Consider the following 54,812-nt stretch of genomic DNA (forward strand, 5'->3'; position numbering starts at 1 on the left):
CCCGGGACCACTCGCCCCCCCGCCGGCGGGGGGGGGCGGCCGGGGGGGGGCGGCCCCCGCTCGCCGCCTCGCACTTGATAAGTGCGCCGAATTCAGCACACTTGGTGCGGTGATGGCGGGAATCTGGCTCGACGCGCTCGACGACATCGCCCGCACGTGCCAGGAACACGGTCGGGGCGACCTGCTTCAGGCGGTTCGCCTCAAGCGCGCACACCTGCTCGATCCGACGTTGACCGTGCTCGTCGTCGGCGAACCGAACCAGGGGAAGAGCCAGCTGGTCAACGCGATCGTCAACGCGCCGGTCTGCCCGGTCGGTGACGGGACCACCACCGTCCTGCCGACGGTGCTGCGGCACGGCGAGGTCGCCTCGGCGACCGTCGTGCAGACGCCACTGCCGAGGCCGGGTACGCCGCCGGCCGCCGATCCGCCGGCCGTGCGACGAACACCGGTGCCGACCGACCAGATCGCCGCCGGAGTCGGTGGCAGCACCGGTCGGCTGCCCGGCGGCGGCCCCGCGTACATCGAGGTCGGCCTGCCGCGGGCGTTGCTCGGCGCGGGCGTGGTGCTCGTCGACATGCCGGGCGGCGGTGACGTCTCCGCCGTGGGTGCCGGCACCCCGGTCGCCGCCCTGGCCCGCGCGGACACCGTCCTGCTGGTCACCGACTCCACTCGGGACCTGTCGGTGAACGAGCTGAACATGCTGCTGCACCTCACCCGGTCGCACTCCAACGTGGCCGTGGTGCAGACCAAGACGGACCTGGTGCCGGACTGGCGGGCCGTGGCCGACCGCAACCGGCGGCACCTGGCCGACGCCGGGGTGCCGGTCCCGTTGATCCCGGTGTCCGCCGCGCTGCGCCTGCACGCCGCCGCCACCGACGACCACGCGCTCAACGCGGAATCCGGGTTCCCGGCGCTGATCGCCCTGCTCCGGCGGCAGCTGGCCGCCAAGCCCGACACCCTGGCCCGGGCCGCCGTGGTGCTGACCGCACGGACCGTGGTGGAGCAGCTCGCCGCGCCGCTGCGGGCGGAACTGACCGACCAGCGCTCGGCCGAAGAGTCCGCGCCGATGGCCCGGCTGCACGCGGCGCAACGCGAGGTCGACGAGCTGCGCCGGTGCGCCACCCGGTGGCAGAACACGTTGACCGACGAGATGGCCGATCTGATCTCCGACATCGAGCACGACCTGCGCGAGCGCACCCGGCAGATCCTGCGGATGGTCGACGAGGCGTTCGAGACCGCCGACCCCCTGGTGGCGTGGGACGCCGTCGCGCAGTGGCTGGAGCAGAGCCTCGTCGAGGCGGCCACGGCGAACCGGCGGTGGCTGGTCCAGCGGTGCGACTGGATCGCCCGACGGGTCGCCGAGTCATTCGCCCGGTACGGGCACGGGTCGCTGCCGCCGTGGCCGCTGACCGCCTCGGTGGAGTACGGCGCCACGGTGCCGGAACTGGAACGTCCCACCGTCGACCGGTTCACCGTCGGCCAGAAGGTGTTCACCGGCATGAAAGGCTCCTACGGCGGGTTGCTGATGTTCGGCCTGGCGCTGACGCTCGCCGGCCTACCCATGATCAACCCGATCTCGATCGGCGCCGGCGCCCTGTTCGGCGGCAAGAGCATCCGCGACGAGGGCAAACAGCTGCTGCGTCGCCGGCAGGCCACGGTCAAGGCGGCGGTGCAGCGGCACGTCGACGACTTCTTCATCCAGGTCAGCAAGGACAGCCGGGACGCGGCCCGCCGGGCGCAGCGGGTGCTGCGGGACCATTTCGCCGCGCTCACCGACGAGCTGCAGACCGCCATCATCGAGTCGCTGCGCAGCGCCAAGGAGGCGGCCGACACCGACGCGGCGGTCCGGGAGCGACGGCAACGCGAGATCCAGCAGCGGATGGTCCGCCTGGCCCAGCTGTACGAGCAGGCGCAGCAGGTCACCGCCGCCCGCCCGGCGTCACTGGCATGACCGGCGCGCGGCTGGACGCGGCGGTCCGGGACCTGCTGCACCGGGCGCTGCACGGCTACCGCGACAACCCCCGCGCCGCCGAGTCGCTGCGGCGTCAACTGGCCCGCTACGACCAGCCGCTGCGGGTCGCCGTCGTCGGTGGCTGGCGCAGCGGAAAATCGACGTTGCTCAACGCCCTGATGGGTGAGGAGGTGGCCCCGGTCGACGGGAGCGCCTTCACCTGGTACGAGGACGGGCCGCAGCCGGACGCCACCGGGTACTCCACGAGTCATCCGCCGCAGCGGCTGGCGGTGCTGCGCTCCGGCACAGGGATGCGGGTCGACCTCACCGGCTGGCGGGCCGGAGAGCTGCGCGACATCGTGGTGCGGTGGCCGGCCCGCTCGTTGCGGCAGGTGACCCTGCTGGACACCCCGGCGATCGGCGCTACCGACGAGCCGACTGCGGATCCGGTGCTGAACCGGGTGCTGCGGGAGACCGACGCGCTGCTGTACCTGACCCGCGACGCTCGGGGCACCGACCTGCGGACCCTGGCGGCGACCCGGGAGGGCGTCGTCGGGCAGGCGGCGCCGGTTCACACGATCATGGTGTTGTCCCGGGTGGACGAGTCCGGTGGTGGTCGGGTCGACGCGCTGCTCGGTGCCCGTCAGCTCGCCCGGCGGGCGCTGCGGGACCCGCACGTGGACGCGCTGTGCCTGACGGTGGTGCCGTGCAGCGGGTTGCTCGGCCTGGCCGGTCGAGTGCTCGGCGAAAGCGATTTCGCCGCGCTGGCGACCCTGTCCCGGGTGCCGCGTGCCGAGCTTGAGCCGTACCTCCTCTCCGCCGAACGGTTCGCCCGTGGCGAGCCACCGGCCGGGTTGGACGCGGCCACCCGTGGCGCGCTGCTGGAGCGACTCGGTGTGGTCGGGATCCGCCTGGCGACCACCCTCGTCCGCACCGGCTGCGACAACCGGGTGGCCCTGGCCGCCGAGCTGGTCCGGCGCAGCGGCCTCGGCGAGCTGCGCGAGTCCCTCAACCGCCTCTTCGTCGACCGCCGGCACGTGCTCAAGGCCCGGTCGACGCTGGTCGCGGTGGAGGCGCTGCTGCGCGACGAACCCGGTCCGGCCACCGGCGACCTGCTCGCCGCGCTGGAGCAGCTGCTCGCCGGTGCGCACGAGTTCGCCGAGTCGCGGCTGCTGGCGGCGCTGCGCGACGGCCGGCTCGGCCTCGACACCGAGCTGGCCGCCGAGGCACGGCGACTGGTCGGTGGGGACGGTGACGACCCGGCGGCCCGGCTCGGCATCGCCCCCGAAGCGACGCTGGCGTGGTTGTGGGAGACCGCCGCCGAGGCACGCTGGCGGTGGCGGGAACGGGCCGAGGACCCTGGACTCCCGTTGCCGCAGCGCCGCGGCGCGCAGGTGGTGGCCCGCAGCTGCGAGGGCCTGCTCGCCGACCTGGCCGCCGCCCACGCCCGCTAGTGCGGTGTCGAGGATACGTCTCACCGGGCCGGTCCGGGCGCAGCCGACGACCGGCCGCGTCGGGACCGGTACCCGGTCAGGCGGGTCGGGCCGGACCGTGCAGGCCGACCAGGCCGGGCACGGCGGCGCGGCCGAGTTCGCCGCCGGTGACCGGATCCTGCCAGCACACCGCCGCCCGCTGGCCCAGGTAGAGACGGGTGCCGTCGGCGCTGAGTACGAGTCCGCCGACCGGGTCGGCGGTCGCCCGCTCCGCGGTGACGGCGAGACCGGCCAGGTCGACGGTCCGCACGGCGTTGCCGGCACCGAGGAACAGCCGCTCGGCGGAGGCCGCCGCGTACGCCGGAGCACCACCGGCGGCGAGGGCGGCGACGCGGCGTACGGTCAGCTCCTCGGTGGAGATCTCCGCGACGGCGCCGGAGCCGGCGTCGGCGACGTAGAGCCGGCCACCGTCGGGGGTGATCGCCATGGTGTGGCCGTCCGCGCCGCCCTCCCCGAACGGGTGCGGCAGGTCCACGCAGTACGCCCACCGCTGCTCCAGGTGCAGGGTGTGGACGAAGGCGTGCACGTCGCGGCCCGGCCGGCCGCTGATCCGGTCCCGGGTGTGCTGGTGGTCGGGCTGGTGGGTGTAGAGCGTGTAGAGCACGGTTCGGTTCGGGGCCAGCACCGCCTGCCGTCCGTCGCCGCGCATCTCCTCCTCCGCGCCCGGCGGAACCGGCGTCTTGGCGCGGGTGAACAGCGGCCCGGCGATCCCGGTGGCGAGGTCGACCAGACGTACCCGGTAGCGGTCCGGTGCGGCCGGCGGCAGCCATTCCAGCACGAACAGTCCGGCCAGGTCGTGGGTGAACGCCTCCGGCACGACGGTGCCCGGCAGCCGCAACCGTTGCCGCACCCCGGCGGCGTCGGCGATCAACACGAGGGTCTCGTCGCGCCCGGCGGGACGGTCCCCGGTGGCGCTCAGGTGCTCGGTGGTCAACGCCAGCCGGGTGCCGTCGGTGGAGGTGGTCTGCGGCACCCACCGGCCCGGCAGCCGCACCCGCTCGGAGGCGTTGCCGCGGCCGGCGTCGACGCGCCACAGGAGGGTGTCGGCTCCGTCGGGCACGGCGGTCCACACCAGCCGCCCGTCGGCGGTGGCCACCCCGGCGCCGATCGACTGCCGGTCGGTGCCCCGCAACACCGTCAGGCCGCCGTCGAGGGTGACCAGGAGAGGGTCCGGTAGCGGGTCGGCGGCGGCCGGGGTCGGGGTCGGGGTCGGGTCGCAGCCGACCAGGGCGGCGGCTCCGGCCCCGGCCAGGGCGCCAAGCAGGGTACGCCGCGAGATCGTCGTGTTCGCCATCATGACCCGGTGACACCGCCGGAGCGGCCCGGGTTCCTTCTCGACCCGATGGAACCCGTTCGGCGTGGGCGGTGTCAGTAGTGGTGATCCCACCGGAGGTTGCCCTGGACGACGAGCAGTTCGTCACCCGCGCGCAGGCGGGTGACCTGGCGGCGTACGAGTCCCTGGTCGCCCGGCACACCGCGGCCGCGTACCGCACCGCGGTGCTGCTCGGCGCGGGCTCCGACGCCGAGGACGTCATCCAGGAGGCGTTCGTGAAGGGGTACCGCAAGCTCGACCGCTACCGCGGCGAATCGTCGTTCCGCTCCTGGCTGCTGGCGATCGTGGCCAACGAGACGCGCAACCTGCACCGCACCCGGCAGCGGCGCGACGGGCTGGTGCTGCGCGCGGCGCGGGTGGCACCGGGCTCGGAGATCGTCGAGGACGACGCCGTCGGCGCGCTCCTCGCCGGGGAACGCCGGGCCGCCCTCGTGCGGGCCCTGCGGTCGCTGCCCACCCGGGACCGGGAGGTCATCGTCTGCCGCTTCCTGCTGGACCTCAGCGAGGACGAGACGGTCACCATGCTGGGCTGGCCCCGGGGAACGGTGAAGTCGCGCACCTCGCGGGCGCTCGTGAAACTGCGTGGTCTGCTCGCCGTGGAGGAGGTCAGTCGTGGATGACCTGGAGCGGGAGCTGCGTGACCTGTCCGCCTGGCTGGCGACCCCCGAACCACCGGACGTCACGGCCGGAGTGCGCGCCCGGCTGGCCGCCGCACCGCCCGCCCGCGACGCGGGCCGACGGCGCTGGCGGTATGCGCTGGCAGCAGGCCTGGCCGCGTTGCTGGTGGCGGTGCTGCCGCCGGGACGGGCCGCGCTCGCCGACGCGATGGCGGGCCTGTTCCGCTTCGCCGGCGTCACCATCAGCAGCGCCCCGGTCGCGACGCCGCCGTCGGGCGTCCCGTCCCCGCCGCCGGGGCAGCGCTCCGCCACCCTCGACGAGGCGCGACGGCTGGTGCGCTTCCCGATCCGGACGCCGACCGTGCTGGGCCCACCCGAGCAGGCCCTGCTGGCCGACCCGGACGACACCGGCGGGCACCGGGTGGCGAGCCTGCTCTACCGGGCCGGCACCCTCCGCCTGGACATCTTCGACGGCCGCCTCGATCCGGTCTTCCTCAAGCAGGCCGGCGGGTCGGACACCGAGTGGACGCAGGTGGGTACGGCCCAGGCGATCTGGATCGACGGACCGCACCCGATCTCCTACACCGACCGCGACGGGGTCGTCCGCCAGGCGAGTGCCCGCCTCGCCGCCGCGACCCTGATCTGGGAGGACGCCGGGGTGACGTATCGGTTGGAAGGCAATCTGACCATGGCGGAGTCGGTCACGATCGCCACCACGCTCCAGTGACGCCGTACCCGCCGGTTTCGCGCTTCGTCATGGTCGACCGATGCTGACGACGAATTGCGGATGTAAGCGTGATCAACCATGGCGTCCGAGGTTCCTCGGGCGGGCCCGCCCGCCGGGATTCGGTATCACCTTCGTAACGGCCACACAACGATTCCTCCCCGACCGGGCCGGGTGACGGCACTCCGACTCCTACCGGGATTTTTCCGGGACCGAGATGAGAGCCGTCCGGTCGTCGGTGCCGTGCAGAGCAGCAACCGGACCAGCTACCGGACGATTCCGGCCCCTATGCGGGGCAGTGGTTGTTAGCGCGAACACGCTGTCACGCAGAGCCACCGTCGTGACCGCCCTGCTACCGCCGCCGACAAGACCTACTGACCAGCGAGGTCACCAACTCCGTCACTAGGTCACGGAAGTTTCGGAAACGTGTCTTGTTTTTTTCGGACAAGTCTGCGACCGTTTTGGCCGTCGGTGGCCTGGGTCACTCCGAGGTTGATCGCGATGCGACCGCGAGCCGAGCCCGGACCAGCGCCTGTCGACAGGAGACAACCCTTCGGCGTCGCCGCCGTGGTGCACGTTCCGGCCGGCGGCTCGTCCCAGGGGTGTCTCAGGTGGGCGGACTCGGCAGAGAGGAAGATTGATGAGGGCGAGAAAACTACTGGCTGTGTCGGTGGCCCTGGCAACCGGCGTCCTGGCGACGGCGGCCTGCGGCGGTGGCGACTCGGAGGGTCGCAACAGTGACGGCTCGGTCACGATGAGCTTCTGGCACAACGCCAGCACCGGCCCGGGCAAGGCCTTCTGGGAGAAGACCGTCGCCGACTTCGAGGCCGCGAACCAGAACGTGAAGATCGAGATCCAGTCGATCCAGAACGAGGACCTGGACGGCAAGCTGCAGACCGCGCTCAACTCCGGCGACGCACCCGACGTGTTCATGCAGCGCGGCGGCGGCAAGATGGCCGCGATGGTCAAGGCCGGCCAGCTGATGGACCTCACCGACTCGATCACCGACGACACCAAGAAGGTGATCTCCGAGGGGTCGTTCACCGCGCAGACGATCGAGGGCAAGGTCTACGCCATGCCCGTCGCGGTGCTGCCGGGCGGCTTCTTCTACAGCAAGGACCTGTTCGCCAAGGCGGGCATCGCCCAGCCGCCGGCCACCCTCACCGAGCTTCAGGACGCCGTGGCCAAGCTGAAGGCGGCGGACGTCCAGCCGATCGCGCTCGGCGCCAAGGACGCCTGGCCGGCCGCCTTCTACTACTACTTCTTCGCGCTGCGTGAGTGCAGCTCGGAGACCATCACCCAGGCCGGTCAGACGATGACCTTCGACGACCCCTGCTGGCTCAAGGCCGGCCAGGACGTGCAGAACTTCGCCGCGACCGAGCCGTTCAACAGCGGCTTCCTGACCACCTCGGCCCAGCAGGGTGCCGGCAGCTCCGCCGGTCTGCTCGCCAACAAGAAGGCGGCGATGGAACTGATGGGCGCCTGGAACCCCGGCGTCATCGCCTCCCTGACCCCCGACCAGAAGCCGCTGCCCGACCTGGGCTGGTTCCCCTTCCCCAGCATCGAGGGCGGCGCCGGTCAGCCCGGCGCGATCCTCGGTGGTGTCGACGGCTACTCCTGCTCGGCGCAGGCCCCCAAGGCCGAGTGCACCGCCTTCCTGAACTACATCGCGAAGACCGAGGTGCAGAAGGCCTACTACGAGGCGTTCAACGCGCCGCCGGTGAACAGCGAGGCGCAGGCCGCGGTCACCGAGCCGCACCTGCAGTCCATCCTGGCCGCCTACAACCAGGCGCCGTTCGTCTCGCAGTGGCTCGACACCGTCTACGGGCAGAACGTCGGCAACGCGCTGAACACGGCCGTGGTGAACATGCTGGCCGGTAAGGGGGACCCGCAGAGCATCGTCAACGCGGTCAAGGACGCCGCCAAGAGGGCGCAGTAGTCCAACCGCCATGTCTGAAACGCAACACGAGAGCGTACGGCTCGCGCCGGACCCGACCCCGGGTCTGACGAAGGTCGGGGGTGACACGCCGGTCGTGTCGCCCCCGGCCCGGCGCCGCCGGCGCAAGGGCATCGGCTGGGCCGCCCGGCTGGAAATCGCACTGATGACGGGGCCGACACTCATCGTGTTCCTGTCCTTCGTCATCCTTCCCGTGGCCATGGCCGCCTACTACGGCTTCTTCAGCTGGCAGGGGTACGGGCCCGCTGAGGACTTCGTCGGCCTCCGCAACTACCTGCTGATCTTCGAAGACAGCACCTTCATCGACGCCCTGCGGCACAACGGCATCATCGTGGTGCTGTCGCTGCTGCTGCAGGGACCGGCGGCCATCCTGCTCGCCCTGCTGCTGAACCGGCAGATGCGGGGGCAGACGCTGATCCGGGTGCTGGTCTTCATCCCGTACGTGATCGCCGAAGTGGTGGTCGGCACCGGCTGGAGCCTGATGCTGCACGGGGAGGGCGTGGTCAACGCCGTCCTCGGCAAGATCGGGCTCGACTGGTTGCAGAACGACTGGCTGGCCGACCCGAAGATCGCGATCTGGACGCTGATGGGCATCCTCACCTGGAAGTACATCGGCTTCGCCGTCATCCTCTTCCTCGCCGGGCTGCAGGGCATTCCGGAGGAGCTGACGGAGGCCGCGGCGATCGACGGCGCGTCGTACTGGCAGATCCAGCGACGCATCACGCTCCCGCTGCTCGGGCCGACGATCCGCATCTGGGCCTTCCTGTCGATGATCGGCGCCCTGCAACTGTTCGACCTGGTCTACATCATCTGGGGCCAGTACGTGGCGGCGACCGCCGGGACGTCGACGATGGCCACCTACATGGTGGCCAACGGACGGAACGCGGGAGAGTACGGGTACGGCAACGCGGTAGCCGTGGTGCTGTTCTTCATCTCGCTCTTCGCCGCGCTGCTCTACCAGCGGTTCATCCTGCGCCGGGACACCGAGGGCGCGATCACCGGAGGGAGGCGCTGATGGCCGTGACCGCCGTAGCCGGACGCCGGGCACCGCGCAGGTCGTCCCGGTCGAGGAAGCCGTTCAGCTGGACGGACCCGTCGGTGTACTTCGTCGCGCTGCTGCTCATCGCGACGATGCTGGCCCCGGTCGTCTACATCATCCTGGGTGGCTTCCGGACCAACGCGGAGATCACCACCGACCCGGCCGGGCTGCCCACCACCTGGCAGACCCAGAACTACCTCGACGTGCTGACCGGCAGCACCTTCTGGCAGCAGGTCGCCAACTCCACGATCGTGGCCCTGGCCACCACGGCCGGGGTGGTCACGCTAGGTCTGATGACCAGCTTCATCATCGCGCGTTACCGATTCTGGGGGCGGGGGGCGATGTACGCGCTGTTCGCCGCCGGTCTGATGTTCCCGCTGACCGTGGCGATCACCCCGCTGTACATCCTGGTCAAGACCCTCGGGCTGATGAACACGCTGCCGGGGGTGATCCTGCCGCAGATCGGGTTCGGCATCCCGCTGACCATCATCATCCTGGTCCCGTTCGTCCGGGCGATCCCCGACGAGATCCAGGAGGCCGCCTCGATCGACGGTTGCAGCCGACTCGGCTTCTTCTGGCGGATGGTGCTGCCGCTGGCCATGCCGGGCGTCATCACCGTGGCCATCCTGACCTTCATCCAGAGTTGGAACGGCTACCTGCTGCCGCTGTTCATCCTGAACCGGGAGGAGACCTTCACGCTGCCCCTCGGCGTGCAGGCCTTCGCCTCGGAGTACTCGGTCGACACGGCGAAGGTCCTGGCGTTCACGTCCCTGTCGATGATCCCGGCACTGGTGTTCTTCAGCCTGTTCCAACGCCGGATCGTCGGCGGGCTGACCGGCGCCGTGAAGGGCTGATCCGTCAGCGGACGCGGCAACAACTCCTCGGCGCGCCCGGCCGCCCCGGTCCCAGACTCAGGTCTGACCGAGGCGAGCCGGGCGCGTCGGTGTGTCCGGCGGCCCACCAGTGCGGCGCGTGCTACATCCGGCCCTGCAGGACCGTGCCCATCCGCAGGGCGACCTCCTTGCGCCGATCCGAGTCACCGATGTCGGCCTTGATGCCGCAGAACTCCCCGTTGCCGCACGGGAACCACAGCTCGCCGTGCGTGTCGTCGTAGACGGCACCGTCGGCGGATCCGCTCACCGGCTCCCCGATCTCGGCCACCGCCTCGTACTCGTCCCTGGGCAGGACCGTGGCGTGCAGCGCCTGCCCGCCCGAGGTCGCCGTCCAGACGCAACCACCGAGCTGGTAGTCGTGCTGGCCGCCGTCGTGGGCCCCGATCGCGTCCGCGACCTCGTCGGTGGTGAGGCGTGCACACTCCTCGCCCTCCGGCTCGGTCAGGGAATCTGCCGCGTCGTCGGCGGTCCGGGCGTCGCCCGGCTTGTCGCCCGGCGTCGAGGAACCTGTGCCCGCGTCACCCCCGCACGCCACGAGCGTGGCGAGCGCCGCACCGACGATCGCGGCCTTTACCAGCCTGCTGAGGATCTCCATAGGTCATCCCTCCGCCGCGGCACCGCTTGCCGCCGATGACCAACTCCAGCACGACCGGCCGAGACTTGAATCGGTGGATTCCCTCGGCTTAACCGCCGTCGTCCCGCGGTGACGCGGGGTCAGTTGGCGGGCGGGACGGCCAGCATGGCCAGCGGCACGTGGTGCTGGCCGGCGTGGATGTCGCGGTCGCGCAGGCCGCCCTGCACCACCTGCCTCGGGTAGCTGATCTTCACGACGTTCAGCGAGGGAATCCGGAAGAACTGGACGTCCGCCGCCTCGACGCCGTAGAGGCGGGCGATCACCGAGGCGTCCAGGAACGACGGATCGGCGAGGACGGCGTAGGCGTCGGCATCCCGGGCGAAGATCTCCATCGTCACCCAGAACGGCCCGGCGTTCTTCGACCGAACCTCCAGCGCGAGATCGGCGACCACGGTCATCGGTTGTCCTCCAGGCAGACGCGGAACAGGCTGGTCGGCGACGACACCTCGACGACGTGGTTGAGCGCGAACTCGTACACCGGTCCCCGTTCCGTCTCGGCCGGTGAGGTGGCGAATGCGAGGCTGGGCAGATAGTCCAGGTCCGGCGTGGGCAGGTGCAGCATCAGCGGGTTGGCGACCTTCGCGACCGCCGTCGCGGTCGCCTGGTCCGCCGCGTGGACCAGGAGCATCACGCCCACCTCGCGAGGCGGCCCGGTGGCCGGGTCGAGGTCACCGAGGACCGCGTCGTACCCGTAGCGGCGGATGTCGAAGCTGTAGTCGCCCTCGGCCAGCCCGATGGTCCCGGACACCCACTCGATGATCATCTTGCGGAGCAGGGCGGTCCAGGTGTCGATCTGGCCGAGGATGTGCGGATCCCGGATCGCGGTGAACGACATCGTCTCGTACCCGGTGATCCGCGCGCCCTCCAGCTTGATGGTGTGCTGCGCGGCCGGCGCGAACCGGGAGCCCTCGACGCGCACGCGGCGCTCGTCCAGGGCCCGGTAGATCGCGTCGCCCACCTCGATGGTGCCGGCGGGCTCGCGCATGCTGAACGGGTTGACCGTCTCGTAGAGCATGTGCGCCGCGACCGAGGTGGGCGTGCAGGCGTTGCTCGCGTCGAGCGGCTCGATGGTGAAGCCGGTGGGGTCGACAGTGGCCAGGACGCCGCCGGCGCGCGGGTTCGTGGTGCACTGCCCGCCGCACTCGACGATCTTCGCGGCGTGCCACACAGGCCCGGCCGGCATGCCCTTGAGCAGCGGATAGGCGGCTGCCACCGCGGTGTCGGTGGCCCGTCCGGCGAGGACCACATCGGCACCGGCGGTCAGGGCCGCGGCGATCGGTTCATGGCCCATCATCCCGACGATGTTGGTGCAGCTCTCCAGGGTCGCCCGGTCGAGGTCGCCGGCCGGCGGGAGGGGGCGGATCCGGTCCAGATCGAGGTCGGCCGCCTGCTGCGAGCTGTAGATCGTCGCCAGCCGCAACTGCAGGCCCTCCTCGGTGAGGATCTCGCGAGTGATGCCGGCGACCCAGTCGACGCCGGCGTCGGTGCCGCTGGTGCCGCACGAGCCGACGACCAGCGGGATGCCGGCCGTGGCCGCCGCCCGCAGCAGCAGGCGCAGGTCGCGAGCGACCGCGGCGCGGGCGGTCTTGGCCGTACCGGCACCGAGATAGTAGGGCCCGGAGTCGGTCGAGCCACCGTCCACGGCGATCACGTCGGCGCCGAGGGCCAGGCCGCGATCGACGGTCTCGGGCGGGAAGCCGGCGCCGAGCATGCCGACCGGCACGAGGATGCGTACGGAATCAGCAGTGGTGACCATCGTTCCTCACTTCTTGGCGATCGCTCGGCCGGCCTGCCGGCCGGAGAACAGGCAGCCGCCCAGGAAGGTGCCCTCCAGGGCGCGGTAGCCGTGCATGCCACCGCCGCCGAAGCCGCTGGCCTCGCCGGCGGCGTACAGGCCGGGCACCGGCTGGCCGGCAGCGTCCAGGACCCGCCCGTCGAGGTCGGTGTGCAGGCCACCGAGCGTCTTGCGGGTGAGCACGTGCAGGCGTACGGCGATCAGCGGGCCGGCCTTCGGGTCGAGGATCCGGTGCGGCGGGGCGGTCCGCATCAGCCGGTCGCCCCGGTAGTTCCGGAAGTTCCGGATGGCGGCGATCTGCAGGTCCTTGGTGAACGGGTTGTGCAGTTGCCGGTCCCGCGCCTCGACCACCCGCCGCACCTCGGCCGGGTCCAGCAGTGGGGTCTCCGTGAGCGCGTTCATCCCGTCGACCAGATCATCTAGGTCAGCGGCCACCACGAAGTCCGCACCGCGGCGCTTGAACGCCTCGACCGGCGCCGGCGCGCCGGCCCGGACCCGACCCAGCACCTGGCGGACGCTGCGGCCGGTCAGGTCCGGGTTCTGTTCCGAACCGGACAGCGCGAACTCCTTCTCGATGATCTTCTGGGTCAGCACGAACCAGCTGTGGTCGTACCCGGTGGACCGCAGACGGGCGAGGGTACCGAGGGTGTCGAATCCGGGCGAGAGTTCGGCGGGCAACCGCTGCCCACGGGCGTCCAGCCAGATCGAGGAGGGTCCGGGCAGGATGCGGATACCGTGCGCGTGCCAGACCGGATCCCAGTTCTGCACGCCCTCCACGTAGTGCCACATCCGGTCGGGGTTGATGACGGTGCCGCCGGCCGCCTCGGCGATGCCGATCATCCGGCCGTCCACGTGGGCCGGAACCCCGGAGATCATCCGGGCCGGCGGCACGCCGAGCCGCTGCGGCCAGTTGCGCCGGACCAGGTCGTGATCGCCGCCGATGCCGCCGGAGGTCACCACCACCACGGGCGCGGAGAGCTCGAAGTCCGCGACGGCCGTGCGGCCGCTGGCGACGCCGCGCCGCGCGCTGCTCGGTTCGAGGATCTTTCCGCGTACGCCGGAGACGGCACCGTTGGTGCGGACGATCTCGTCGACCCGGTGCCGGAACCGGAACCCCGCCTTCCCGGCCCGGGCCCTGGCGATGAACGGCTCCAGCAGGCCCGGCCCGGTCCCCCAGGTGATGTGGAAGCGGGGCACGGAGTTGTTGGCACGCTCCGCCCAGCCGACGATCGGGAACAGTCTGATGCCGAGTTGGCGTAGCCAGGCCCTTTTCTCCCCGGCGGCGAAGTCGACGTACGCCTCGGCCCAGCGCCGGGGCCACTCGTCCTCGGGCCGGTCGAACCCGGCGTTGCCCAGCCAGTCCGCCCAGGCCAGCTCGCGCGAGTCGCGGATGCCCATCCGGCGCTGCTCGGGCGAGTCGACCAGGAACAGGCCACCGAACGACCAGAACGCCTGGCCGCCGAGGCTGCGCTCGGACTCCTGGTCGAGCAGGAGGACACGGTGGCCGGCGGCCACGAGTTCGGCGGTGGTGACGAGCCCGGCCAGGCCGGCCCCGACAACGATCACGTCAGCGGTCATCTTCTCTGCTCCGGGTCGATCAGGTGGGCGTTGACGGAGGTCCGCGGATCACCGGCCAGCGCGGCGACCAGCTCGCGGGCGCCGCACAGGCCCGCGTCGCGGCGGGCCTCGGTGGTCTGGCCAGCCATGTGCGAGTAGACGGTGATGCCGTCGACGCCGCGCAGCACACTGTCGGCGGGCAGCGGTTCGACGTCCACCACGTCGAGGGCCGCCCCGGCGATCCGACCGGACCGGACCGCCTCGGCCAGGGCGGCCACGTCGACGATCGGCCCGCGTGCCGTGTTGATCAGGTGAGCCGTCGGCTTCATCCGGGCCAGTGCCGCCGCGTCGATCAGGTGCCGGGTACGCGGGGTCAGCGCGGTGTGGATCGACACGTAGTCGGCGTCGCGGAGCAGGTTCTCCAGGGGAACGTCGTGGCCCAGCACCGTCATGCCGAACGCCTCGGCGAGTGGTCGCACCCGTTGGGCCACCGCGCCCCGGCCGATCAGGCCGAGGATCCTGCCGCGCAACTCGTGCCCGTCCCTGCGCGGCCAACCACCAGCCGCGACCCCGGCCGCCATCGGGACCAGGTGCCGCGCCTGGGCCAGCAGCAGCGCGACGGTGTACTCGGCGACCGCGTTGGCGTTGATGCCGGGCAGGTTGCTGACGCTGATGCCGAGGCGGGTGGCGGCCGGTACGTCCACCGAGTCGTACCCGACGCCGGTGCGCACGACCACCCGCAGTCGGGGTGACGCCGCCAGCACCTGCGCGGTCACCGGCTCGTTGGCGATCAGCGCGCCGTCGACGTCGGCGAGCGCGGCGATCAGGTCCGCCGGCCGACGCGGGCCGCGCATCGGGTCGTGCCGGGTGGTGAAGCCCTGGCCGGTGAGGTAGGCGTCCACCTCGTCACCCGGGCTCAGGTAGTCGGTGGTGATCAGGATGGTCGGCATCGGCACTCTCTCAGCTGGTGCGGGCGGGGGTCGTCGCGCGGGCCCGCTCCAGGCGGGCCAGCCGGATCACCACGATGGCCGCGAGCGTGGCCAGCACGGCGATGTCGAGCAGCATCCAGGTCCAACCGACGAGGTCGACCGCCGCGCCGACCAGTGCCGGCCCGGCGAAGCCGCCCAGGTACCAGGTGACCGCGTAGAGCCCGGTGTAGGCGCCGAGCATCCGGCTGGACGGGGCCAGGTTCCACAACGCGACCGCCGCGTTGATCAGGAATCCGGCGGCGCCCATGGCGGCGAGGCAGAACAGCACGACCGTGCCGGCGGGGGTCCGCACGACGGCGCCGGCCGCGAGCGCCCCGGCGAAGACGGCGATGCCGATCAGGATCACCCGCAGCCGGCCGAAACGCTCGGCCGCCAGCGCGGCCGGATAGGCCGCGATCAGGTACGCGACGCCGCTGGGCAGGGTGAGTCCGCCGGCCTCACCGCGGGTCAGGCCCAGCACCTCCATGCCGTACGGGGTCATCAGCGACCGGGAGGCGAACCAGGCGCCGCCGAAGAGGAAGACGGTGAGCAGCAGGAGCACCCGCCGCCGGTCGTGGCTGGTGACGAGTTCGGTGACGACCCGCCACAGCGGCGATCTCGTCTCGCCGGCGCCGGCGGTCGCGTCCTCGGCCACCGCGGCCCGATAGGCCGGGGACCGGCTGTCGCGCACCTTGGTGATCATCACGGCGGTGGCGACCAGCATGATCGCCGCCGGGATGACGAAGGCCGCCCGGGGATGGTCGTCCACCACCAGGAGGCTGATCAGTGACGCCACGATGATGGTGAGCGACGTGGCGATCTTGACGACGGCGTTGGTCCGGCCACGACGCCGCGGCGCGACGAAGTCCGGGGTCAGCGCCTCGGCGAGCGGTCGCATGGAGTTCGCGACGAGCGCGTAGGCGACCATCACCGCGACCAGCGTGACCAGCGAGGTGGTCCAGGGCAGCAGCAGGAAGAACAGCGCCCCGAGTGGCATGCCCACCGCCAGGTACGGGATGCGCCGTCCCCACCGGGTCCGGGTGTTGTCGGAACGGTTGCCGATCCAGGGCTGGATGAAGATCCCCAGCAGGTTGTCCATGCCCATCAGCACGCCGACGAGCGCGGCGCTGGTGACGTGCTCGCGCAGCAGGACGGGTACCTGGTTGTCGTAGAAGTTCCAGGTCGACTCCTGCGCGAACAGCGCGAGCGCGATGAAGAAGGTGATCTTTCGATACGACACCTCGTCGCGGATTTTCATTTCGGCCATGTCGCCTCCACGTAACGTGTGCCGCGTCACGCTAGTTTGCTATAGCAAGTTCGTCAACAGTCGCGTGCAGCTTTTGCGATGGCATGCGTTAGGGTGTGGCCATGACAGTGACCGAGACGCTCGGCGACCAGGCGTACCGTCAGGTCCGCGCCGCCATCGCCGCCGGTGAACTCGCACCGGGAGCGAAGGTGACCGAGCGCGGGCTGGCCGAACGCCTGTCGATCAGCCCCACCCCGGTCCGCGAGGCGCTGCGGCGGTTGGAGTCCGACGGGCTGATCGAGCGGATCGGACCACGGACCGTGCAGGTCGCCGAGATCCGGGACGCCGCCATCGACGACCTCGCCGAGGTCGAGGTCGGACTACGCGGACTGGTCGCCCGGTTCGCCGCCCGGCACGCCACGGCAGACCAGCTCGACACCCTCGACGAGATCCTCGACCGGGCCGACGACCTGCTGATCCTGCTCAAGGAGCGGCGTGCCCAGGGCTTGCCGACCGAGCGGCACCTCACCGCGTTGCTCGACACGATGCTGGAGTTCAACGAGACGGTGAACGCCTGCGCCCACAATCCGGTCCTCGTCCGGATGCTCGACCAGAGCCGGGTGTTCACCCGTCCGCAGCGACGGGAGCTGCTCCTGGAGCGGGTCGCCGCGGACGACACCTTCGGTCTGGAGCGTTACACCAGCCATCGCGCCCTGGTCCGGGCGCTACGGGCCGGCGACTCCGCCGCCGCCGAACGCATCGCCATCGCCGACTCGCAGGGCGGCCTCGACGCACTGCGGAGGAGCCGATGAACCACCGGATCGCCGTCATCCCCGGCGACGGCATCGGCAAGGAGGTCGTACCGGCCGGAATCGAGACCCTGGAGGCGACCGCCGGGCGCTTCGGTCTGCGGCTGGAATTCACCGACTTCGGCTTCGCCAGCGCCGACTACTGGCAGCGGCACCAGCGGATGCTGCCGCCGGACTGGGAGCAGACGCTACGCGCCTTCGACGCCATCTTCTTCGGCGCGGTCGGCTGGCCCACGGTGGTGCCCGACCACATCTCGCTCTGGGGCAGCCTGCTCCAGTTCCGGCGGACCTTCGACCAGTTCGTGAACCTGCGCCCGTGCCGACTCATGCCCGGCGTCCGCAGTCCCCTCGCCGACCGCGAGCCCGGCGAGATCGACTTTCTGGTGGTCCGCGAGAACACCGAAGGTGAATACTCCAGCGTCGGCGGACGCATCTTCGAGGGCACCGACCGGGAGACCGTGCTCCAGGAGACGGTGATGACCCGGGTCGGCGTCGACCGGGTCCTGCGATTCGCCTTCGAGCAGGCGCAGAGCCGCCCCAAACAGCACCTCACCTCGGCGACCAAGAGCAACGGCATCGCCATCTCGATGCCGTACTGGGACGAGCGGGTGGCCGCGATGAGCCAGCGGTTTCCCCGCGTACGGGTCGACAAGTTCCACATCGACGCCCTCGCCGCCCAGTTCGTGCTGCACCCCGAATGGTTCGACGTGGTGGTCGCCAGCAACCTCTTCGGCGACATCCTCTCCGACCTCGGCCCGGCCTGCACCGGCACACTCGGCATCGCGCCGAGCGCCAACATCAACCCCGACCGCCGTCACCCGAGCCTCTTCGAGCCGGTACACGGCTCCGCACCGGACATCGCCGGTCAGGGCATCGCCAACCCGATCGGCCAGATCTGGTGCGGCTCGATGATGCTCGACCACCTCGGTCACCCCGAGGCCGCCGCCCACCTCCTCGGTGCCGTCGAGGATGTCCTGGCGCTCGGGCCGAAGGAGTCGCCGCTCACCCCGGACCTGCACGGCATCGGTACCACGGCCGAACTGGGAAACGCGATCGCCGAGCGCGTCCGCGAGCGCTGAAGCACGCCCGGCCGTAGCGCCGCCGCCATGGATCACGGACCCTGAGCCGACGGTCGAGTGTGGTCTCAGTGCGCGATCAGCCCGCCGACCGGGACCGGCGCGACGTGCCCGGTCGCCGGGCGCGTCTGCGCCAGGGCGAGGCCGACGTCCACGAGGGAGGATCGGCGCAACTGCACCACATCCGGTAGCGGGATCCAGGCCGGCTCGGCAGTCGCACCGTTCGGCTCCGGCCGAAGGACCCCTCCCGTGATGCGGACCTGGTAGAAAATGCCCACGTTCTGGTGCTCGCGTCCGGACCGCGCCTCGGCGGCGGGAATCACCCTGGAGTCCACGCCCAGCAGACGGTCGACCACCGCGCCGCAGCCGGTCTCCTCGGCAACCTCCCGGAGCACCGCATCGAACGGATCCTCCGCGTGCTCGACCCGGCCGCCCGGAAGGGACCAGGTCGTCTCGCCCGACGGCGCCACACACCGGACGAGCAGCACCCGCTCTGCGTCGACGCACACGGCGTAGGCGGCCAGCCGGAAACTCATCCCGGCACGGGTCCCCGTGCGCGGCCCCGGGACGCCGACCACGCCACCACGCTGCTCATACGCTGGCGAGCAGCGCGTCGAGCGGCTGCGGCACGGTGTCCCGGGCGACGGCGGCCTCGACGAGCAGCCGGGCGTAGCGCAGGTTGCGGCGCGAACTGCTGCGCAGGAACCGCCACAGCTGCGCCTCGGGATCCCGACCACGCCAGGCGGGCTGGCTCTGGAACCCACGGAACAGCCGCAGGTCGCCCTGAGCCTCGAAGAGGGCTTCGACGGCCGGGTTGCCGACCGCCCGGATCAGCTCGTCCTCCAGGTCGTCGACGCAGACGAAGAAGCCGAGCTGCGCCAGGTCGGTACGGGTGCGGGGCGTACCGACGCCCGCCTCGGTCAGCCCGCGCCGGAAGATCTCCTCCTCCCGCAGGTCGCAGAGACCGGCGAGGCGTAAGCCGGCGCCCGGCGGGCCCAACCTGGTCAGGAAGCGACCGATCGCGTGGGCGCCGCCGATCGGCACGATGACGATCCGCTCGGCGTCGAGATCGCGACCACGGGCGGCCGCCAAGGTCTCCAGGGCGATCTGGTCGCTGATGCCCTCGACGAGCACCACGGCCTCGGCGGACTCGGCCCGGGCCAGCGCGCGGGCGGTGGCCCGCATCGAGGCGGCGTTACCACCCAACGGCCCGTCGAGGCCGATCCGGGGCGGCTCGCGGCGCGAGGTGACATCCATTGGTTGGCCTCCCCGTCCGGCCGGTGGCGGAGCCTCGCGACGGGCGACAAAGACAAAAGGCAGAGAGTCACCTCCCTGCCACTCCTAACGTATAGCGCACCGGGGGGCTTGTGGCAAGACCCGGGTTCTGCCGCAGAATCGTCGGCCGGACGCGGCGCTGACGAAGAAACGGGGCACACCGTGCGGGAGCTGACGACGGACGAGACGACCGGGCGGTACGTGGTGCGCCTGCCCGACATCGATGAGACGCGGGTCGACGTCGTGGGCGGTAAGGGGGCGCACCTGGGGGCGTTGTCGCGGATCGACGGCGTCCGCGTGCCGGCCGGCTTCTGCGTCACGACCCAGGCCTTCCGGCGGATCCTGGCGGAGGTGCCGTCGATCGACGATCTGCTCGATCGGCTGGCCCGGCTGAGCCCGGACGATCGGGAGGCCGTTCGGGCACTCGGCGCCGAGATCCGGCACGCCATCCAGGCCGTGCTCGTGCCGGCCGATCTGGCGGCGGCGATCAGCGGTTGCGTCGACGAACTCGACGGGCGGGCCGGGTACGCCGTCCGGTCCAGCGCGACCGCCGAGGACCTGCCGACGGCCTCCTTCGCCGGCCAGCACGACACGTACCTGAACGTGGTCGGTGCGACCGCGGTCGTCGAGCACGTCCGCCGGTGCTGGGCGTCGCTGTTCAGCGAGCGTGCGGTGACCTACCGGCAGCGCAACGGCGTCGACCACCGTACGGTCCGAATGGCCGTCGTGGTGCAGCGGATGGTCTTCCCGGACGCGGCCGGCATCCTGTTCACCGCCGATCCCGTCACCGGCGACCGCCGGGCCTCCTCCGTGGACGCCGGCTTCGGTCTCGGCGAGGCACTGGTCTCCGGTCTGGTCAACCCGGACGTGTTCAAGGTACGCGACGGCGAGATCGTCAGCCGGGCCGTCGCCACCAAGCAGCGGGCGATCCACGCCCTCCCCGCCGGAGGTACCCGGGAACAGGCCGTCGACCCGCAGCGGCGGGGCCAGCCGGCGCTGACGGACACCCAGGTCGTACGACTCGTCCAGCTGGGGCGACGAGTCGAAGCGCACTTCGGCAGCCCGCAGGACATCGAATGGTGCCTGGCCGACGACGACTTCCAGATCGTGCAGACCCGGCCCATCACGACACTGTTCCCCGTCCCGGCCGGCGACGGGAACAATCACGTGTACGTCTCGGTCGGCCATCAGCAGATGATGACCGACGCGATGAAGCCGCTGGGTCTGTCGATGTGGCGGTTGACGGCCATGGCACCGATGCAGGCCGCCGGCGGGCGGCTGTTCGTCGACGTCACCCAGCGGCTGGCCTCCCCCGCGAGCCGCAGCGCCCTCCTGGAGCTCATGGGTAGGGGCGATCCGCTGGTCAGGGACGCACTGGAGACCGTCCTCGGCCGCGACTTCATCCCGACGCGGCCGGACGCAGGGCTCGCCGGCGCACCGGGCGCCGGGGCCGAGGTCGGTGCGGTACGGGCCGCCGGGGCGGCGGCCGGCCCGGCGGTACCTCCGATCGACCCGGATCCGGCCATCGTCGCCGGGCTGGTCGAGCGCAGCCAGGCGTCCATCGCCGCCCTGGGTCGCGATATCCGGACGAAGACCGGCACGGCGCTGTTCGACTTCCTGGCAGGCGCCTTCGACGAGCACAAACGGATACTCGGTGACCCGCTGAGCATGCAGGTCATCATGGCCGGGATGGAGGCCACCTGGTGGCTCAACGAGCACCTCCGGGAGTGGCTGGGTGAGAGGAACGCGGCGGACACGCTCACCCTTTCCGCTCCCGGCAACGTGACGTCGGAGATGGGACTGGCGCTGCTCGACGTCGCCGACGTGATCCGCCCGCATCCCGAGGTGGTGGCGTACCTGCACGGCGTCGAGGACGAGAGTTTTCTCGACGAGTTGCCGAAGCTGCCCGGCGGCACCGAGGCGCGGCAGGCCATCGAGGCGTACCTCGACCGGTACGGCATGCGCTGCGTCGGCGAGATCGACATCACCAGGCCACGGTGGCGCGAACGTCCCACCACCCTGCTGCCGGTGCTGCTGGAACACGTCCGGCACGCCGAGCCGGGTGCCGCCGAGCGTCGTTTCGAGCGGGGACGGCAGGCCGCGGAGCAGAAGGCGCGTGAGGTGCTGTCCCGGCTGCGGGCTCTGCCGGACGGGGAGCGCAAGGCCACCGAGACCGAACGGATGATCGACCGGGTCCGGACCTTCGCCGGCTACCGGGAGTACCCGAAGTACGACATCATCAGCCGCTACTTCCTCTACAAGCAGGCGCTGCTGGGCGAGGCCGATCGCCTGGCGCTGGCGCAGGTGATCCGCGACAGGGAGGACGTCTTCTTCCTCACTGTCGACGAGTTCCACGACGCCGTGCGCACCAACCAGGTCGACGACCGGCTCGTCCGTCAACGCCGGGAGGAGTTCCGGTCGTACCAGGCACTCCGGCCGCCGCGAGTGCTCACCTCGGACGGTGAGGCCGTCGACGGGGCGTACCGGCGCGACGACGTGCCGGCCGGTGCCCTGGTCGGCCTGCCGGTCTCCACCGGGACGGTGGAAGGACGCGCCCGGATCATCCTGGACCTCGGCCGGGCCGACCTGGGACCGGGCGACATCCTCGTCACCGCCCACACCGATCCCAGTTGGACGCCCCTGTTCGTCGCCGTCGCCGGCCTGGTGACGGAGGTCGGTGGACTGATGAGCCACGGCGCGGTGATCGCCCGGGAGTACGGCCTGCCAGCCGTGGTCGGAGTGGCAGACGCCACCCGGCTGATTCGCGACGGGCAGCGGATCCGGGTGCACGCCACCGACGGCTACGTGGAGATCCTGTCCCGGTAGCCACCCTCCCCATGACGTGAAAGGCTGACCGGGTGGTCGAGTTCCCTGACGTGGCAACGGACGAACGCAGCACCCTGGAACAGTTCCTCGACTTCCACCGCCGATGTGTCCTCGACACCTTGGACGGCCTCACCCGTGACGACGCTGCCGCCACACTTCTGCCGGCAACCGAGTTGACCATCGGTGGCATCGTCAAGCACCTCGCGCGGGTGGAGGACCTCTGGTTCCAGGAGAAGCTGCTCGGCAACCCGATGCCCGAGCCCTGGGCGTCGGCGCCGCTGGACGTCGACCCGGACTGGGACTTCCACTCCGCCGGCGAGGACTCTCCTGCCGACCTGGCCGCGTTGTACACGGCCGCGTGCCGTCGGAGCCGGCGCGCGGCCGCCACCTGTGCGAACCTCAGCGATCGAGCGGCGAAGCCGTCGTTCGGCGGCGGGCCGGTGAGTCTCCGGTGGATCTTCGTGCACATGATCGAGGAAACCGCCCAGCACCGCGGACACCTGGACCTGCTTCGAGACGCCCTGACCCGCAGGGTCGATCCACCGGTTGCCGCACCTACCCGTTCTGGCCGAGGGCCTGCGCGGTGAACAGGGCGGCGAGCCAACCCCAGCCGGGGACGACGACGGCGCGCTGAATCAGGCCGAGGCGCGGTGACACCTGCTCCCACGCCCTGCCGAACCAGCCGAATCCGGCGAGCAGGGCGATGGCCAGACCGGCCGAGACGATCCGCCACGGTGTGCTGGGCAGCGTGAACGCTCCGATCGCCGCGGCGAGAGGCAGGGACAGGAAGACGACCGCGCCGGCGAGGTCGTGGCGGCGGTGCTGGACGCTGTGCCGCTCGGGTATCCCGACCGGAGCGCCCGGCGGATAGCCGAGCATCGGGTCCATCCGGAACACCCCGGACGCGACGAGGCCGAGGCCGAAGCCGGTCAGCGCCACACCGAGCAGGATGCTCGGTCCGTCGAGGACCAGTTCGACCGCCCCCAGCGTGATCGCGGAGCCGGTGACGATGAAGTTCGTCGTCTGGATCCAGCCCCGCCGGCCGAGCGCCAAGGCGCTGATCGGCTGGCGTGCCGACGAGTAGCCCGGCCGGCTCCCCCCGTCGACGAGGAACACCAGCACGAACAGCAGGGCGCCGGCGGCGCCCACCCACAGGGCCACGTGACTTCTTCCTGTCGTCTGCCGGGCTCTCCGGCGGGACTCAGTACATCGCGTCAGCCGCCGGCCCGGGCAGTGTCGATCGTCATGAGGTCGCGCAGGGCGAAGCGGAGGTGCTCCCACTCCTCGCCGATGATCACGTGCAGGCAGCGCAGGACCGACACCTCGTCCTCGGCCGACCAGGGGTTGCGTCGAGGCTCGGCAAGCATCTGCGGGGTGACGGTGGCGAGGAACTCGCGGACCATGGCCTGCCGTTCGGCTCGCAGGTCGAGAACCTCGGCCAGCGCCGGCTGCCTCGCGGCGAAGATCGAGGTGTCGAAGCCGTCCATCGCGTACTCGGCGTGCGGCTGTCCGAGCGGGTGGAAGGGCTGCGGAAGGCGCAGCACCGCCTTGCCGAGCCAGGCGTCGGCGGCGAAGGCGAGGTGACGCAGCGTCTGGGCGAAGGTCCACTCGCCGTCGACCGAGGTGTCGACGGTGCCGGCCGGCATCGCGGTCGCCCGCTCGACCGCCGCCGCCCAGGCCCCTTCGAGCGCCGCCCACGCCGCCCGCAGTCCTTCCGGATCGTCGGCCTGCCTCAGCTCCCGACCCGGGAACCGCCGGTTCAGCTCGGCCTCGACCAGCGGCACGACGTCGACCCCGTTGACCAGCAGCGACCCCTCCGCCAACCAGGGTGCGTCGATGTCGAGCCCTCGCACCTCGACGCTGCGCATGACCGCTCCGGCCAACGTCGACCTGATGAACCGTGCCCCCGCCAGGTCCCGATCGACGAACTCCTGCACCATCCGGACTCCTCCCGTGAACGAATCGCGGCGAGAGTAACGCCGAGGTGCGACACCACCGTCCCAGTCACCGATCCGTACCGCCGCCCACCTTGCCCGCCGGTACGCGAACCCATAACCTTGATTCGCCGACGTCAATGGATCACCACCCGCGACGTCGCGATGGTGGGCCGGCCACGTTCCCGCCGGCCGTACCGCCGGGTGGTTGCGGCGACGGGGGGATCCTCGATGCGACGGACGGTGTGGCGGATCCGGCTGGCCACCGCCCTGCTGGCGGCGGGCAGCCTGGTGGTCTCGACAGCGGTGAGCAGCCCCGCGCACCCACCCGCCACCACACCCACGGTCGTGGTCGACTGGAGCGCCGAACGGCAGCGGGTCGACGGCTTCGGCGGGTCGTTCGCGTTCCACAAGGCCGGCGGGATCCAGCGGCTCGGCGAGCCACTCACCACCCAGATGCTCGACATGGTCTTCGACGACCGGGCCGGGATCGGCCTGGACATCGTGCGGGTGATGGTCGGCGACGGCGGTGTGTGGGGCGACCAGCTCTACGACGGCCCGACGCAGACGATCGCCCCCGAGCCGGGCGTCTTCGTGTGGGACCGACCCGACTGGCCGCAGCGCAAGGCCGACTTCGACGCGTACCAGGTCTGGCTGATGCGGCAGGCGCAGGCGCGCGGCGTCGAGACGATCCTGGCCAGCGTGTGGAGCCCGCCTGCGTGGATGAAACAGAACAACAGCGTGACCTCCGCCGGCCCCACCGCCGCACCGAACAAGCTCCGACCCGAGATGTACCAGGAGTTCGCGGACTACCTCGCGGAGTACGTGCTCGGTTACGAGCGCGAGTTCGGGATCCGGATCACCCACCTCTCACCGACCAACGAACCCGACATCTCCACCGGGTACTCCAGTTGCCAGTGGACCGCCGAGGAGCTGCGGGTCCTGGTCCGCGACCACCTCGGTCCCACGTTCGCGCGACGGGACGTGACCGCGAAGATCGTGCTCGGCGAGGGCGTCGGCTTCCACGAGGGGTACGCACTGCCCGCGATCAGCGACCCGGCGGCGAACCGGTACGTCGACGTGGTGGCGGCGCACGGCTACGCCGGGCTGATCGACGACGCCACCCGGGCCGCGCCCACCGCCTTCACCACCTCACACACGCTGGGCAAGACCATCTGGCAGACCGAGTACATGAACCAGGGCGCACCGCGCGACCGGTTGTTCGTCAACAACACGATCAGCGACGGCCTGCGCTACGCGACCCTGATCGGCAACCTGTTCGACGAGACCGGGCTGAGCGGATACTTCTGGTGGTGGCCGGTGGCGAACAACGGCGCGGACGGCTCGGACCTGATCCGACTGGTCAACACCGGCACCCCGCAGAGCGGCAACCCGACCGAGAACGGCCAGTACCGCATCTTCAAGCGGTACTACACCTTCGGCCAGTACAGCCGGTTCCTCGACCCGGGCGACGTGATGATCGGCGCCACCAGCACCCCGTCACCCGGGGTCACGGTCACCGCGTACAAGGACGAGGCGACGCACGACTTCACGGTCGTGGTGGTCAACGACAACGCGGACGACGTCCCGCTGACCGTCGATCTCAGCGGCGGCTTCCCGCTGCCGCCGCAGACCAGGCGGGACTGCAAGAAGGGCGGGTGGGCCCACTTCGTCAACCCGACGTTCCGCCACCAGGGCGAGTGCGTGTCCCACGTCGCCGCCGGCAAGGGTCCCCGTCCGTCGGTGGTGCCGTACCGCACGTCGGGCAGCGAGAACATGAAGAAGCTTGCCGACGTCCGCATCCACGGCGGGTCCTTCCGCGCGAACCTCCGTGGCCGCAGCGTCACCACGTTTGTGCCGAAGTGGTCCGAGCTGCCGGCGCTGCCCGACCGCAAGGACGTCTTCTCCACCTATCTGGCCGAGGAGAACGACGGGCAGTCCGCCGGCCTGCGGGTGATCACCACACCCGAGCACGGCAAGGTCGTCACCGGCGTACGCGACGGGAGCCACCTGCGCTGGGCGAACGTCAACTTCGCGGACGGCTCGGCGGCGGGCTTCGCCGACCAGAAGGGTCAACTGCGGCTGCACGCCACCGTGGCCCCGCGGGCCGGCGGTGTCATCGAGGCACGGATCGACAGCCCGGAGGGTCCGCTGGTCGGCTCGACGACCGTGCCTGCGGGGTCCGGCTCCGACTGGGTGACCGCGACGACCTGGATCGACACCGGTCCGCAGGCGGCGAACGGATTCCACGACCTCTACCTGGTGTTCACCGGCGGTCCCGGCACCCTCTTCACGGTCGACCGCGTCGAGTTCAGCGACTGAGGGCCGGCGGTGGCCATCCAGCGCCTTCAGTAGAGTCCTCGACAGACGGGGCGGTCCGCCGTAGGGCCTCGGGTGACCGCTGCGGGTCGACCGCCTGGCCGTCACAGGGAAGAGGTCGGGAATGGTCGACGCAGATCAGCAACGCCGCAGCACCGTGGCGACCGTTCTGGCCAGGGCGCTGCCCGGGACCGCCGCCGACGTGCCGTTGGCGATGGCCCGCGAGATCCTCGACGTCCTGCCCGACCTGCGCCTACTCGACGATGCCCGGGCCGCCCAGACCACGATGGAGCAGACGATCGAGCGGGTGCGGGCGGAGTTGGACCGCAGCCCCTGGACGGTCGAGCTGCCGCCGCCGGGGACCGACCTCGGCGAGGCGTTGCGGGGCGAGGCCCGGCTGTTGCGGCGAAACACCGCGACGAGGACCGGCCCCTACGCCGTCGGATTCGCCGCCGGAAGTGCGGCGTTCCTGCGCTCCCTGGAGGCACGCGCCGCCACCGTGCCCCGGCGGTCGCGCCCGGATCCCGCCGGCGACAGCCCGGTGCCTTCGGTGCCGGACGACCGCCCCAACTCGGTACGGCTCGCCGTCGAATCACGCGTCGCGGTGCTGCCGGCGGATCCGGCTGCGCGACAGCACGACCGGCGAATCCTCGTCGGCAACGAACTCGTCCGCTACGGTCTCGACACCGGGGTGAACTCGACCGAGCTGGCGTCAACCGTCGCCGATCTCGTGCTGGCCGCACTACCGGAGATCGACACCCTGCCCGAGGCACTGGACGCCCTGCGGGCCAGGGAGGACGAGGTGCTGTCGCTCTGGCAGCGGCTCGCCGGGGAGCAGGCGAACCATGGGCTCACCGAGCCCGAGATACGCTGGCGCAACGCGCTGGCCGGGGAGTTGCGCCAGCAGGCCGACGCGGTGACACCGAACGCCGGGCTGACCGACAGCTTCACCATCGGCTTCAGCCTCGCCAGTCAGGCCCTGGCCGGCAAGCTACGCGCCCGAGCCGACGAGATCATCGTCCTGCCCGTCCCGATCGACCCCTGGGCGCTGCCGAAGGGCCACGACGAGTCCGTCTCCTGACCATCCCCCCACGCACGGGTGCCCCGGGTGCCGCCCGGCGCGGCACCCGGGGCGTCCCGGGCCCCGTCGGCCCGCCTATCCGCGCACCGCGACGGTGTCGGCCGTCGCGGTGCGCCGCTGGTGGGAGCGGATCAACTCGGCGTAGCGGTGACCACTGGCCTTGACCGTCCGCCGTTGGGTGGCGTAGTCGACGTGCACCAGACCGAACCGCTTGTCGTAGCCGTACGCCCATTCGAAGTTGTCCAGCAGCGACCAGGCGAAGTAGCCGGCCAGCGGCACACCCCGGCCGACCGCCGCGGCGCAGGCCGCCAGGTGCCGTTCCAGGTGGTCGGTGCGCTCGGTGTCGTCGACCCTGCCGTCGGCGGTGACCGTGTCCGGCCAGGCCGAGCCGCTCTCGGTGACCAGGATCCGGGCCGGGGCGTACTCCCGGCTCACCTCGACCAGCAACCGCTCCAGGCCCTCGGGGTGTACCTCCCAGTCCATCGCGGTGTGCGCCGCGCCGGGCACCGGGACCTGCCGGGCGTACGGCGCCGGTCCGTCCGGGTCGTCGGCCGCCACCTGCCGGAAGTAGTAGTTGACGCCGAGGAAGTCGGCCGGTGCGGCGATCACCGCGAGGTCGTCGCCGCGTACCGGCGGCTCGACACCGTAGGTGTCGACCATGTCGGCCGGGTACCCGCGACCGTGCAGCGGGTCCAGCCACCAACGGTTGACGTGCCCGTCCAGCCGGTGGGCGGCGGCCACGTCGGCGGGACGGTCGCTGGCCGGGTCGATGGGGCTGAGGTTCAGCACCGGGCCGATCGACGCCGGCCGGTCGGCGTGGGCCCGGATCGCGGCGGTGGCCAGGCCGTGGCCGAGCAGCACGTGGTGCGCGGCGGACACGGCCCGACCCAGATCCCGCTCCCCCGGGGCCATCCGCCCTTCCAGGTGACCGATCCAGGCGATGCAGAGCGGCTCGTTGACGGTGCACCAGTCGCTCACCCGGTCGCCGAGCCGGGCCGCGACCACCGCGGCGTAGTCGGCGAACGCCTCGGCGGTCTCCCGGTGCGGCCAGCCACCGCGGTCCTGCAACGCCTGCGGCAGATCCCAGTGGTAGAGGGTGACGTACGGCCGGATACCGGCGGCCAGCAGCCCGTCGGTCAGACGGTCGTAGAAGTCCAGGCCGGCGGCGTTGACCCGGCCGACCCCGTCGGGACGGACCCGGGGCCAGGCCACCGAGAAGCGGTACGCGCCGACGCCGAGGCCCCGCATCAGCGCCACGTCCTGCGGCCACCGGTGGTAGTGCTCGCAGGCCACCTCCCCGGTGTCGCCGTTGTCGATCGCGCCCGGCCGGGTGCAGAAGGTGTCCCAGATGGAGGGTCTGCGGCCGTCGGCGGTGACCGCGCCCTCGATCTGGTAGGCCGAGGTGGCGACACCCCAGCGGAAGTCGGGCGGCAGCGTGGACAGGTCCGGCACGGGCGGGTTCTCCTCGGTTCTGGTGATGGACGGGCTCACTTGACCGCTCCGGCGGTGAGGCCGGCGACGAAGTAACGCTGCAGAGCCAGGAACCCGGCGACCACCGGCACGCTCACCACCAACGAGGCGGCCATCACCTGGTTCCAGTAGACGTTGAACTGGGTGGAGTAGCCCTGCAGCCCGACCGCGAGAGTGCGGCTGTCCTCGTTGGTCAGCACCGAGGCGAACAGCACCTCACCCCAGGCGGTCATGAAGGCGTACACGGTCACCGCGACCACACCGGGCACCGCGGCCGGCAGCACCACCTGGAACAGGGTGCGCAGCGGGCCGGCGCCGTCGACCTGGGCCGCCTCGTCCAGCCCGCGCGGGATCGAGTCGAAGTAACCGACCAGCATCCAGATCGAGAACGGCAGCGAGAAGGTGAGATACGTGATGATCAGGCCGGTACGGCTGGCGTAGAGCGCGATGCCGGTGGCGTTGCCGAGGTTGACGTAGATCAGGAACAGCGGCAACAGGAACAGGATGCCGGGAAACATCTGGGTCGACAGCACGGTCACCGAGAAGACCTGCCGGCCCCGGAACCGGTAGCGGCTGACCGCGTACGCGGCGAAGATCGCCACGCTGACCGAGAAGATGGCGGCGACACTGGCCACCAGCAGGCTGTTGAGCAGGTAACGGCCGAGCGGCACGGTCGACCACATGTCCACGAACGCCTGCAGGGTGGGACGCCGGGGCCACCAGGTGAAGGCGCCCTGCACGTCCTGCAACGGCTTGATCGCCGAGCTGACCATCACGTACAGCGGAACGAGGACGAAGGCGGCGAGCAGGGTCAGCACGATCCGGCGCGACCAGCGTTCGGCGGCGGTCTCACGCATCGTTCCTCCGTCGGTTGGTCAGCAGCAGGTATCCGGCGGTGACCAGGAGCAGGAACAGCAGCAGCACCACCGACATGGCCGAGCCAATGCCGAAGTCCCAGGTCTGGAACGAGCTGCGGTAGATGTGCAGCGAGATGAGGTCGGCCTCGGCCGGGGCCGAGCCGCCGAAGAGGACGTACGGGGTGTTGAAGTCGTTGAAGGTCCAGAGGAAGAGCACCAGCAGCAGCACCAGGTTCACCGGGCGCAGCATCGGCAGGGTGACCGAGCGCAGTCGTCGCCAGAACCCGGCGCCGTCCATCGCGGCGGCCTCGTACAGTTCGTCCGGGATGTTCTGCAGACCCGCCATCACGCAGAGGAAGGCGAACGGCCAGGTCCGCCAGATCGAGACGATCAGCAGGGCCACGAAGCTGTTGTCGCCGATCAGCCAGAAAGGTGCCTGGTCGACCAGGCCCAGCTGGTCGACCAGGACGTGGTTGACCAGGCCGGTGTCGCGCTGGAAGAGGAAGGTCCAGGTGATCACCGCGGTGTAGACCGGCAGGGCGTACGGAGTGAGGAAGAGCGCCCGCAGCACGGCCCGTCCCCGGAACGGTCGCTGCAGCAGCACCGCGGCGGTGGTGCCGAGCGTCCAGGACAGGCCGACCGACAGCACCGTGTAGAGCACGGTGACCCGGAACGAGCGCAGCAGCTCGGCTCCGGCGGCGGAGTCGACGTCGAACACCACCCGGTAGTTGTCCAGCCCGACGAAGGGTGCGCCGGACCAGTCGCGGATGTGGAACTGGGTCAGCTCCAGCAGGCTCATCCAGGCACCGACGAGCATCGGGATGACGTGGATCGCCAGCTCCAGCAGCACGGCCGGGGCGAGCAGCAGGTACGGCAGCAGTGACCGGCGGGGCCGGCGGGCTGCGGGTCGGGCCGGCCGGCCGGCGCCGGCAGCGCGGTCGGTGGCGGGGGGCGAGGTGGTGGTGGTCATCGAGGTCCCTTCGCGGGCTGGCCGTGGGAGGGTCGGCGGCACCTCCCACGGCCAGCGGTCCGTGGTCAGCGCATCTGCTGCTGGGCCCGGGTCAGCTTCTCCCGGACGCTGTCCTCGGTGACCGGCCTGCCGCTGGCCGCGTCGGCGAAGAGTTCCTTGATGGCGGTGCCGACGAGCGTCTCGAAGGTGCTCTCCTCGGGCACCTGCGGCAGCGGTGCCGCGGTGGTGGCCAGGGTCTGCGCGAGCACCTTCTGTTCGTCGGCGGCGAAGGCGGGGTCGGCCGCGACGGTGCCGACCGCCGGCAGCGAGCCGTACGTCTTGTTCAACGTGACCTGCTCGGTGTCACTGGTCATGAACTTGACGAACTCCAGCGCCCCGTCGAGGTTTTTGGTGTGCTTGAACACGGCGATGTTGATGCCGGCGACCATGCTGTTGACCTGTTTGCCACCGGCCGGCGGATTGGCCAGGAAGGGCACCGGGGCCACCCCGTAGGCGTCGGCCGCCATGTTCTGTGACTTGAGGTTCGCCCCGGCGGCCTGCCAGAGCAGCATCGCGGCCTTGCCGTTGGCGAAGTCGGAGACGGACTGGTTCTGCGCGTACTCGGCGTTGCTCGGATTGACGATCTTGTCGACGGCCATCAGGTCGACGTAGCGCTTGACGGCGGCGACGTTCTGCGGGGTGTCGAAGGTCGGCTTGCCGGCGGCGTCGAACCACTCCCCGCCGTACTGCTGAGCGAAGGTGAAGGCGTGGTGGGCGTTCTCCGACGGGTTGGCGCCCTCCACGGCGAGGCCCCATTTGCCGTCGCCGGTGAGCTTCCGGCCGGCCTCGGCCATTTCTTCCCAGGTGGTCGGCGGGGCGGTGATGCCGGCGTCGGCGAAGGACTGCTTGTTGTAGTACAGCGCGTAGGCGAGGCTGTAGAGCGGTACGGCGGCCGGCGGCTTGTCGGGGGCTCCGGCGGCGGCGAGCGCGGCCGGAACGAAGCGGTCCTTACCGCCGACCTTGTCGAGGGTGGCGTCGTCGAACTCGACGAGCGCGCCGGTGGCCTGCAGCGAGGCCGACCAGGTGTTGCCGATGTTCACCACGTCCGGGCCCTGCCCGGTGGTGGCGGCGGCCAGCAGTCGGTTGAGCAGGTCGGACCAGGGCACGACCTCGACGTTGACCTTGATGCCGGTCTGCTGTTCGAACTTGTCCAGCTCCGGCTGGAGGATCTCCTTGTCGGCCTCAAGACTGGCGCCCTGGTTGCTGGCCCAGTACGTGAGGGTCTTGCCGCCGTCGCCCGGCTCGTCGCCGGAACCGCAGGCGGTCAGCGACGCGGCGGCCAGGACGGTCGCGGTGAGCATCGCGAGGTGTCGTCTCGACACGGTCTGCCCCTTCGGTCTCAGGGTCGTGGTGGTGGAGGAGGGAGTTACATCACGGCTTAATTAATGTCGTCATTAAAATGGTTCGGCGGAGGGTCGTCAAGCACGGGGCCGTACAGTCGCCCGGGGGCGGCCGACGGGATGAGGTGACACGTGGAGCTGGCGCGGGCGACGAATCGCAGCGTCCGGTTGCGCAACCGGTCGGCCCTGTTGTCCCGGATCTTCCTCGACGGACCGCTGACCCGGCAGGATCTCGTCCGGGGCACCGGGCTCAGCCAGCCGGCGGTCAGCAACGTGGTCGGCGACCTGATCGACGAGGGCCTCGTGATGGAGGCCGGTGCCGCCGAGTCCGACGGTGGCCGGCCGAGCATGATGCTGCGGATGGCGCCGCGCCACGCCGTCGTGGTCGGCGTCGACGTGGGCGAGACCCGGGTACGCGTCGAACTGTTCGACCTCACGATGACCGTGCTGGGCAGCGTCGAGTACCCGCTGGAACCCAACCGCACCGAGCCGGCGACGGTGGCCGGGCACGTGCTGGCCGGCATCGACCGGGTGCTGGCCGACTCCGGGATCAGCCGGTCCGAGGTGCTGGGCGTCGGCATCGGCGTCTCCGGGGTGGTCGAGCAGGGCAGCCAGGCGATCGTGGACGCGCAGACCCTGGGCTGGCACCGGGTGCCGCTGCAACGGTTGATCGCCGAGGGCACCGACCTGCCCCTGCACCTCGACAACGGCGCGAAGACCCTCGGCCAGGCGGAGATGTGGTTCGGCGCCGGGCGGGGCGCCCGGCACGCCGTGTTCGCCCTGGTCGGGTCGGGCGTCGGCGCGGCCGTGGTGACCAACGGCGTCACCTACCGCGGCGCGTCCAGCAGCGCCGGCGAATGGGGTCACACCACGCTGGTGTACGGCGGCCGGCCCTGCCGCTGCGGTGCCCGGGGCTGCCTGGAGGCGTACGTCGGGGCCGAGGCGGTCATCGACCGCTACCGGGAGGCCCGGCGCGGCCGACCGGTGCCCGGCGCGGACGAGGAGTCCCAGCTCGGCGCGCTGGTGGCGGCGGCGGAGAAGTCGGAGACCGCGCGCCGGGTCCTCGACGAGACCGCCGACTACCTGGGCGCCGGCGTGGCCAACCTGATCAACCTGTTCAACCCGGAGCGGGTGGTGCTGGGCGGCTGGGCCGCGATGGCGCTGGGCGGACTGCTGCCCGCCATCCGCGCGGCCGCCGGCCGCCAGGCGCTGCGCGCGCCGTACGCGCAGGCCACCATCGAGCTGGGCCGGCTCGGCGTCGACGCGGTCGCACTCGGCGCCGCCACCCTCCCGATCGCCCGCCTGCTCGCCAACGGCGGCACCCGCCGCTGACGGCACACACCCACCGGCCATCACCCTCGGCGACATCACGTCCGACCGGCAGCCTCCCCACGCTCCGCTTTGCTCTGCTTCAACCGACGCAACGCTCACGCTCCGTATCGACAGCTGGGCGAGCTTCGCCTCACCTCCGATGCGCCGCCGCTGGTCGACGTCTGTTGCGTGGGTTGAAGCAGAGCAAAGCGTGGCTAGTGCACCTCAGGAGAGCGGCCGGAAGTGACACGCTGAGTGAGAATCACTCAGGGTCACCAACCGGGTGAATGCAGATCGATGTCTTGACGGCGACGCAACGTCGCCGCAACACTCTTCGGCAAGCGCGCTCCCGCACCGCGGTGCCAACCCGGCGGCATCATCGTGCGGCAGCGTCAGCCGTCCCGAATCCCCGTCGCGCCCGTCGTCAGCAGCCCTCGACCGACAGGCGACGTCATGACACCACCCGTTTCCCTCGTACCATCCTCGCCAGGCCGCAGACCACGCACCCGCGGCCTGCTCACCGGCCTCGCGGTGGCTCTGGCCGCCGCGCTGGTTCCGACCGTCGGCGCGGTGCCCGCCCAGGCCGCGCCGGTCCTACTCTCCCAGGGCCGGCCGGCCACCGCCTCCTCCACCGAAGGCGGTGCCTTCCCCGCCTCGGCGGCCGTCGACGGCAACACCGGCACCCGCTGGTCCAGCGCCTTCAGCGACCCCCAGTGGCTCCGGATCGATCTCGGCGCCCGCGCCACCATCACCGGCGTCACCTTGAGGTGGGAGGCCGCGTACGCCCGGGCCTTCCAGATCCAGACCTCCGACGACGGCACCGCCTGGACCACCATCCACAGCACCACCACCGGCGGCGGTGGAACCCAGACGCTCACCGTCACCGGCAGCGGCCGCTACGTCCGGATGTACGGCACCCAGCGGGCCACCGGCTACGGCTACTCGCTGTGGGAGTTCCAGGTCTTCGGCGAGTTCGGCGGTGGCGGACCGGGTGACCCGGTCGAACCGACCGATCCACGGAACCCGAACTTCGGCCCGAACACGTACGTGTTCGATCCCGCCACCCCCACCGCCACCATCCAGAGTCGGCTGAACACCATCTTCAGTCAGCAGGAAACCAATCAGTTCGGCCCGCAGCGGTACGCCGTGTTGTTCAAGCCGGGCACCTACACCGCCGACGTCAACCTCGGCTTCTTCACCCAGGTCGCCGGGCTCGGCATGTCCCCCGACGACGTCAACCTCAACGGCCACGTCCGCGCCGAGGCGGCCTGGTTCGGCGGCAACGCCACGCAGAACTTCTGGCGGGCCGCGGAGAACCTGTCCGTGACCCTGCCCGCCGGGGTGGTCGTCGAACGGTGGGCGGTGTCGCAGGCCGCGCCGTACCGGCGGATGCACCTGCGCGGCGGCCAGAACCAGATCCAGCTCTGGGACGGATACAACGGTTGGTCCAGCGGCGGGCTGATGGCCGACACCCGCATCGACGGGCTGGTGGTCTCCGGCTCGCAGCAGCAGTGGTACTCGCGCAACAGCGAGTTCGGCAACGGCTGGACCGGCTCGGTGTGGAACATGGTCTTCCAGGGGGTTGCCGGCGCGCCGACACCGAACTTCCCGAACCCGTCGCACACCGTCATCCCGACCACGCCGCTGGTCCGGGAGAAGCCGTTCCTGTACGTCGACGGCACCGGCGAGTACCGCGTCTTCGTTCCGGCGCTGCGCGCGAACTCCTCCGGCACCAGCTGGTACAACAAGACCCCGGCCGGCTCGTCCATCTCGCTGGCCGACTTCTTCATCGTCCGGCCGGGCACCTCGGCGGCGACCATCAACAACGCCCTCGCCCAGGGTCGGCACCTGCTGTTCACCCCGGGCGTGCACCGGGTCACCGAACCCATCCAGGTCAACCGGGCCGACACCGTCGTCCTCGGCCTCGGGCTGGCCACCATCCAGGCCGACAACGGCACCGCCGCGATGCGGGTCGCCGACGTCGACGGCGTCAAGGTCGCCGGCATCATGTTCGAGGCCGGCGCCGTCAGCTCCCCGGTGCTGATGGAGGTCGGTCCCGCCGGCTCCTCGGCCAGCCACGCCGCCAACCCCACCTCGCTGCACGACGTCTTCTTCCGCATCGGCGGGCCGGGTGTCGGCCGTGCCACCACCAGCCTGGTGGTCAACAGCGACCACGTCATCGGCGACCACATGTGGCTGTGGCGGGCCGACCACGGCGACGGCGTCGGCTGGACGGTCAACACCGCCGACACCGGGCTGATCGTCAACGGCGACAACGTCACCATGTACGGCCTCTTCGTCGAGCACTACCAGAAGTACCAGACCATCTGGAACGGCAACGGCGGCCGGACGTACTTCTACCAGAACGAACTGCCGTACGACCCGCCCAACCAGGCGGCCTGGATGAACGGCTCGACCCGGGGCTACGCCGCGTACAAGGTGGCCGATTCGGTGACCAGTCACCAGGCGTGGGGGTTGGGCAGCTACGCCTACTTCAACGTCGACCCGTCGGTGGTCGCCGAGCGGTCGTTCGAGGTGCCGAACAATCCGAACGTGCGGTTCACCAACATGGTGACCGTGTCTCTCGGTGGGGTCGGCACGATCAACCGAATGATCAACAATGTCGGCACCACGGTCAACGCCAGCAACCAGGTGTCCTACCTGACCGCGTACCCGTAGACCGATCGACGCGGGCCCGGCCGGTGACACCGGTCGGGCCCGCGCCCGCCGACCCCCGGCCAGGCTCAGCCCGGTCGGGCAGGGCCATCCTCGACCGTCGCGTCCACCGGACCCACCCGCAGGACCCCATCGGTCAGCGGAGTGCAGCGGACGCCGCCCCGGCCGCGCAGGCCGCGCCAGGCGCCCGGCCCGACGGTCACGTCCATCCACGCGCACGGGTGTGCCGCCCGGTTCAGCCGCAGCCGCACCGGCCCCTGACCCGAGTCGAGCACCAGCACCGAGCCGACCAGGTCGTCCACGGGGATGCCACCGGTCAGAATGTTGCGCCGGACCTGTGCCAGGCCGGCACCCGGCGGCAACGACTCGGCTGCGATGACGGTGACGCTGGCCTGGCGGTGCGCGGCCTTGCCGAAGTACCGGTCCCCGACGATGCCCAGCTCGGCCCGGAGCTGGATCTCGTCCACCAGTTCGTCATCCGGCACCGGCACCGGGCCGTCCGCCGGCCGGCCCACGAACCGGTGCACGGGTGAGGCCAGCAACTGGACGATCTCCGGCATACCCCGACTCTAGGCCGCGCGGTGACCCGACGGTCAGGAGAAGCGGCGACCCTCGTCGCGCCGGTACGCCCAGCCGGCGAGCGACGCCAGCCCGACCACCCACACCCCTAGCATGATCATCGAGAGTGGCTCGGGCCGGAAGTCGCCCACCGCGCTCCACATCAACTCGACCGCGCCCCGCGTGGGCAGGAACGGCGCGATCGCCTCGATGAACGCCGGCGCCTGCCCGGGTGCGGTGAGCAGGCCACCGCCGACGGCCAACGGGAAGAACACCAGCTGGGCGACCACGATCGCCGCCTTGCTCGGCAGGGCGTACCCGATGGCCAGCCCCATCAGCGTGAACGGCACGGACACCAGCGCGACGGCGACGGCGGCGAGCGCGAACCCCGCCACGGAGGTTCGCGCCTCGGTGAGCAGAGCCGCGATGAGCACCACCGGCAGCAGCGACAGATAGGTGAGGGTCAGCCCGGCCAGGACCCGGCCGGCGAACCGGGGTGCCGGCCCCACCGGCAGGGTCCGCAGGTACGGATCCCACGGTTGGGCCCGGTCCTCGGCGACGCCGACGCCGTACTGGAAGACGTTCGCGCTGAGCACCGCGAAGGTGACCATGGCGGCGGTGGCGTAGGTGGCCCCGACGGCGTCGTCACCGACGGCCGGTACCACGAAGAAGAGCATCGCGACGGCGGGAAAGAACGCGCTGCCGAACACCGCGACCGGGGTCCGGACGAGTTCCAGCAGTTGGTAGCGGGCGTGGGCCAGGGCGTACGGCACGGCGTCTCCTCAGGCGGTGGTCGGTACGCCGGCCGGCGCCGGCCGGCTCTCGGCGGTGATGGTGAGAAACGCCTCCTCCAGCGAGGTGGGTCGGACCTCCAGGTCTCGGAAGGCCACACCGGCGGCGACCAGGTCGCGGACCAGTTGGTCGGCGTCGCCGGTGAGCAGGTGGATCCGCTCCCGGTCCCGTTCCACCCGGACCACGTCCGGCAGGGTCGGCAGCTCGTCGGCGGTCAGGCTGACCCGACGCAGGCCGACCACGCCACGGATGGCGGCGACACTGTCGTCGGCGAGCACCCGACCCTGCCCGATGACCACCACCCGCTGGGCCAGCGCCTCGATCTCCTCCAGGTAGTGGCTGGTGAGCAGGACCGTGCCACCGTCGGCGTGGAAGGCCCGGATCGCCTCCCACAGCGCGTGCCGGGCCTCGACGTCGAGCCCGGTGGTCGGCTCGTCGAGCAGGACCAGCCGGGGCCGACCGACGAAGGCCAGCGCCACCGCCAGGCGCCGCCGCTGCCCCCCGGACAGGCTGCCGGTCTGCCGCCGGGCCAGGTCAGCCAGGCCGAACCGGTCGAGCAACTCGGCCCGTGGCACCGGGTCGGGAAAGTGCGCGCCGACGAAGTCGACCACTTCACCGACGCGGAGCGAGCCGGGCAGCCCGGTCTCCTGAGGAGTGACCCCGACCCAGCGGCGGTACGCGGGGTTCCGAGGATCGCCGTCGAACAGCAGCACCCGGCCGCCGGTGGGGCGGCGCAGCCCGACGAGCAGGTTGAGCAGGGTGCTCTTGCCGGCGCCGTTCGGCCCGAGCAGACCGACCAGTTCGCCGGACCGCACGTCCAGGTCCACCCGGTCGAGGGCCAGGACGTCGCCGTAGCGTCGGGTGGCCTGTTCGGCCCGGGCGAGGATCATGGTGTCTCCTTGACATCGGCGGGCGCCAGCAGCGCCCGGATCGCCTCCGTGTACTCCTCGAAGGCCAGGCGACCACGGCGGGTGAGGGCGATCAGGGTGGTCGGGGTACGACCCCGGTGGGTCTTGGTGACGGCGACGTAGCCGGCCTCCTCCAGCCGCCGCAGGTGCACCGAGAGGTTGCCCGCGCTCATCCCCAGCAGCTCCTGCAAGCGCGGAAAGGTCACCTGATCACGATCGGGCAGGGCGGACAGGGAGGCGACCACCCGCAGCCGGGCCTGGGCGTGGATCACCGGATCGAGTTCGGTCATTGTCGGCCCCGGCGACGCAGCCAGCCCAGCAGCCCGGCGAGCAGCATTCCCCCGCCGCCGGCCACCGCGACGATCAGGGCGTGCCAGCCGGGACCGGCGATGGTGCCCAGCAGGTTGACCACGGTGATCCAGATGCCGAGCAGGAACAGGGTGCGGTCCAACCAGATCGCGCCGCCGGCCATGTGCAGGATGCCGGTCAGGCCCACCGCGAGGGCCGACCAGAGCAGCCCGACGAGGTCCGGCGGGAGGCTGTCGGACAGCCGGCCGGCGAGCACGAAGAGGGTGAGGAAGCCGAGCCCCCAGGACCAGCCGTACCAGGCGCCGCGCCGGGCGGACTCCCCGGCCACCTGCCCGTACGCCCGCGCGCCGGTCACCGCCGAGACGGCACCGGCGGCGGCCAGCAGGACGAACAACGTGCTCAGTGGCAGCCAGGAGGGCATCTCGACCAGGGGCACGTCACCCGGCGAGAAGTGGAGGAAGTGCAGCCCGAAGCCGATCAGCCAGGCCAGACCCCAGGGCCAGTAGTAGGCACGTGGGTCCGGCTCGAACTGACGCGCGGCGGTCGCCCGCTGCTCGTCGATCAGTCGCAGGGCCGCGGCCGGGTCCTCGGGGGGCAGGTCATCGTCGACTGTCACGCAAACTACTTTATGACGCAAAGTCAAGCCTGCTGACAGTGGACCCGCCGGTGGCCCGGCGCACCCCGTTGGTCTGCGGACCGCTCAGCGGTCCACAGACCAACGTGGTCGCTTGTCAGCCGGCGCAGGTCGCCGTGATCCCGGACGGCGCCGTGCCGGCCGAGGCGAGCAGCCCGAACGTGGTGGTGCCACCCGGCGCGACGGTGCCGTTGTACGACGCGTTGCGGATCGTGACGTCGGCACCGGCACCGGCGGACACGCCACCCCAGACCGACTGGATCCGCTCGTCGCCGGACCACCGCCACCGCACGAGCCAGCCGTCGAGCGACTCGCTGCCGGTGTTGCGTACGGTGACCGTGGCAACGAAGCCGCTGCCCCACCGGGCGTCGATCGTCGCCGTCGCGCTGCACGCCGACACCGCTTCGGTCCGCGCCGGGCCGCCGATGACGTACGGGTCTCGCCGGGCGTCGACGTCGCTGAACCGGAACCAGTACTCGGTGTCCGGGGTCAGCCCGTCGAGCGTCACCTGCCCGTTGCGCTCCAGCCCGGTCACCGCCTCGGCCACCGGATTCCGCCAGGTCGCCGCGTCTTCGTAACTGGCGAAGAGCAGCACGGTCATCGGCAGGTTGTAACCGCAGGGCGGGCCGCTGAACATCAGGGAGTAGCTGACGGTCATCGTGGTGGCGGTGACTCCGGTGACCATGCCGCTGATCGGCAGGGCCGGCGGGCACGCGACCGTCGGGGTCGCGGTCGGGCTGACGGTCGTCATCAGGCGCGGGGCCGCGATCGGGGCGGCCGGGGCGTTGGCGGCACCGGCCGCCGTGACCCCGGCGACAGCGGCCAGGGTCACGGCGGTCAGCACCACGCCGAACGTGCGAAGCATCCGTTACCTCCAGGAGACGGGACCGGCGGGGTCGGCTCAGCGACGGCCGGTCGGTCGTCGGGCGCCGGCCACCGGACCGCTGACGGCGTCGTCAGCAGATGTCACGGTGGCGGCACGTGCGAGAGAGAACTGCCCGGATGCGTGGCACGCGCGGCGCGCGCCAACGCCCGTCGAGCGACCGCACCGGCTCCAGACGCGGTCGACGAGCCGAGTCTCTCAGTCGACGTCCCTCGATACAACCGGCCGGTCAGGCGGACCCGACCCGAGCCGGAGACACGATGTCCAATCAGGACCGAATGCCGCTACTGCGTCCGTCGGGCGGGATCACCCCATCGACTTGGCGCCGTCGATGGCCTCACGGATGATGTCGGCGTGCCCGGCGTGCTGGGACGTCTCCGCGATGATGTGCAGCAGCACCCGGCGGGCCGACCAGCGGGCGCCCGGCTCGAACCAGGGCGCCGCCGGCAACGGCTGACCGACGTCGAGGTCGGCCAGGGTGACGACGAGCTCGTCGGTGCGGCGGGCCACCTCGTCGTACGCCGCCAGAATGCCGGCCAGGGTCTCCCCCGGCAGCATCTGGAACGACTGCGCGTGGCGCTCGTAGGCGCCCGGATCGTCCGAGCCGCCCATCGCCGTGGGACCCTCGAGGATGAAGTCGACCCAGCCGCGCTCGGTGTGCGCGACATGCTTGATCACACCACCCACGCACAGCTCGCTCACGGTGCTGCGCTCGGCGGCCTGCTGGTCGGTCAGGTCCCGCGCGGTGTTGCGCAGGAAGAAGCGGTGCTGGCGCAGGGCCTGGAGCAGGTCGGCACGCTCGGCTGGCAGATCGGTTTCGGTCATGGTCGGCCCTTCGTCGGCGGTCAGCCGGATGCTATCGGCCACCACCGACAGTTCCCTGCGCCAACGCCTCGCGCATCCGGTTGATCTCGACGCCCTGCTCCACCACCACGCTGCCGGCCATCTCGTTGACGGTCACGTCGGAGCCGAGCGTCAACGCCTCCTTGCCCATGTCGATCGCGCCCTGGTGGTGATCGGACATCATGTCGACGAACAGCCGGTCGAACTCGGCCCCGCGAGCGGCGGTGAGACGGTTCAGCGCCGCCGCCGACTGCATGCCGGACATCTCATGCCGATGGTCGCCCCCGGAATCCCGGTCGAGGCCACGGTCGGCCAGCCATGCCTCCAACACCTTGATCTCCGGCCCCTGGGCGGCCAGGATCCGATCCGCGATCGTCTTCAGTTGCGGGTTCTCGCCGCGCTCCGGCGCCAACCGGGCCATCACGAGCGCCTGCTCGTGGTGCGGGATCATCATGGCCACGAAGCGGACGTCGGCGTTGTTGTACGGCGGGCGCGGCAGCGCCGACGTCTCGTTCGCCGGCAGCGACGTCGCCGGCTCGCCGGGGCGTCCGGGCATCAGCACCGGCGCGGTGGCGTCCGGGTTCGCCGGCAGCTCGATCGGCGCGGGCGTACGCGTCGTCGCCGCCGGCTCCGAGTCGCCGTCCGGCCACCCGAGGACCAGCGTCGCCCCGACCACCAGCACCGCCAGCACCACCAGCTCGATCAGCACCCACCTGCGGGATCGCCTGAGCAGTTCCCGGATCCGTGCACCCAGCACCACGTGACTCCCGCCGTCGTCGAGCTTGGCCGGATGTTAGCGCGGACTGACCTGCGGCGGGAGAGGCGGGACGGCGAAAGGCCCGATTGGTCCCACCTGCGGCGGTCGCCGTACGCGGGATCCCCTTGCCGTGCGGCGTATCCAGGGCTGGTCGGTCCTCTGCGCACCCTCGCGCCGGCCCCTTGACCGGACACCCTGATCGGCTTAGCTTCATCGATCAGGAAGGTCTCTTAACTGATTTCGCCCACCCGCCGGGAGTGCCGATGCGATCGTTGCGTCCCCGCCACCTCACCGCCCTCGTCGTCCTGACCACCCTGCTCGTCGCCGCCGCGCCACCGGCCGCCGCCGCCGCGACCCCGGGCCGCAGCAGCGGATACCACCGGGTCGGTTACTTCACCCAGTGGGGCATCTACGGCCGGGCGTTCCCGGTGCGCAAGCTCGACACCTCCGGCGCGGCGAGCCGGCTCACCCACGTCAACTACGCCTTCGGCAACGTGAGCGAGGACGGCAGGTGCTTTGTGGACGGCGGCCCGGGCGAGGGTGACGCGTGGGCCGACTACCAGCGACCCGTCCCGGCGGAGGAGAGCGTCGACGGCGTCGCCGACACCTGGGGCGAGCCGCTCAACGGCAACTTCGGCCAGTTGGCCAAACTGAAGGCCAAGCACCCCGGGCTGAAGGTGATGATCTCGCTGGGTGGATGGAGCTGGTCGACGTACTTCTCCAACGCCGCCCGCACCGACGCCTCCCGCCGGGCCTTCGTCGCCTCCTGCATCGACCTCTACCTCAAGGGCAACCTGCCGATCCTGGACGGCGGCAGCGGCGGTCCCGCCGCCGCCGCGGGCGTGTTCGACGGCATCGACCTGGACTGGGAGTGGCCCAACTGGCCCGGCGAGCCCGGCAACGTCATCCGCCCCGAGGACCGGGAGAACTTCACCAAGCTGCTCGCCGAGTTCCGCCGGCAGCTCGACGCGTACGGCCGGCAGACCCGCCGCCACCACCCGCTTACCGCGTTCCTCCCGGCAAACCCGGCCGCCATGGACGCCGGCTACGAGGGACGCGAGATCTTCAGGTACCTCGACTTCGCCACCGTGCAGGGCTACGACTTCCACGGCACCTGGGAGGCGGTGACCAACCAGCAGTCCGCGCTGCGCGTACCGAAGGGCGCACCGGACGACCCGGACTTCTCCGTCGAGGTGGCGGTCGACGGCTGGATCGCCCGCGGGGCGCCGAGGCACAAGCTGGTCCTGGGCATCCCCTACTACGGCCAGGGCTGGACCGGCGTCAGCGGCGGCGGCGACGGGCTGTTCCAGCCGGCCACCGGGCCCGCTCCGGCCACCCACGCCGCCGGGATCGAGGACTACAAGCAACTCAAGAACCTGGCCCGGGAGGGGTTCACCGTCCACCGCGACCTGCGCGCCGGGCACGCCTGGCTGTTCGACGGCACGACCTTCTGGACGTACGACGATCCGGTGGTCGTGCTCCAGAAGACGCTCTACATCCGCCGGGCCGGCCTGGGCGGAGCGATGATCTGGTCGCTCGACGGTGACGACGACCATGCCACCCTGACCAGGACGATCAGCCTGGGACTCACCACCCGATAGCCGTACCGCCTCTCGGCCGCCGTCCCCGCACCGGCGGCGGCCGGGCGGCGGGGCTCAACCGAGGATGCCCTCGTGCAGCGCGCGGAGCACCGCGTTCGTGCGGTCCCGCGCGCCGAGCTTGGTCAGGATCGTGGAGACATGGTTCTTGACGGTGCCCTCGGCGAGGAACAGCACCTCGGCGATCTCCCGGTTGCTGTAGCCGTGCGCCACCAGCCGCAGCACCTCCTGCTCGCGTCCGGTCAGGCCCTGCACCGGTGGCGCCTGCGGGCCGGCCGGGGACGGCCCGGAGCGGATCGCCCGCAGCATCCGGTCGGTGATCGACGGGGCGATGAGCGTGCCACCGTCGGCGAGCGTACGGATGGCCCGGGTGAGCTGTTCCAACGTGACGTCCTTCAGCAGGTAACCCCGGGCACCCGCGCGCAGCGCGGCGAGCACGAGTTCGTCGTCGTCGAACGTGGTCAGCACCAGCACCGGGACGTCGACGTTCTCCGCCCGCAGCCGTTCCAACGTCCAGATGCCGTCGAACCGGGGCATCCGCAGGTCGAGCAGGATCACGTCGGGGGCGGTACGCGCGACGACCGGCAGCGCGGCGCGACCGTCGTCGGCCTCGCCGACCACGTCGATACCGGCGACCTCCAGCAGCCCACGGATGCCCTGCCGGATGAGGGTCTGGTCGTCGACCACCACCACCCTGGTCATCGCGCCGGCACCCGCGCGGTCACCCGGAACCCGTCGCATCCGTCCACGGACAGCTCACCGCCCAGAGCGGCGAACCGCTCGCCCAGGCCGCGCAGCCCGTTGCCGAGCGACGGTTCCGGTGCACCTCGACCGTCGTCCCGGGCGTCGAGCACCGTCTCCCGGTCGTCGCCGGTCACCGAGATCCGCAGGGTACGCGCGTCGGCGTGCCGGATGGTGTTGGTGACGATCTCCTGGGTGGCGCGGACGAACGCCGCGCTGTCGTCCTCGTCGATCCGCACCTCCGGTGACACCTCGATCGTCACGTCGAGACCGGGCAGATCCCGCGTCACCCGGCGCAACGCCTGCTCGAGGTCGGGGCTCTCGGTCCGCAGCCGGCCGACCGTGGCCCGCACGTCGCCGAGCAGGTCCCGGGCGACCCGGTCGGCCCGTTCGAGGTGGGTACGCACGGCCGGACCCTCCAGGTGACGGGCGGTCTCCAGTTCCAGGGTCAGCACGGTCAGCTGGTGGCCGATCAGGTCGTGCAGTTCGCGGGAGATGCGCAGCCGTTCCGCCGTGGCGGCCGATTCCGAGAGCAGCACGCTGGCGGCCTGCAGCTCGACGTGCGCCTCGGCCAGTTCGCGGCGCATGCGCTGTTCCCGCAGCAGCGTGACCGAGCTGAGCAGCGTCGCCACCTGGATCAGCAGGTAGAAGACCAGAATCATGGCGCCGTCGGCGGGGGCCCGGGTCAGCGACGCCGCGCCGATCGTGATCACCAGCGTGTTGGCGACCACCACCGCCAGACCCACCGGCACCGGCACCACGTACACGCTCACGGCGGCGGTGAGGACCAGCAGCACCGGCAGCAGGCCCAGGGTGGCGGCCGTCAACAGCAGGGCCCAGGCGGCGACGACCGCCACGGCGAACGCCGCGTACCGCACCAGCCGGGACAGCCGAGTGGCGACCGCGCCGAGCAGGGCGACCAGGTAGCCGGCGAAGAGCGCGATCCACCAGCCGCGCGCGATCGTGGTCCCGATGGCGCCGACCAGGCCTGGACCGGCGACGGCGACCGCCAACACGAGCATCGCGAGGCCGGACCATTCGTCTGTCCCGACGCGTCGCACCGGTCCACTCTAGGCCGGGCCGTGGCCAGCCCACCTGTGCCGGAAGTCATGCCCGCGGGTGGTGACTTCCGGGACCCGACACCGGCTGGAAGCGTTCGTAGCCTCAGGGCATGACCAGCATCGAACCGGCGATCCTCGCCGAGCGTCTCGCCAAGAGCTACCGCGGTACGCGGGCGGTCGTCGACGTGAGCCTGCGGGTCGAGCTCGGCGAGGCGGTCGGTGTGGTCGGTGCCAACGGCGCGGGCAAGACGACGACGGTCGAGATGATCGCCGGGCTACGCGTACCCGAACGGGGGCGGGTACGCGTGCTCGGCCTCGATCCGCGCCGCGACCGGGCGCGGCTGCGACAGGTCCTCGGCGTGCAGTTGCAGCAGGCCCACCTGCATCACGCGCTCCGGGTCACCGAGCTGGTCGACCTCTACCGCAGCTTCTATCCCGATCCCCGGCCCACCGGCGAGCTGCTCGACCTGGTCGAGCTGACCGAACAGCGCCGGACCAGCTTCGACAAGCTCTCCGGCGGCCAGCAGCAGCGGCTGTCCATCGCCCTCGCCATCGCCGGTCGCCCCCGGGTGGTGATCCTCGACGAGCTGACCACCGGGCTCGACCCGGCGGCTCGGCGACGGATGTGGGCCACGGTCGAGCGACTCCGCTCCGAAGGGGTCAGCGTGCTGCTGGTCAGCCACACCATGGAGGAGGTCGAGCGGCTCTGCGACCGGGTCGCGGTGCTCGACGCCGGCCGGGTCGTCGCGCTCGACACCCCGGCGGACCTGGTCGCCCGCGCCGGCGCCAGCACCCTCGACGACGCTTTCGTGGCGCTCACCGGCCGGCAGCTGGCGAAGGAACCGGCATGACCCCGCTCGTCGAGGCCCGCCGGCCCGGGCTGCGCTCGCTGGTGACCCTGATCCGGTGCGAGGCGAAAATGGTCGTCCGGGACACCGCCGGGCTGGTGGTCCCCCTCTGCCTGCCCCTGCTGATCATGTTGACGAGTGCCTCCGGCGCGAGCCGGACGGTCGTCGCCAACGGACGCACCGCGCTGGACCTGTACGTCCTGCCACTCGTGTTCACCATGGTCGTCGCGATCATCGGCATCATCAACATGCCGAGCTTCCTCGCCTACTACCGGCGCTCGGGCATCCTCCGCCGGCTCGGGGTCACCCCCGCCTCACCGGCCATGGTCCTCGCCGCACAGGCCGTCGTCAGCTTTCTCCAGGCACTCGCCGGCATGGCGGTCGCCCTGGTCGTGGCGTTCCTGGCCTTCGGTGCCAACCCGCCCGCCGATCTCGGCCGGGCGCTCGGAGTGGTCGCGCTGACGATGGCGGCGATGTACAGCGCCGGCATGATCGTCGCGGCGGTCGCACCCACTCCCAACTCCGCCGTCGCCATCGGCCTGGTCGCCTTCTTCATCCTCGGCGCCCTCGGCGGCATGTTCGGCGGCCGGGACTCCCTGCCCGAGCCGCTCGCCGAGGTCGGCGGCTGGCTGCCGTTCGGCGCGGCCGTCGAGGCCCTGTCGTCCGCCTGGGCCGGCGCCGCGGTGCCGGCGGCGAACCTGATCGGCCTCGCCGCGACGGTGGTCGGCGGAGCCGTGGTCGCGGGCGTGCTGTTCCGCTGGGAGTGACCCCGTCACGGTCACGCGCCGATCCCGGCGCCGCCGCACGGCGGCCGGACGCGCGGAGGCCGGACCGGTCGGTCAGGACGGCTCGGCGGAGAGCAGATAGTCGTCCGCCTCGCCGCTCCACCGCAGGCCGACCGCCCCTTCGGTGGCGGCGGCCTTGCAGAACTGGAGAAAGCCGCGGTAACCGAGCTTCTTCTCGCTGAAGTCCGGCCGCACCCGTCGGAGCTGGTTCTTCAGACCGGACAGGGCCACCTCGCCGGTGCCGCCGCTCAGATCGCGGACCACGGAGCTGAGCAACGCGAACCCGGTCTCCCGGTCGCCGTGTTCCGGCAGGGAGACCTCGGGATCGCCCTTGGCCGGGCCTTCCGCCAGCTCGACCACCCGCAGTTCGGCGAGATGGCGCAGCAGCTCCCCGAAGGTGCGGAACCCGTGGTCGGACTCGCTGAAGGTGGGATCCTTGCGCAACAGGGTCCGCTTCAACCGTGAGGCGGTCACCTCCCCACCGGAGCTGCGCTGCAGACCCGCCACGGTCTGGGCGACGAGGACGGCGAGCGCGTCGGCGTCCCGGGCCGGCTCCTCGGTCGGCGGCGCCTCGGGTTCGGCCTGCTCGACGGGCTCCGGCTCGGGCAGCCGGGCCGGACGGCTCCGTCGTCCCCGCGTCGGCAGGATGTCGACGCCCTCCAACCGGTCGTAGTAGAGGAACTCGTCGCACGCCGGTGGCAGCAGGGCCGAGGTGGACTTCTCCACCCCCACCCCGATCACCTGCTTGTTGAGTTCGCGGAGCTTGTGCACCAGCGGGGTGAAGTCGCTGTCGCCGGTGCAGAGGACGAAGGTCGAGATGTACCCGCGTTCGAAGGCCAACTCGATCGCGTCGACGGCCATCTTGATGTCGGCGGCGTTCTTGCGGGTGGCTCCCATCCGCTGCGGGATCTCGATCAGCTCGACGTGCGAGCGGGTCAACATCCGCCGGTCCTCGTCGAAGTACGACCAGTCGGCGTACGCCCGGCGCACCACCACCCGGCCGCGCTCGGCCAGCGCGTCGGCGATCGGTCGGAAGTCGAACATCGCCCCGCCGTGGTGGTCACGCACCCCCAGCGCCAGGTTCTCGTAGTCCAGAAACAGGGCGATCCGGTCCTCATGCTCCACCAGGGCAGCGTACGTCGAGGTGGTCGGGTACCCACCGGTGGCACCGCGCCGACGCGGGACCGTCACGGACGGCGGCTACCATCGCCCGATGGATCTTCGCGGCACGATCAGCCCGGACCGTCCGCTGCTCGTCCTGGCCATCGCCGAGGAGGCCGCGTACCTCGACGCGGAGTTCCCCGTGCTGCTGACCGGAATGGGAAAGATCAACGCGGCGGCCGCGGTGGCGGCGACGCTGGCCCGCTCACCGTTGCCGTCGGTGCTTGTCAACCTCGGCACCGCAGGCGCGCTGCACCCCGGTTGGACCGGCACCCACGAGATCGGCAGCGTGCTCCAGCACGACCTGGACACCGAGTTCATCCGCCGGCTCACCGGGCAGACCGTCGGCGCGCCCCTGGACCTGGGTGACGGGCCGACGCTGGCCACCGGCGACCGGTTCATCGCCGACGACGAGGCCCGCGCGGCCCTGAGCCGCCGCGCCCACCTGGTCGACATGGAGGGGTACGCGGTGGCGTCGACGGCGCACGCCCTCGGGGTACCGGTCCGGGTGGTGAAGCAGGTGAGCGACGAGGCCGGCGACGGGGCGGAGCGCAGCTGGCAGGAGTCGGTGGACGGCTGCGCCCGTGTCCTCGCCGGCTGGGTGCGGGACAACCTCTGACCGCAGTCCCTCGGGCGTGTGCTGGCGCTTACGGCACGTTTGACGCCGTGCGGTCCGGGTAGCCGCGCTGCTGCGGCTACGGATCGGAAAACGGGTCATGGAGCTGTCGGCACGCACGACGATCATCATGCGCAGTGGCGTCCGAGGGGTCATCGCCGCGATGGCGATGTCCGGGTTACGCCAGGCCACCACCTCCCTGAATCTGGTGCAGAGTTCACCGCCGAAGTCGGTGATGGAGAAGCTGGTGCCCGGGCTGCTCGACCGGTTACCCGGCGACCAGCACCCGGCGGCCCTGGCGGCGGCGCACTGGGGCTACGGGCTCGGTGCCGGGCTGGTCTTCGGCGCGCTCCCGAAACGCCTCCGTCATCGGATCTGGGTCGGCCCGCTCTACGGCATGGTGCTGCTGCTCGGCTTCCACGCCACCATCGCGCCGGCCCTGGGCATCGACCGCCGGCTGTCGGACTGGCACGAGCAGGCGGCCCTGGTCGCCGACCATCTCCTGTACGGCATCGTGGTGGCGGGCTTCCCGATGCCGCACCGGGACTGACCGTCACCGGTCGGCATGGCCCACTCCCCTGCCGAGCCTGTCGACGCGCCACGCGTCGACAGGCTCACACCAGGTCAGGCGCCGCCGGCCAGGTCGCGCCGGCGGAAGGCGGCCACGGCCGCCTGGGCGAGAGCGCCGGCGAGGACGGTCAGCACCACCACCGCGACCACGCTGACGTCCTCGAGCGGGTACTCCCCCACGTGCTCGAAGGGCGACAGCCGCAGCACGTTCTCGGGTAGCTCCAGGATCGGAGCGAAGTAGCCGGCGATCAGCCCGTAGCCGAGCACCACCCAGATCACCGGCAGCGCCCTCGGCGCCGCCGCGTAGAGCAGGGCGGCGGCACCGAGGACCAGCCAGACCGCCGGAGTGTGCGCGAGGTGGCCGAGCAGCAGGTCACCGAGCAGACCCGGGTCGCCGGTGCTCGCCGCCGCGCCGACGCCCATGCCCGCACCGGCGACCAGCAGCAGCCACGGCACGCCGAGCGCCACGACGGCGAGGTGACCGCCGATCCAGGCGGCCCGACTGACCGATGTCGCCAGCACCGGCTCGGCCCGGCCCTCGGTCTCCTCGGCGCGCAGCGACTGCACCGCGAGCACCGCGAAGACCCCGACGACGAGCGCCATGGTCAGGCCCATCATGCCGAGGTAGCCGGCGAGCAGGTCACCCGAACCACCACCCATGACCTCCACCAGGTCCGCGGGTGCGTTCTCGAAGCCGTCGAGCAGGGGCTGGGTGAACGATCCGTAGGCCACGCCGGCCACCAGCAGCGCCGCGCTCCAGCCGATCAGGCTCGCCCGGTGCAGCCGGAAGGCCAACGCGAGCGGGCCGGCCAACCAGCTCGCGGCCCGGGGCGGACCCGGGCGGGGCGGCACCAGGCCGGCACCGAAGTCGCGCCGCGCCGACAGGACGTAGCCGGTGGCGGCGGTCGCCGCCGCGAAGGCCAGCGCGATGGCCAACGGCCACCAGCGGTCGTGAACGTACGCGGCGGTCTGCTGCGACCAGCCGATCGGCGACAGCCAGGACAGCCAGGACGGCCCGCTGCCCTGCACCGCCGCCATGTCGCCGAGGCCGCGCAGCACGAACGCGGCACCGAGCGCCGTCCCGGCCATGCCGGAGGCGGCCCGTGGGTACTCCGACAGCTGGACGGTGACCGCGGCGATGCCGGCGAAGGCGAGGGCGACCGCACCGACGGAGGCGCCGAACAGCATGGATCCGCCCGCGTCGAAGCCACGGCTGGTCATCATCGCGCCGATCAGCAGGGCGACCAGCGCCGCCATCGCGGCAGTGAGGGTGAGCGCGGCGGTCAGCTGGGCGTGCCGACCGACCACGTTGGCGCGGACCAGCTCGGCCCGGCCGGTCCGCTCCTCGGTCCGGGTGTGCCGGACCACGGTGAGCAGACCCATCAGCCCGGCGCCGAGCAGCACGTACAGGCCGTACTGGCCAGCCAGGAAACGTTCGATGGTCAGGTCGTCGAAGCCGAAGCCGGGCCCGCCGAACAGGGCTCCGGCGGGGCTGCTGGTGAAGGCGGTCAGCCCCGCCAGGTCCTCGGGTGTCTGCGCGATGGTGTCCAACGCGGCGGCGAAGTACGTCATCAGCAGGGGCAGACCGAGCGTCCAGGCGGGCAGCCGGATCCGGTCGCGGCGCAGCATGAACCGCAGGAGGTTGCCGGTCCCGGTGACGGCGTTGCCGGTACCGGTGCCCGCCGGTGCCGCGCGGTGGAGCGTCGTCGCGGTCATCACGCCACCTCCCCGGCACCGTTGCCGACGAACCGGTCACCGTAGTGCCGCAGCAGGAGTTGCTCAAGCGTCGGCGGCCGGACGGTCAGTCCCTGCACACCGAGGTCACCGAGTTCGCGTACCACGACGGCGAGCTGGTCGCCGTCGACCTCGAAGCGGACCTGGCCGTCGGCGGTGCGCAGACCGTGCACGCCGGCCAGGTCGGCCAGGCCGTCGGCCGGCCGGTCGGTGACGGCCTCGACCGAGGTACGGGTGAGGTGGCGCAGTTCGGTGAGTGAGCCGGTCTCGACGATCCTCCCCTGTCGGATGATCGAGATCTGGTCGGCGAGCACCTCGACCTGGGCGAGGATGTGGCTGGACAGCAGCACGGTGCGGCCGGCGTCCTTGACCTCGCGGATGCACTCCTGGAACACCGCCTCCATCAACGGGTCCAGCCCGGCGGTCGGCTCGTCGAGCAGCAGCAGCTCGACGTCGCTGGCCAGCGCCGCGATGAGCGCCACCTTCTGCCGGTTGCCCTTGGAGTAGGTGCGGCCCTTCTTGCTCGGGTCCAGGTCGAAACGCTGGCACAGCTCGTCCCGGCGCACCGGGTCGGTGCCGCCGCGCAGTCGGGCGAACAGGTCGATCGCCTCGCCGCCGGTGAGGTTGGGCCACAGCTCCACGTCGCCGGGCACGTAGGCGAGCCGCCGGTGCAGGGCGACCGCGTCGGCCCAGGGGTCACCGCCGAGCAGCCGGACCTGGCCGGCGTCGGCGCGCAGCAGTCCGAGCAGGATGCGGATGGTGGTGGACTTGCCGGCGCCGTTGGGGCCGAGGAAGCCGTGCACGGTGCCGGCGTCGACCCGCAGGTCGAGTCCGTCGAGTGCCTTGACCCGGCCGAAGGACTTGTCGAGGTGGTGGATGTCGATGGCAGCAGTCATGGTGGTTGACCTCGTTCGAGGTAGCCCCGGGGCAGGCCGGGGTGCGATGTGGTTGATCGACGGATCCGGGGCAGTGCCACGCGGAGTCCGGTGTGTTTCGCGGTGGTGCGCGGATGAGTGGGCCACGCGGCGGCGTGGTGGCGGTTCAGCTCGCCGTACCGTCGGGGTCGGCGGCGTTCGGTGCGGCCGACGGCGGATCCGGTACGTACATCAGGTACTCGTCGAGCATCGACCGATCGACGAGCAGCCCGTCGGTGAACAGTTCCAGCGCCGGCAGCGCCAGTTCTTCCATGTACCGGCGGAACAGGGCGGGGAACTTCTCGGGCTCCGCGTCGGCACCGTGCAGGGTGAACCAGAGCAGCATGCTGCCGGTCGCCTGGTAGGCCAGGTAGCGGGTGCGGGCGGCCCGGTCCCGGCTGGGCCGCACCACCCCGGCCGCCTCCCCGGCGGACAGGTACGCCTCGGCGTCGCTGATCATGTGCTCGATCAGCTGGGCGGCCAGCTCCCCGCCGGCCTGCATGCTGCGCAGCAGGTACTGCACCATCGGCGCGAACTGCTCGACCTGGGCCATCTGCGCCAGCAGCATCGTCCCGGTGCCGTCGGTGAGCGCCTTCTCCTTCTCCCGGCGCATGATCTCCAGCAGCCGCTCGTCGCAGGCGCGACGGAGCCCGTCCTTCGAGCCGAAGTGGTGCACGATCAGCCCGGCGGTCACTCCGGCGTCCGCGGCGATGGTGCGTAGCCCGACCCGGAAGCCGTCGCGGGCGAACCGGGCGATGGCGGCGTCACGGATGCGGCTCGCGGTGGCGAACTCGCCGCCGCGCTCCTCCGAAGCTCCGCCCAGGGACGTCACGACACCAGATTAAACACTTGTTCAATCGCCCGGCAAGGCCCTGCGGCCGCGTTCCTGCGAGACGCCTGGGAACGACCTGATGACCTCGGTCACCATCCGCTGACGGCGGTCGACCCTCAGTCGGGCTCGGGGGCGGGGATCTCGCGGAGACCGGCCTCGTCGAGGCGCAGCCACCGCTCGACCCCGATGTCGGCCAGAAACCGTTCGTCGTGGCTGACCACGACGAAGGCCCCCCGGTACGCGTGCAACGCGTTCTCCAACTGGCCCACGCTGACCAGGTCGAGGTTGTTCGTGGGTTCGTCGAGCAGCAGCAGGTGCGGCGCCGGCTGGGCGTAGAGGACACAGGCCAGGGTGGCGCGCAGCCGCTCACCGCCGGAGAGGACGCCGACCGGCAGTTGGGCGCGGTCGCCCCGGAACAGGAACCGGGCCAGCAGGTTCATCCGCTCCGACTGCTGACGGTCCGGGGCGTACGCGGTGAGGTTCTCCAACACGGTGCGCTCGGGATCGAGCAGGTCCAGCCGCTGCGACAGGTACGCCACCCGACCGTCGGCCCGACGCACCAGCCCGCCCTGCGGATCCAGGTCACCGAGCAGCAGGCGCAGCAGGCTGGACTTGCCGACACCGTTGGGGCCGGTCAGCGCGATCCGTTCCGGACCACGGATGGTCAGGTCGAGGCCGTCCCCGGCGAACAGCGACCGGCCGCCGTACCGGACCTGCATCCGCTGCCCCTCGACCAGGGTGCGGCCGGCCGGGACGTCGGTCTCCGGCAGTTCCACGGCCAGCGTCTGGTCGTCCCGCAACGCCCGACCGGCCTCGTCGAGCCGGGACTGCGCGGCGCTGACCCGGCTGGCGTGTGCCTGCTGGGCCCGGCCCGCCGACTCCTGGGCACTGCGCTTGAGCCCACCGGCGACGATCCGGGCCAGACCCGCGCTGCCGAGATTGCGGGCGGCGTTGCCGGCTCGCCGGTCGGCGCGCTCGCGGGCCTGCTGCATCTCCCGCTTCTCCCGCCTGACCTCCAGCTCGGCGCTGCGCACCTGACGCTCGGCCAGCTCCCGGGCAGCCCGTGCCGCCTCCGCGTAGGCGGTGAAGTCGCCACCGAACATCCGCACCTGCCCGCCGTCGAGCTCGGCGATGCGGTCCATCCGGTCCAGCAGCATCCGGTCGTGGCTGACCAGCAGCAGGCAGCCGGACCAGTTCTCCAGCACCGCGTACAGCCGGTGCCGGGCGTCGATGTCGAGGTTGTTGGTGGGCTCGTCGAGCAGCAGCACGTCGGGACGCCGCAGCAGCTGCGCGGCCAGACCGAGGGAGACCGCCTGGCCGCCGCTGAGGGTGTCCAGGCGACGGTCCAGCGCCACCTCGCCCAGACCCAGCCGGTCGAGTTCGGCGCGGCTACGCTCCTCGACGTCCCAGTCGTCACCGATCGCGGCGAAGTTGTCCTCGCTGGCGTCGCCGGCCTCGATGGCCCGCAACGCGGACAACGCCGGGGCGACGCCGAGCACCTGCGCCACGGTCAGGTCACCGGTGAGCGGCAGGTGCTGCGGCAGGTAGCCGAGCAGTCCCTCGACGGTGACGCCGCCGCCGGTGGGTACGAGATCACCGGCGATCAGGCGCAGCAGCGTGGACTTGCCGGCGCCGTTCGGCGCGACCAGGCCGGTGCGACCCGGCGGCACGGTGAAGGACAGGTCCTGGAAGACCGGGGTGTCATCCGGCCAGGAAAAGGACAGGTTGGTGCAGACGACGCAGACGTCGGACATCGAGAGAGACCTCGGATGAGAAGCCGGGGCGACCACGCCCCGGGCAGACAGACAGGGCACGACACGACAGGCCGCCGTCACGGCGGCCGGGGGTGCTCACCCCGAGATGTCGTCGTCCCCCGAAAGCATGTCGCGCGCTCCTCGCTGCGTACCGGGCGGTTGAACCGCAGGGGCCAAGCCTAGCAAGTGCCGGTCCCGGCCAGGGCCGAGCCCGGGGCCCCCCCCCCCGGCCCCCCACCCCCGCGGGGGGGGGGCCCCGGACGCCCCCCCCCGGCCGCGCCCCCCCCCGGGCCACCCCGCCGCCGCGGGCGCCCCCCCCCCCCC

General features: G+C 71.6%; 50 protein-coding genes and 1 pseudogene. 20 read left to right on the forward strand and 31 right to left on the reverse strand.

All coding sequences use genetic code 11. From position 1 onward, the window contains the following. Positions 1-112 precede the first annotated feature (112 nt). The gene (locus V5O40_RS16825) at positions 113-1,951 is read left to right on the forward strand and encodes a dynamin family protein (protein WP_332906323.1); all 1,839 of its coding nucleotides are present in this window, start codon (positions 113-115) and stop codon (positions 1,949-1,951) included. Next, positions 1,948-3,405 carry a hypothetical protein gene (locus V5O40_RS16830; protein ID WP_332906324.1) on the forward strand — a complete coding sequence of 486 codons (1,458 nt, stop codon included), beginning with the start codon at positions 1,948-1,950 and terminating at the stop codon, positions 3,403-3,405. Before V5O40_RS16825 ends, V5O40_RS16830 begins: the two co-directional genes overlap by 4 nt. A 76-nt stretch (positions 3,406-3,481) precedes the next feature. On the opposite strand, the gene V5O40_RS16835 is transcribed toward V5O40_RS16830, so the two are convergent. Continuing rightward, positions 3,482-4,738 carry a YncE family protein gene (locus V5O40_RS16835; protein ID WP_332906325.1) on the reverse strand — a complete coding sequence of 419 codons (1,257 nt, stop codon included), beginning with the start codon at positions 4,736-4,738 and terminating at the stop codon, positions 3,482-3,484. 80 nt (positions 4,739-4,818) lie between these two features. Between V5O40_RS16835 and V5O40_RS16840 the strand changes: the two genes are divergently transcribed. The 5 genes from V5O40_RS16840 (at position 4,819) to V5O40_RS16860 (ending at position 9,968) form a co-directional block, all read left to right on the forward strand. Next, positions 4,819-5,397: an RNA polymerase sigma factor gene (locus V5O40_RS16840; protein ID WP_408631898.1), complete on the forward strand. Its 579-nt coding sequence runs from the start codon at positions 4,819-4,821 to the stop codon at positions 5,395-5,397. Next, entirely contained in the window at positions 5,390-6,121 is a 732-nt protein-coding gene (locus V5O40_RS16845) for a hypothetical protein (protein ID WP_332906326.1), read from the forward strand. Before V5O40_RS16840 ends, V5O40_RS16845 begins: the two co-directional genes overlap by 8 nt. Before the next feature lie 637 nt (positions 6,122-6,758). Continuing rightward, positions 6,759-8,057, forward strand: a complete 1,299-nt coding sequence (locus tag V5O40_RS16850) for an extracellular solute-binding protein (RefSeq protein ID WP_332906327.1) — start codon at positions 6,759-6,761, stop codon at positions 8,055-8,057. Between the two features lie 10 nt (positions 8,058-8,067). After that, positions 8,068-9,090, forward strand: a complete 1,023-nt coding sequence (locus tag V5O40_RS16855) for a carbohydrate ABC transporter permease (RefSeq protein WP_332906328.1) — start codon at positions 8,068-8,070, stop codon at positions 9,088-9,090. Further along, positions 9,090-9,968 (forward strand): carbohydrate ABC transporter permease, encoded by an 879-nt coding sequence (locus V5O40_RS16860; RefSeq protein WP_332906329.1) that lies wholly within the window; start codon positions 9,090-9,092, stop codon positions 9,966-9,968. Before V5O40_RS16855 ends, V5O40_RS16860 begins: the two co-directional genes overlap by 1 nt. A 121-nt stretch (positions 9,969-10,089) precedes the next feature. Here the strand turns inward: V5O40_RS16860 and V5O40_RS16865 are convergent, their stop codons facing one another. The 6 genes from V5O40_RS16865 to V5O40_RS16890 form a co-directional block, all read right to left on the reverse strand. Beyond that, positions 10,090-10,602 carry a hypothetical protein gene (locus V5O40_RS16865; protein WP_332906330.1) on the reverse strand — a complete coding sequence of 171 codons (513 nt, stop codon included), beginning with the start codon at positions 10,600-10,602 and terminating at the stop codon, positions 10,090-10,092. Between the two features lie 119 nt (positions 10,603-10,721). Next, entirely contained in the window at positions 10,722-11,039 is a 318-nt protein-coding gene (locus V5O40_RS16870) for a DUF4387 domain-containing protein (protein WP_281581345.1), read from the reverse strand. After that, entirely contained in the window at positions 11,036-12,397 is a 1,362-nt protein-coding gene (locus V5O40_RS16875; protein WP_332906331.1) for an acyclic terpene utilization AtuA family protein, read from the reverse strand. The genes V5O40_RS16870 and V5O40_RS16875 overlap by 4 nt, the downstream gene beginning before the upstream one ends. 6 nt (positions 12,398-12,403) lie before the next feature. Next, entirely contained in the window at positions 12,404-14,014 is a 1,611-nt protein-coding gene (locus V5O40_RS16880; protein ID WP_332906332.1) for an FAD-binding dehydrogenase, read from the reverse strand. Next, positions 14,011-14,943, reverse strand: a complete 933-nt coding sequence (locus V5O40_RS16885) for a phosphoglycerate dehydrogenase (protein WP_332906333.1) — start codon at positions 14,941-14,943, stop codon at positions 14,011-14,013. The genes V5O40_RS16880 and V5O40_RS16885 overlap by 4 nt, the downstream gene beginning before the upstream one ends. Positions 14,944-14,953: 10 nt before the next feature. Further along, positions 14,954-16,228 (reverse strand): MFS transporter, encoded by a 1,275-nt coding sequence (locus V5O40_RS16890; protein WP_332906334.1) that lies wholly within the window; start codon positions 16,226-16,228, stop codon positions 14,954-14,956. A 101-nt stretch (positions 16,229-16,329) separates the two neighbouring features. Between V5O40_RS16890 and V5O40_RS16895 the strand changes: the two genes are divergently transcribed. Both V5O40_RS16895 and V5O40_RS16900 read left to right on the forward strand, forming a co-directional pair. Next, positions 16,330-17,019: a GntR family transcriptional regulator gene (locus tag V5O40_RS16895; RefSeq protein WP_332906335.1), complete on the forward strand. Its 690-nt coding sequence runs from the start codon at positions 16,330-16,332 to the stop codon at positions 17,017-17,019. After that, positions 17,016-18,095: a tartrate dehydrogenase gene (locus tag V5O40_RS16900; RefSeq protein ID WP_332906336.1), complete on the forward strand. Its 1,080-nt coding sequence runs from the start codon at positions 17,016-17,018 to the stop codon at positions 18,093-18,095. The genes V5O40_RS16895 and V5O40_RS16900 overlap by 4 nt, the downstream gene beginning before the upstream one ends. Positions 18,096-18,160: 65 nt before the next feature. Here V5O40_RS16900 and V5O40_RS16905 read toward each other — a convergent pair whose 3' ends face one another. Next, positions 18,161-18,628, reverse strand: a complete 468-nt coding sequence (locus V5O40_RS16905; RefSeq protein WP_332906337.1) for an NUDIX hydrolase — start codon at positions 18,626-18,628, stop codon at positions 18,161-18,163. A gap of 55 nt (positions 18,629-18,683) precedes the next feature. Then, complete coding sequence (locus V5O40_RS16910; protein WP_332906338.1) at positions 18,684-19,349, reverse strand: ATP-dependent endonuclease; 666 nt, start codon at positions 19,347-19,349, stop codon at positions 18,684-18,686. 180 nt (positions 19,350-19,529) lie between these two features. On the opposite strand from V5O40_RS16910, the gene rph reads away from it, so the two are divergent. Beyond that, complete coding sequence (rph, locus tag V5O40_RS16915; protein WP_332906339.1) at positions 19,530-22,193, forward strand: rifamycin-inactivating phosphotransferase; 2,664 nt, start codon at positions 19,530-19,532, stop codon at positions 22,191-22,193. Between the two features lie 32 nt (positions 22,194-22,225). Then, on the forward strand, positions 22,226-22,780 hold the full coding sequence (locus tag V5O40_RS16920; RefSeq protein WP_332906340.1) for a mycothiol transferase: 555 nt from the start codon (positions 22,226-22,228) through the stop codon (positions 22,778-22,780). Here V5O40_RS16920 and V5O40_RS16925 read toward each other — a convergent pair. Then, positions 22,749-23,354, reverse strand: a complete 606-nt coding sequence (locus V5O40_RS16925; protein ID WP_332906341.1) for a DUF998 domain-containing protein — start codon at positions 23,352-23,354, stop codon at positions 22,749-22,751. The genes V5O40_RS16920 and V5O40_RS16925 overlap by 32 nt on opposite strands. Before the next feature lie 53 nt (positions 23,355-23,407). After that, complete coding sequence (locus V5O40_RS16930; RefSeq protein WP_332906342.1) at positions 23,408-24,133, reverse strand: DinB family protein; 726 nt, start codon at positions 24,131-24,133, stop codon at positions 23,408-23,410. Positions 24,134-24,358: 225 nt separating this feature from the next. Between V5O40_RS16930 and V5O40_RS16935 the strand changes: the two genes are divergently transcribed. Further along, positions 24,359-26,449 (forward strand): glycoside hydrolase, encoded by a 2,091-nt coding sequence (locus V5O40_RS16935; protein WP_332906343.1) that lies wholly within the window; start codon positions 24,359-24,361, stop codon positions 26,447-26,449. A gap of 121 nt (positions 26,450-26,570) precedes the next feature. Further along, a complete protein-coding gene (locus V5O40_RS16940; RefSeq protein ID WP_332906344.1) occupies positions 26,571-27,527 on the forward strand; it encodes a hypothetical protein in 957 nt (318 codons plus the stop codon). Between the two features lie 75 nt (positions 27,528-27,602). Here the strand turns inward: V5O40_RS16940 and V5O40_RS16945 are convergent, their stop codons facing one another. The 4 genes from V5O40_RS16945 to V5O40_RS16960 all read right to left on the reverse strand — a co-directional run bounded on the left by V5O40_RS16945 (position 27,603) and on the right by V5O40_RS16960 (position 32,185). Next, positions 27,603-29,018, reverse strand: a complete 1,416-nt coding sequence (locus V5O40_RS16945) for a GH1 family beta-glucosidase (protein ID WP_332906345.1) — start codon at positions 29,016-29,018, stop codon at positions 27,603-27,605. Next, complete coding sequence (locus V5O40_RS16950; protein WP_332906346.1) at positions 29,015-29,854, reverse strand: carbohydrate ABC transporter permease; 840 nt, start codon at positions 29,852-29,854, stop codon at positions 29,015-29,017. The genes V5O40_RS16945 and V5O40_RS16950 overlap by 4 nt, the downstream gene beginning before the upstream one ends. Then, positions 29,847-30,824 (reverse strand): carbohydrate ABC transporter permease, encoded by a 978-nt coding sequence (locus tag V5O40_RS16955; RefSeq protein ID WP_332906347.1) that lies wholly within the window; start codon positions 30,822-30,824, stop codon positions 29,847-29,849. Before V5O40_RS16955 ends, V5O40_RS16950 begins: the two co-directional genes overlap by 8 nt. A gap of 65 nt (positions 30,825-30,889) precedes the next feature. After that, a complete protein-coding gene (locus tag V5O40_RS16960; protein WP_332906348.1) occupies positions 30,890-32,185 on the reverse strand; it encodes an ABC transporter substrate-binding protein in 1,296 nt (431 codons plus the stop codon). Between the two features lie 150 nt (positions 32,186-32,335). Here V5O40_RS16960 and V5O40_RS16965 point away from each other — a divergent pair, with 150 nt between their 5' ends. Together V5O40_RS16965 and V5O40_RS16970 are read left to right on the forward strand one after the other, a co-directional pair. Further along, positions 32,336-33,535, forward strand: a complete 1,200-nt coding sequence (locus V5O40_RS16965) for an ROK family transcriptional regulator (protein WP_332906349.1) — start codon at positions 32,336-32,338, stop codon at positions 33,533-33,535. A gap of 432 nt (positions 33,536-33,967) precedes the next feature. Beyond that, complete coding sequence (locus tag V5O40_RS16970; protein ID WP_332906350.1) at positions 33,968-36,193, forward strand: discoidin domain-containing protein; 2,226 nt, start codon at positions 33,968-33,970, stop codon at positions 36,191-36,193. A gap of 65 nt (positions 36,194-36,258) precedes the next feature. Here the strand turns inward: V5O40_RS16970 and V5O40_RS16975 are convergent, their stop codons facing one another. The 8 genes from V5O40_RS16975 to V5O40_RS17010 all read right to left on the reverse strand — a co-directional run bounded on the left by V5O40_RS16975 (position 36,259) and on the right by V5O40_RS17010 (position 41,874). Beyond that, the gene (locus V5O40_RS16975; protein ID WP_332906351.1) at positions 36,259-36,750 is read right to left on the reverse strand and encodes a molybdenum cofactor biosysynthesis protein; all 492 of its coding nucleotides are present in this window, start codon (positions 36,748-36,750) and stop codon (positions 36,259-36,261) included. 33 nt (positions 36,751-36,783) lie between these two features. Beyond that, positions 36,784-37,521 carry an ABC transporter permease gene (locus V5O40_RS16980; RefSeq protein WP_332906352.1) on the reverse strand — a complete coding sequence of 246 codons (738 nt, stop codon included), beginning with the start codon at positions 37,519-37,521 and terminating at the stop codon, positions 36,784-36,786. Between the two features lie 9 nt (positions 37,522-37,530). Beyond that, the gene (locus V5O40_RS16985) at positions 37,531-38,430 is read right to left on the reverse strand and encodes an ABC transporter ATP-binding protein (protein ID WP_332906353.1); all 900 of its coding nucleotides are present in this window, start codon (positions 38,428-38,430) and stop codon (positions 37,531-37,533) included. Then, entirely contained in the window at positions 38,427-38,738 is a 312-nt protein-coding gene (locus V5O40_RS16990) for a transcriptional regulator (RefSeq protein WP_332906354.1), read from the reverse strand. Before V5O40_RS16990 ends, V5O40_RS16985 begins: the two co-directional genes overlap by 4 nt. Then, positions 38,735-39,373: a transporter gene (locus V5O40_RS16995; protein WP_332906355.1), complete on the reverse strand. Its 639-nt coding sequence runs from the start codon at positions 39,371-39,373 to the stop codon at positions 38,735-38,737. The genes V5O40_RS16990 and V5O40_RS16995 overlap by 4 nt, the downstream gene beginning before the upstream one ends. A 115-nt stretch (positions 39,374-39,488) precedes the next feature. Then, a complete protein-coding gene (locus V5O40_RS17000; RefSeq protein ID WP_332906356.1) occupies positions 39,489-40,256 on the reverse strand; it encodes a cellulose binding domain-containing protein in 768 nt (255 codons plus the stop codon). A 324-nt stretch (positions 40,257-40,580) separates the two neighbouring features. Beyond that, positions 40,581-41,144 (reverse strand): DinB family protein, encoded by a 564-nt coding sequence (locus V5O40_RS17005; RefSeq protein WP_332906357.1) that lies wholly within the window; start codon positions 41,142-41,144, stop codon positions 40,581-40,583. Beyond that, positions 41,131-41,874, reverse strand: a complete 744-nt coding sequence (locus V5O40_RS17010; RefSeq protein WP_332906358.1) for a DUF305 domain-containing protein — start codon at positions 41,872-41,874, stop codon at positions 41,131-41,133. Before V5O40_RS17010 ends, V5O40_RS17005 begins: the two co-directional genes overlap by 14 nt. Positions 41,875-42,302: 428 nt before the next feature. Between V5O40_RS17010 and V5O40_RS17015 the strand changes: the two genes are divergently transcribed. Next, complete coding sequence (locus tag V5O40_RS17015) at positions 42,303-43,475, forward strand: glycoside hydrolase family 18 protein (RefSeq protein ID WP_408631899.1); 1,173 nt, start codon at positions 42,303-42,305, stop codon at positions 43,473-43,475. 54 nt (positions 43,476-43,529) lie between these two features. On the opposite strand, the gene V5O40_RS17020 is transcribed toward V5O40_RS17015, so the two are convergent. Next, positions 43,530-44,174: a response regulator transcription factor gene (locus V5O40_RS17020; protein ID WP_332906360.1), complete on the reverse strand. Its 645-nt coding sequence runs from the start codon at positions 44,172-44,174 to the stop codon at positions 43,530-43,532. Then, positions 44,171-45,274: a sensor histidine kinase gene (locus V5O40_RS17025; RefSeq protein ID WP_332906361.1), complete on the reverse strand. Its 1,104-nt coding sequence runs from the start codon at positions 45,272-45,274 to the stop codon at positions 44,171-44,173. Before V5O40_RS17025 ends, V5O40_RS17020 begins: the two co-directional genes overlap by 4 nt. A gap of 110 nt (positions 45,275-45,384) precedes the next feature. Here V5O40_RS17025 and V5O40_RS17030 point away from each other — a divergent pair, with 110 nt between their 5' ends. Further along, positions 45,385-46,125 carry an ABC transporter ATP-binding protein gene (locus V5O40_RS17030; RefSeq protein ID WP_332906362.1) on the forward strand — a complete coding sequence of 247 codons (741 nt, stop codon included), beginning with the start codon at positions 45,385-45,387 and terminating at the stop codon, positions 46,123-46,125. Beyond that, on the forward strand, positions 46,122-46,889 hold the full coding sequence (locus V5O40_RS17035; RefSeq protein WP_332906363.1) for an ABC transporter permease: 768 nt from the start codon (positions 46,122-46,124) through the stop codon (positions 46,887-46,889). The genes V5O40_RS17030 and V5O40_RS17035 overlap by 4 nt, the downstream gene beginning before the upstream one ends. Positions 46,890-46,961: 72 nt before the next feature. Here the strand turns inward: V5O40_RS17035 and V5O40_RS17040 are convergent, their stop codons facing one another. Further along, on the reverse strand, positions 46,962-48,032 hold the full coding sequence (locus tag V5O40_RS17040) for a PIN domain-containing protein (RefSeq protein ID WP_332906364.1): 1,071 nt from the start codon (positions 48,030-48,032) through the stop codon (positions 46,962-46,964). Positions 48,033-48,120: 88 nt separating this feature from the next. On the opposite strand from V5O40_RS17040, the gene V5O40_RS17045 reads away from it, so the two are divergent. Together V5O40_RS17045 and V5O40_RS17050 are read left to right on the forward strand one after the other, a co-directional pair. Then, positions 48,121-48,687 carry a nucleosidase gene (locus V5O40_RS17045; RefSeq protein ID WP_332906365.1) on the forward strand — a complete coding sequence of 189 codons (567 nt, stop codon included), beginning with the start codon at positions 48,121-48,123 and terminating at the stop codon, positions 48,685-48,687. A 97-nt stretch (positions 48,688-48,784) separates the two neighbouring features. Then, entirely contained in the window at positions 48,785-49,234 is a 450-nt protein-coding gene (locus V5O40_RS17050) for a hypothetical protein (RefSeq protein ID WP_332906366.1), read from the forward strand. A 74-nt stretch (positions 49,235-49,308) separates the two neighbouring features. Here the strand turns inward: V5O40_RS17050 and V5O40_RS17055 are convergent, their stop codons facing one another. From V5O40_RS17055 to abc-f, 5 genes and pseudogenes are all read right to left on the reverse strand, one after another. Next, positions 49,309-50,970 carry an ABC transporter permease gene (locus V5O40_RS17055; RefSeq protein ID WP_332906367.1) on the reverse strand — a complete coding sequence of 554 codons (1,662 nt, stop codon included), beginning with the start codon at positions 50,968-50,970 and terminating at the stop codon, positions 49,309-49,311. Then, entirely contained in the window at positions 50,970-51,884 is a 915-nt protein-coding gene (locus V5O40_RS17060; protein WP_332906368.1) for an ABC transporter ATP-binding protein, read from the reverse strand. Before V5O40_RS17060 ends, V5O40_RS17055 begins: the two co-directional genes overlap by 1 nt. A gap of 145 nt (positions 51,885-52,029) precedes the next feature. Next, positions 52,030-52,515 (reverse strand): hypothetical protein, encoded by a 486-nt coding sequence (locus tag V5O40_RS17065; RefSeq protein ID WP_408631900.1) that lies wholly within the window; start codon positions 52,513-52,515, stop codon positions 52,030-52,032. Between the two features lie 33 nt (positions 52,516-52,548). After that, positions 52,549-52,734 (reverse strand): annotated as a pseudogene (locus V5O40_RS27970) (TetR/AcrR family transcriptional regulator); the annotation flags it as partial. 116 nt (positions 52,735-52,850) lie between these two features. Next, entirely contained in the window at positions 52,851-54,488 is a 1,638-nt protein-coding gene (gene abc-f, locus V5O40_RS17070) for a ribosomal protection-like ABC-F family protein (protein ID WP_332906370.1), read from the reverse strand. Positions 54,489-54,812 lie beyond the last annotated feature (324 nt).

The organism is Micromonospora palythoicola, from assembly GCF_036689795.1.
Taxonomy (GTDB): domain Bacteria; phylum Actinomycetota; class Actinomycetes; order Mycobacteriales; family Micromonosporaceae; genus Micromonospora; species Micromonospora palythoicola.

Excerpts from the sequence above, each read along its gene's own strand:
- V5O40_RS16955 (WP_332906347.1), bottom strand. The coding sequence starts at position 30,824 with ATGACCACCACCACCTCGCCCCCCGCCACCGACCGCGCTGCCGGCGCC.
- V5O40_RS17035 (WP_332906363.1), top strand. The coding sequence starts at position 46,122 with ATGACCCCGCTCGTCGAGGCCCGCCGGCCCGGGCTGCGCTCGCTGGTG.
- abc-f (WP_332906370.1), bottom strand. The coding sequence starts at position 54,488 with ATGTCCGACGTCTGCGTCGTCTGCACCAACCTGTCCTTTTCCTGGCCG.
- V5O40_RS16975 (WP_332906351.1), bottom strand. The coding sequence starts at position 36,750 with ATGCCGGAGATCGTCCAGTTGCTGGCCTCACCCGTGCACCGGTTCGTG.
- V5O40_RS17050 (WP_332906366.1), top strand. The coding sequence starts at position 48,785 with ATGGAGCTGTCGGCACGCACGACGATCATCATGCGCAGTGGCGTCCGA.
- V5O40_RS16880 (WP_332906332.1), bottom strand. The coding sequence starts at position 14,014 with ATGACCGCTGACGTGATCGTTGTCGGGGCCGGCCTGGCCGGGCTCGTC.
- V5O40_RS16835 (WP_332906325.1), bottom strand. The coding sequence starts at position 4,738 with ATGGCGAACACGACGATCTCGCGGCGTACCCTGCTTGGCGCCCTGGCC.
- V5O40_RS16850 (WP_332906327.1), top strand. The coding sequence starts at position 6,759 with ATGAGGGCGAGAAAACTACTGGCTGTGTCGGTGGCCCTGGCAACCGGC.
- V5O40_RS16970 (WP_332906350.1), top strand. The coding sequence starts at position 33,968 with ATGACACCACCCGTTTCCCTCGTACCATCCTCGCCAGGCCGCAGACCA.
- V5O40_RS17065 (WP_408631900.1), bottom strand. The coding sequence starts at position 52,515 with ATGCGCCGGGAGAAGGAGAAGGCGCTCACCGACGGCACCGGGACGATG.
- V5O40_RS16985 (WP_332906353.1), bottom strand. The coding sequence starts at position 38,430 with ATGATCCTCGCCCGGGCCGAACAGGCCACCCGACGCTACGGCGACGTC.
- V5O40_RS16875 (WP_332906331.1), bottom strand. The coding sequence starts at position 12,397 with ATGGTCACCACTGCTGATTCCGTACGCATCCTCGTGCCGGTCGGCATG.
- V5O40_RS16935 (WP_332906343.1), top strand. The coding sequence starts at position 24,359 with ATGCGACGGACGGTGTGGCGGATCCGGCTGGCCACCGCCCTGCTGGCG.
- V5O40_RS16885 (WP_332906333.1), bottom strand. The coding sequence starts at position 14,943 with ATGCCGACCATCCTGATCACCACCGACTACCTGAGCCCGGGTGACGAG.
- V5O40_RS17000 (WP_332906356.1), bottom strand. The coding sequence starts at position 40,256 with ATGCTTCGCACGTTCGGCGTGGTGCTGACCGCCGTGACCCTGGCCGCT.
- V5O40_RS16930 (WP_332906342.1), bottom strand. The coding sequence starts at position 24,133 with ATGGTGCAGGAGTTCGTCGATCGGGACCTGGCGGGGGCACGGTTCATC.
- V5O40_RS16830 (WP_332906324.1), top strand. The coding sequence starts at position 1,948 with ATGACCGGCGCGCGGCTGGACGCGGCGGTCCGGGACCTGCTGCACCGG.
- V5O40_RS16910 (WP_332906338.1), bottom strand. The coding sequence starts at position 19,349 with ATGGATGTCACCTCGCGCCGCGAGCCGCCCCGGATCGGCCTCGACGGG.
- V5O40_RS16940 (WP_332906344.1), top strand. The coding sequence starts at position 26,571 with ATGGTCGACGCAGATCAGCAACGCCGCAGCACCGTGGCGACCGTTCTG.
- V5O40_RS16900 (WP_332906336.1), top strand. The coding sequence starts at position 17,016 with ATGAACCACCGGATCGCCGTCATCCCCGGCGACGGCATCGGCAAGGAG.
- V5O40_RS16865 (WP_332906330.1), bottom strand. The coding sequence starts at position 10,602 with ATGGAGATCCTCAGCAGGCTGGTAAAGGCCGCGATCGTCGGTGCGGCG.
- V5O40_RS16855 (WP_332906328.1), top strand. The coding sequence starts at position 8,068 with ATGTCTGAAACGCAACACGAGAGCGTACGGCTCGCGCCGGACCCGACC.
- V5O40_RS16895 (WP_332906335.1), top strand. The coding sequence starts at position 16,330 with ATGACAGTGACCGAGACGCTCGGCGACCAGGCGTACCGTCAGGTCCGC.
- V5O40_RS16950 (WP_332906346.1), bottom strand. The coding sequence starts at position 29,854 with ATGCGTGAGACCGCCGCCGAACGCTGGTCGCGCCGGATCGTGCTGACC.
- V5O40_RS16890 (WP_332906334.1), bottom strand. The coding sequence starts at position 16,228 with ATGGCCGAAATGAAAATCCGCGACGAGGTGTCGTATCGAAAGATCACC.
- V5O40_RS17030 (WP_332906362.1), top strand. The coding sequence starts at position 45,385 with ATGACCAGCATCGAACCGGCGATCCTCGCCGAGCGTCTCGCCAAGAGC.
- V5O40_RS16870 (WP_281581345.1), bottom strand. The coding sequence starts at position 11,039 with ATGACCGTGGTCGCCGATCTCGCGCTGGAGGTTCGGTCGAAGAACGCC.
- V5O40_RS17045 (WP_332906365.1), top strand. The coding sequence starts at position 48,121 with ATGGATCTTCGCGGCACGATCAGCCCGGACCGTCCGCTGCTCGTCCTG.
- V5O40_RS16860 (WP_332906329.1), top strand. The coding sequence starts at position 9,090 with ATGGCCGTGACCGCCGTAGCCGGACGCCGGGCACCGCGCAGGTCGTCC.
- V5O40_RS17020 (WP_332906360.1), bottom strand. The coding sequence starts at position 44,174 with ATGACCAGGGTGGTGGTGGTCGACGACCAGACCCTCATCCGGCAGGGC.
- V5O40_RS16825 (WP_332906323.1), top strand. The coding sequence starts at position 113 with ATGGCGGGAATCTGGCTCGACGCGCTCGACGACATCGCCCGCACGTGC.
- V5O40_RS17055 (WP_332906367.1), bottom strand. The coding sequence starts at position 50,970 with ATGACCGCGACGACGCTCCACCGCGCGGCACCGGCGGGCACCGGTACC.
- V5O40_RS16905 (WP_332906337.1), bottom strand. The coding sequence starts at position 18,628 with ATGAGTTTCCGGCTGGCCGCCTACGCCGTGTGCGTCGACGCAGAGCGG.
- V5O40_RS17060 (WP_332906368.1), bottom strand. The coding sequence starts at position 51,884 with ATGACTGCTGCCATCGACATCCACCACCTCGACAAGTCCTTCGGCCGG.
- V5O40_RS16990 (WP_332906354.1), bottom strand. The coding sequence starts at position 38,738 with ATGACCGAACTCGATCCGGTGATCCACGCCCAGGCCCGGCTGCGGGTG.